Origin of the sequence: Streptomyces sp. NPDC020731 (genome assembly GCF_044334705.1) — a bacterium.
In the GTDB taxonomy this organism is placed as follows: Bacteria; Actinomycetota; Actinomycetes; order Streptomycetales; family Streptomycetaceae; genus Streptomyces.
The window spans coordinates 1-56,505 of record NZ_JBIRTN010000031.1 but is presented as its reverse complement, the minus strand read 5'-3'; the positions used below and the strand labels follow the sequence as shown (position 1 = coordinate 56,505).

40 protein-coding genes, 1 tRNA gene and 3 pseudogenes are annotated in these 56,505 nt (G+C 71.0%); 25 read left to right on the top strand and 19 right to left on the bottom strand.

The window, feature by feature from the left end; genetic code table 11:
- Positions 1 to 169: 169 nt before the first annotated feature.
- The 4 genes from ACH4VX_RS33900 to ACH4VX_RS33885 form a co-directional block, all read right to left on the bottom strand.
- On the bottom strand, positions 170 to 1,549 hold the full coding sequence (locus ACH4VX_RS33900) for an OFA family MFS transporter (protein ID WP_398372979.1): 1,380 nt from the start codon (positions 1,547 to 1,549) through the stop codon (positions 170 to 172).
- Positions 1,550 to 1,670: 121 nt separating this feature from the next.
- Positions 1,671 to 3,866, bottom strand: a complete 2,196-nt coding sequence (locus ACH4VX_RS33895; RefSeq protein WP_398372977.1) for an acetate--CoA ligase family protein — start codon at positions 3,864 to 3,866, stop codon at positions 1,671 to 1,673.
- 4 nt (positions 3,867 to 3,870) lie between these two features.
- Positions 3,871 to 5,103: a formyl-CoA transferase gene (gene frc / locus ACH4VX_RS33890; RefSeq protein ID WP_398372975.1), complete on the bottom strand. Its 1,233-nt coding sequence runs from the start codon at positions 5,101 to 5,103 to the stop codon at positions 3,871 to 3,873.
- A gap of 11 nt (positions 5,104 to 5,114) precedes the next feature.
- Positions 5,115 to 6,797 carry a thiamine pyrophosphate-binding protein gene (locus ACH4VX_RS33885; protein WP_398372974.1) on the bottom strand — a complete coding sequence of 561 codons (1,683 nt, stop codon included), beginning with the start codon at positions 6,795 to 6,797 and terminating at the stop codon, positions 5,115 to 5,117.
- A gap of 191 nt (positions 6,798 to 6,988) precedes the next feature.
- On the opposite strand from ACH4VX_RS33885, the gene sucC reads away from it, so the two are divergent.
- The 5 genes from sucC to ACH4VX_RS33860 all read left to right on the top strand — a co-directional run bounded on the left by sucC (position 6,989) and on the right by ACH4VX_RS33860 (position 12,186).
- Positions 6,989 to 8,119: an ADP-forming succinate--CoA ligase subunit beta gene (gene sucC / locus ACH4VX_RS33880; RefSeq protein WP_398372972.1), complete on the top strand. Its 1,131-nt coding sequence runs from the start codon at positions 6,989 to 6,991 to the stop codon at positions 8,117 to 8,119.
- Between the two features lie 14 nt (positions 8,120 to 8,133).
- Positions 8,134 to 9,051 carry a succinate--CoA ligase subunit alpha gene (gene sucD / locus ACH4VX_RS33875; RefSeq protein WP_398372970.1) on the top strand — a complete coding sequence of 306 codons (918 nt, stop codon included), beginning with the start codon at positions 8,134 to 8,136 and terminating at the stop codon, positions 9,049 to 9,051.
- A 58-nt stretch (positions 9,052 to 9,109) separates the two neighbouring features.
- Positions 9,110 to 10,651, top strand: coding sequence for an aldehyde dehydrogenase family protein (locus tag ACH4VX_RS33870; protein WP_398372969.1), 1,542 nt, complete (start codon positions 9,110 to 9,112; stop codon positions 10,649 to 10,651).
- Between the two features lie 147 nt (positions 10,652 to 10,798).
- Positions 10,799 to 10,883, top strand: a tRNA-Leu gene (locus ACH4VX_RS33865).
- A 358-nt stretch (positions 10,884 to 11,241) separates the two neighbouring features.
- Entirely contained in the window at positions 11,242 to 12,186 is a 945-nt protein-coding gene (locus tag ACH4VX_RS33860; protein WP_398372967.1) for a serine/threonine-protein kinase, read from the top strand.
- 35 nt (positions 12,187 to 12,221) lie between these two features.
- On the opposite strand, the pseudogene ACH4VX_RS33855 reads toward ACH4VX_RS33860, so the two are convergent.
- From ACH4VX_RS33855 to ACH4VX_RS33845, 3 genes and pseudogenes are all read right to left on the bottom strand, one after another.
- Positions 12,222 to 12,557, bottom strand: a pseudogene (locus ACH4VX_RS33855) (3'-5' exonuclease); the annotation flags it as partial.
- A 127-nt stretch (positions 12,558 to 12,684) separates the two neighbouring features.
- A complete protein-coding gene (locus ACH4VX_RS33850; RefSeq protein WP_398372966.1) occupies positions 12,685 to 14,217 on the bottom strand; it encodes a hypothetical protein in 1,533 nt (510 codons plus the stop codon).
- A 256-nt stretch (positions 14,218 to 14,473) separates the two neighbouring features.
- Positions 14,474 to 15,247 (bottom strand): hypothetical protein, encoded by a 774-nt coding sequence (locus tag ACH4VX_RS33845; RefSeq protein WP_398372964.1) that lies wholly within the window; start codon positions 15,245 to 15,247, stop codon positions 14,474 to 14,476.
- Positions 15,248 to 15,698: 451 nt separating this feature from the next.
- On the opposite strand from ACH4VX_RS33845, the pseudogene ACH4VX_RS33840 reads away from it, so the two are divergent.
- From ACH4VX_RS33840 to ACH4VX_RS33830, 3 genes and pseudogenes are all read left to right on the top strand, one after another.
- Positions 15,699 to 16,154, top strand: a pseudogene (locus ACH4VX_RS33840) (hypothetical protein); the annotation flags it as partial.
- A gap of 331 nt (positions 16,155 to 16,485) precedes the next feature.
- A complete protein-coding gene (locus ACH4VX_RS33835) occupies positions 16,486 to 17,796 on the top strand; it encodes an RHS repeat-associated core domain-containing protein (RefSeq protein ID WP_398372963.1) in 1,311 nt (436 codons plus the stop codon).
- 28 nt (positions 17,797 to 17,824) lie between these two features.
- The gene (locus ACH4VX_RS33830; RefSeq protein WP_398372961.1) at positions 17,825 to 18,556 is read left to right on the top strand and encodes a hypothetical protein; all 732 of its coding nucleotides are present in this window, start codon (positions 17,825 to 17,827) and stop codon (positions 18,554 to 18,556) included.
- A gap of 428 nt (positions 18,557 to 18,984) precedes the next feature.
- On the opposite strand, the gene ACH4VX_RS33825 is transcribed toward ACH4VX_RS33830, so the two are convergent.
- Positions 18,985 to 19,476, bottom strand: coding sequence for a nuclear transport factor 2 family protein (locus ACH4VX_RS33825; RefSeq protein ID WP_398372960.1), 492 nt, complete (start codon positions 19,474 to 19,476; stop codon positions 18,985 to 18,987).
- A 202-nt stretch (positions 19,477 to 19,678) separates the two neighbouring features.
- Between ACH4VX_RS33825 and ACH4VX_RS33820 the strand changes: the two genes are divergently transcribed.
- Positions 19,679 to 21,205 carry a hypothetical protein gene (locus tag ACH4VX_RS33820; protein WP_398372958.1) on the top strand — a complete coding sequence of 509 codons (1,527 nt, stop codon included), beginning with the start codon at positions 19,679 to 19,681 and terminating at the stop codon, positions 21,203 to 21,205.
- A 346-nt stretch (positions 21,206 to 21,551) separates the two neighbouring features.
- Here ACH4VX_RS33820 and ACH4VX_RS33815 read toward each other — a convergent pair whose 3' ends face one another.
- The 3 genes from ACH4VX_RS33815 to ACH4VX_RS33805 all read right to left on the bottom strand — a co-directional run bounded on the left by ACH4VX_RS33815 (position 21,552) and on the right by ACH4VX_RS33805 (position 27,828).
- A complete protein-coding gene (locus ACH4VX_RS33815; protein ID WP_398372957.1) occupies positions 21,552 to 23,852 on the bottom strand; it encodes a protein kinase in 2,301 nt (766 codons plus the stop codon).
- Complete coding sequence (locus tag ACH4VX_RS33810; RefSeq protein WP_398372955.1) at positions 23,849 to 26,272, bottom strand: protein kinase; 2,424 nt, start codon at positions 26,270 to 26,272, stop codon at positions 23,849 to 23,851. Before ACH4VX_RS33810 ends, ACH4VX_RS33815 begins: the two co-directional genes overlap by 4 nt.
- Before the next feature lie 149 nt (positions 26,273 to 26,421).
- Positions 26,422 to 27,828, bottom strand: a complete 1,407-nt coding sequence (locus ACH4VX_RS33805) for an MFS transporter (protein ID WP_398372953.1) — start codon at positions 27,826 to 27,828, stop codon at positions 26,422 to 26,424.
- Between the two features lie 478 nt (positions 27,829 to 28,306).
- On the opposite strand from ACH4VX_RS33805, the gene fusA reads away from it, so the two are divergent.
- Complete coding sequence (gene fusA, locus ACH4VX_RS33800; RefSeq protein ID WP_398372951.1) at positions 28,307 to 30,355, top strand: elongation factor G; 2,049 nt, start codon at positions 28,307 to 28,309, stop codon at positions 30,353 to 30,355.
- Positions 30,356 to 30,467: 112 nt separating this feature from the next.
- Here fusA and ACH4VX_RS33795 read toward each other — a convergent pair whose 3' ends face one another.
- Positions 30,468 to 32,261 carry a coagulation factor 5/8 type domain-containing protein gene (locus ACH4VX_RS33795; protein WP_398372950.1) on the bottom strand — a complete coding sequence of 598 codons (1,794 nt, stop codon included), beginning with the start codon at positions 32,259 to 32,261 and terminating at the stop codon, positions 30,468 to 30,470.
- A 260-nt stretch (positions 32,262 to 32,521) separates the two neighbouring features.
- Between ACH4VX_RS33795 and ACH4VX_RS33790 the strand changes: the two genes are divergently transcribed.
- On the top strand, positions 32,522 to 32,869 hold the full coding sequence (locus ACH4VX_RS33790; protein WP_398372949.1) for a family 1 glycosylhydrolase: 348 nt from the start codon (positions 32,522 to 32,524) through the stop codon (positions 32,867 to 32,869).
- On the opposite strand, the gene ACH4VX_RS33785 is transcribed toward ACH4VX_RS33790, so the two are convergent.
- Together ACH4VX_RS33785 and ACH4VX_RS33780 are read right to left on the bottom strand one after the other, a co-directional pair.
- Positions 32,860 to 33,039, bottom strand: a complete 180-nt coding sequence (locus ACH4VX_RS33785) for a hypothetical protein (protein WP_398372948.1) — start codon at positions 33,037 to 33,039, stop codon at positions 32,860 to 32,862. The genes ACH4VX_RS33790 and ACH4VX_RS33785 overlap by 10 nt on opposite strands.
- A 158-nt stretch (positions 33,040 to 33,197) precedes the next feature.
- Positions 33,198 to 33,821: a TetR/AcrR family transcriptional regulator gene (locus ACH4VX_RS33780; protein ID WP_398372947.1), complete on the bottom strand. Its 624-nt coding sequence runs from the start codon at positions 33,819 to 33,821 to the stop codon at positions 33,198 to 33,200.
- Between the two features lie 96 nt (positions 33,822 to 33,917).
- Here ACH4VX_RS33780 and ACH4VX_RS33775 point away from each other — a divergent pair, with 96 nt between their 5' ends.
- Both ACH4VX_RS33775 and ACH4VX_RS33770 read left to right on the top strand, forming a co-directional pair.
- Positions 33,918 to 34,565 (top strand): NADPH-dependent FMN reductase, encoded by a 648-nt coding sequence (locus ACH4VX_RS33775; RefSeq protein WP_398372945.1) that lies wholly within the window; start codon positions 33,918 to 33,920, stop codon positions 34,563 to 34,565.
- Positions 34,562 to 35,965 carry a DHA2 family efflux MFS transporter permease subunit gene (locus tag ACH4VX_RS33770; RefSeq protein ID WP_398372943.1) on the top strand — a complete coding sequence of 468 codons (1,404 nt, stop codon included), beginning with the start codon at positions 34,562 to 34,564 and terminating at the stop codon, positions 35,963 to 35,965. The genes ACH4VX_RS33775 and ACH4VX_RS33770 overlap by 4 nt, the downstream gene beginning before the upstream one ends.
- Positions 35,966 to 36,247: 282 nt before the next feature.
- On the opposite strand, the gene ACH4VX_RS33765 is transcribed toward ACH4VX_RS33770, so the two are convergent.
- On the bottom strand, positions 36,248 to 36,526 hold the full coding sequence (locus ACH4VX_RS33765; protein ID WP_398372942.1) for a GlsB/YeaQ/YmgE family stress response membrane protein: 279 nt from the start codon (positions 36,524 to 36,526) through the stop codon (positions 36,248 to 36,250).
- Between the two features lie 357 nt (positions 36,527 to 36,883).
- On the opposite strand from ACH4VX_RS33765, the gene ACH4VX_RS33760 reads away from it, so the two are divergent.
- The 6 genes from ACH4VX_RS33760 (at position 36,884) to ACH4VX_RS33735 (ending at position 42,060) form a co-directional block, all read left to right on the top strand.
- Positions 36,884 to 37,411, top strand: coding sequence for a DUF1648 domain-containing protein (locus ACH4VX_RS33760; protein ID WP_398372941.1), 528 nt, complete (start codon positions 36,884 to 36,886; stop codon positions 37,409 to 37,411).
- A 285-nt stretch (positions 37,412 to 37,696) separates the two neighbouring features.
- Entirely contained in the window at positions 37,697 to 38,668 is a 972-nt protein-coding gene (locus tag ACH4VX_RS33755) for an ABC transporter ATP-binding protein (protein WP_398372939.1), read from the top strand.
- On the top strand, positions 38,665 to 39,516 hold the full coding sequence (locus ACH4VX_RS33750) for an ABC transporter permease (protein WP_398372937.1): 852 nt from the start codon (positions 38,665 to 38,667) through the stop codon (positions 39,514 to 39,516). The genes ACH4VX_RS33755 and ACH4VX_RS33750 overlap by 4 nt, the downstream gene beginning before the upstream one ends.
- 136 nt (positions 39,517 to 39,652) lie before the next feature.
- A complete protein-coding gene (locus tag ACH4VX_RS33745; RefSeq protein ID WP_385044425.1) occupies positions 39,653 to 39,817 on the top strand; it encodes a hypothetical protein in 165 nt (54 codons plus the stop codon).
- A 100-nt stretch (positions 39,818 to 39,917) separates the two neighbouring features.
- Positions 39,918 to 40,388: a MarR family winged helix-turn-helix transcriptional regulator gene (locus ACH4VX_RS33740; RefSeq protein ID WP_398372935.1), complete on the top strand. Its 471-nt coding sequence runs from the start codon at positions 39,918 to 39,920 to the stop codon at positions 40,386 to 40,388.
- A gap of 82 nt (positions 40,389 to 40,470) precedes the next feature.
- Positions 40,471 to 42,060, top strand: coding sequence for an MFS transporter (locus ACH4VX_RS33735; protein ID WP_398372933.1), 1,590 nt, complete (start codon positions 40,471 to 40,473; stop codon positions 42,058 to 42,060).
- Positions 42,061 to 42,459: 399 nt separating this feature from the next.
- On the opposite strand, the gene ACH4VX_RS33730 is transcribed toward ACH4VX_RS33735, so the two are convergent.
- Complete coding sequence (locus ACH4VX_RS33730) at positions 42,460 to 42,594, bottom strand: hypothetical protein (protein ID WP_398372931.1); 135 nt, start codon at positions 42,592 to 42,594, stop codon at positions 42,460 to 42,462.
- Between the two features lie 178 nt (positions 42,595 to 42,772).
- Complete coding sequence (locus ACH4VX_RS33725; protein ID WP_398372929.1) at positions 42,773 to 43,120, bottom strand: DUF1330 domain-containing protein; 348 nt, start codon at positions 43,118 to 43,120, stop codon at positions 42,773 to 42,775.
- Positions 43,121 to 43,737: 617 nt separating this feature from the next.
- On the opposite strand from ACH4VX_RS33725, the gene pglW reads away from it, so the two are divergent.
- Both pglW and pglX read left to right on the top strand, forming a co-directional pair.
- Positions 43,738 to 48,414, top strand: a complete 4,677-nt coding sequence (pglW, locus tag ACH4VX_RS33720) for a BREX system serine/threonine kinase PglW (protein WP_398372928.1) — start codon at positions 43,738 to 43,740, stop codon at positions 48,412 to 48,414.
- Positions 48,411 to 52,043 (top strand): BREX-2 system adenine-specific DNA-methyltransferase PglX, encoded by a 3,633-nt coding sequence (gene pglX / locus ACH4VX_RS33715; protein WP_398372926.1) that lies wholly within the window; start codon positions 48,411 to 48,413, stop codon positions 52,041 to 52,043. Before pglW ends, pglX begins: the two co-directional genes overlap by 4 nt.
- On the opposite strand, the gene ACH4VX_RS33710 is transcribed toward pglX, so the two are convergent.
- Entirely contained in the window at positions 51,970 to 52,530 is a 561-nt protein-coding gene (locus ACH4VX_RS33710; RefSeq protein ID WP_398372925.1) for an ATP-binding protein, read from the bottom strand. The two genes, pglX and ACH4VX_RS33710, sit on opposite strands and share 74 nt — an antisense overlap.
- A gap of 191 nt (positions 52,531 to 52,721) precedes the next feature.
- Here ACH4VX_RS33710 and ACH4VX_RS33705 point away from each other — a divergent pair, with 191 nt between their 5' ends.
- The 3 genes from ACH4VX_RS33705 (at position 52,722) to ACH4VX_RS33695 (ending at position 54,891) form a co-directional block, all read left to right on the top strand.
- Positions 52,722 to 53,555: a helix-turn-helix domain-containing protein gene (locus ACH4VX_RS33705; protein ID WP_398372923.1), complete on the top strand. Its 834-nt coding sequence runs from the start codon at positions 52,722 to 52,724 to the stop codon at positions 53,553 to 53,555.
- Positions 53,552 to 53,755 carry a DUF397 domain-containing protein gene (locus ACH4VX_RS33700; RefSeq protein WP_398372921.1) on the top strand — a complete coding sequence of 68 codons (204 nt, stop codon included), beginning with the start codon at positions 53,552 to 53,554 and terminating at the stop codon, positions 53,753 to 53,755. The genes ACH4VX_RS33705 and ACH4VX_RS33700 overlap by 4 nt, the downstream gene beginning before the upstream one ends.
- 260 nt (positions 53,756 to 54,015) lie before the next feature.
- Entirely contained in the window at positions 54,016 to 54,891 is an 876-nt protein-coding gene (locus ACH4VX_RS33695) for a hypothetical protein (protein WP_398372920.1), read from the top strand.
- 127 nt (positions 54,892 to 55,018) lie between these two features.
- Here the strand turns inward: ACH4VX_RS33695 and ACH4VX_RS33690 are convergent.
- Positions 55,019 to 55,339: pseudogene (locus tag ACH4VX_RS33690) on the bottom strand (Scr1 family TA system antitoxin-like transcriptional regulator); the annotation flags it as partial.
- Between the two features lie 422 nt (positions 55,340 to 55,761).
- Between ACH4VX_RS33690 and ACH4VX_RS33685 the strand changes: the two are divergent.
- Positions 55,762 to 56,433: a hypothetical protein gene (locus ACH4VX_RS33685; protein ID WP_398372918.1), complete on the top strand. Its 672-nt coding sequence runs from the start codon at positions 55,762 to 55,764 to the stop codon at positions 56,431 to 56,433.
- Positions 56,434 to 56,505: the final 72 nt, after the last annotated feature.

The window sequence follows — 56,505 nt, the reverse complement described above, 5'->3', positions numbered from 1 at the left end:
CCCCGGCGCCCCCCCCCCCGCGGGCTGGGGGGGGGTGTGGCAACTACCCGCCCCAAACACTGGCGGGCCGGCCGGGGGGGGGGGGGCCCCCCCCCCCCCGGCCGGGGGGGCCCCCCCCGGGGGGGGGGGGGGGGGCCCGCCCGGTCCGTGCGTGGGGAGCGTCGTCAGGTCATCCCTCCCCGAGCGGCCGGGGGTTGGGCGTGATGCGCTTGTCCTTCGAGCGTCCCGGTGGTTGCAGGAACAGCGCCACGAATCCGGCGAAGATCGAGATGCAGCCCGCCAGGGTGAAGGCGCCGACGTGGCCCCAGGCGCCGACGACCACGGAACCCATGCCCGCGCCCAGACCGGAGACGAGCTTGGAGCTGTAGACCATCCCGTAGTTGGTGGCGTTGTTGTTCTCGCCGAAGTAGTCCGCCGTCAGCGCCGCGAACATCGGGAAGATGGCCCCGCCGCCGAAACCGGAGACGGCGGAGAAGACCAGGAACAGCGGCAGGTTCTTGATCTCGGCCGACCAGATGATGCCGAACTGGGCGAGGCCCAGGATGGCACACACGTAGAGCAGGCACTGCTTGCGGCCGTAGAGGTCGGAGAGCCAGCCGATGACGCCTCGCCCGGTGCCGTTGACGATCGCCTTCAGCGACATCGCGGTGGCCACGATTCCGGCCGCGAAGCCCGCCTCCTCACCGATGTCGACCTGGAAGGCGATGCCGAAGATGTTCACACCGGAGGTGCAGGCGAGACAGAACCACATCAGCGCCACCCGGCCGGTCCTCCAGGCCTCCATGGGGGAGTACTGCTTGTCGGCCGGGGGGTTCCTCTCCAGCGAACGCCGGGCCCGCGGGTCCTCCGGCGGGTTCAGCGGGTCGACGGCGGCCGGCCACCAGTTCTTCGGCGGGTCCTGGAAGTAGAAGCCGGCGAGAGCCACCGTCGCGGCGAGGAAGATCCCCGCCGAGACCAGTACCCAGCGGAAGTTGGAGCTGTCCATGAAGCCGTGGAAGATGAAGACGAACGGCACCGAGCCGTAGGCGAAACCGCCGTTGACGAAGCCGGTCTTCCCGCCCCTGCGCTCCGGGTACCACTTGCCGACCATGTTGACGCAGGTGGCGTACACCATGCCCGCACCCATGCCGCTGAACACGCCGAACCCGATGAAGGCCAGCGAGACGTGTGGCGCGTACGCCAGGGACAGATAGCCGAGCAGCGTGCCGGCCGAGCCCAGCATCATCGCCCAGCGCGCCGGCAGTCTGCCGTTCTCACGCAACCGCCCCGCCGGAAAGGCGACCGCGGCCTGACAGAATATCCAGGCGGTCATCATCCAGTAGATGTTGCCGCTGGACCAGTGGTGGGCCTCGTGAAGCGTGTCCTCGGCGGACGCGAACGCGTACTCGGCGGAGGAGATGCCCATCATGCCGATCCAGGGCAGGATCACCATCCACTTGCGCTTGCGCCCCATGATGTCGATGTCGGACTCGCCCACGCGGTAGACGCGTCCGTTCCTGTCGGTCACCTCCCGGTGGACGGCGACCCGTGTGACATCGGTGGTTGTCATGTTGTGTGCACCCCTTGCGTCGAAAGTTCTGGCCAGCGCCCCCTGTCCAATGCCTTTCGTGCGCGCGCGGGTCCCGGGGCCGGCCGACGCGCACCCGCCGGCCGGCCCCTCGCCGCTCACCTCATGAGCCGCCCCCCGACATCCCGCCCGTCTCCCGCCACCGCCCTGACGGAGGGGCCTTCGGCCCCAGTTCTGCTGCGGCCCGCGCCCACCGGTACTTGGCGCCCAGCACGGCCACCGGCTTCTCGGTGGTGTACGGGTACGCCACGACCCCGCGTTCGAAGAGGTACTGGCAGGCCTCCTCCACCTCCACGTCGCCCGCGAGGGACGCCACCACCGGCTTCTCGATCCCGCGCTCCCGGAACTCGGCCACCACCCGCGCGGTGAGTTCGGCGAACACCATGGGAGGGGTGACGATCGTGTGCCAGTAACCGAGCACCAGCGCGTGGATGCGCGGGTCCTGAAGACCCAGCCGGATCGTCGCCTCGTACGTCGACGGCGGTTCCCCGCCGGTGATGTCCACGGGGTTGCCCGCGGCCCCGAACGGCGGGATGAACTCCCGGAACGCCGCGTCCAGATCGGCCGGGATCTCCATCAGCGACAGCCCGTTGTCCGTCACCGCGTCCGACAGCAGCACCCCGCTGCCGCCGGCCCCGGTGATGATCACCACGTTGTCGCCCTGCGGAGTGGGCAGCACAGGCAACGCGCGCGCGTACTCCAGCATGTCGTTCAGACCCGGCGCCCGGATGACGCCCGCCTGCCGCAGGATGTCGTCGTACACCGCGTCGTCGCCCGCCAGGGCACCGGTGTGCGAGCCCGCGGCCCTCGCGCCCGCCGCCGTACGCCCCGCCTTCAGCACCACGACCGGCTTCTTCGGCACCGTCCGCCGCGCGGCCTCGACGAACGCGCGCCCGTCCTTGAGGTCCTCCAGGTGCATCGCGATGCACTCGGTGTGCGGGTCCTCGCCGAACCAGGTCAGCAGGTCGTCCTCGTCCAGGTCCGACTTGTTGCCCAGCCCGACGATCGCCGACACGCCCGTCCTCGTGGTCCGCGCGAAGCCCAGGATGGCCATCCCGATGCCGCCCGACTGGCTGGTCAGCGCGACCCCGCCCTTGACGTCGTACGGCGTGCAGAACGTGGCGCACAGGTCCTGCCAGGTCGAGTAGTAGCCGTAGATGTTGGGCCCGAGAAGCCGGACGCCGTGCCGCTCGGCGATCGCCACGATCTCCTCCTGGAGTTCGTGCTCACCGGTCTCCGCGAACCCGGAGGGGATCAGCACGGCGTTCGGGATCCGCTTGCGCCCCACCTCCTCCAGCGCCGAGGCCACGAACTTGGCGGGGATCGCGAAGACCGCCACGTCCACCTCACCGGGAACGTCGGTGACGCTCTTGTACGCCTTGCGGCCCAGAATGTCATCGGCCCTGGGGTTCACCGGATGGATCTCCCCGGCGAAACCGCCGTCGACGAGGTTGCGCATCACCGAGTTGCCGATCTTGCCCGGCTCGTTGGAGGCACCGATCACCGCCACCGAACGCGGCTGCATCAGCCGCCGCATGGAGGCGAGGATCTCCTCGCGCGAGTAGCGGCGCCGCTCCTTCGGTGCCCCGGTGGAGAGGATCACACGGATGTCGGCCGCGACCGCTCCGCCCGCCGTGGCGATCACCGGGTTGAGGTCCACCTCGGCGATCTCCGGGAAGTCGGTGACGAGTTCGGAGACCCGGCGGATCTGCTCGGCGACCGCCCACCGGTCCACGCCCTCCTGGCCCCGCACACCGCGCAGGATCTCCGCGGAGCGGATGGAGTCCAGCATCGACAGCGCTTCGTCGGAGTCCACGGGCGCCAGCCGGAACGTGACGTCCTTCAGCACCTCGACGAGCACCCCGCCGAGCCCGAAGGCCACGACCTTCCCGAACGTCGGATCGGTGACCGCGCCGACGATGACCTCCTGCCCCTTCGGCAGCAGTTCCTGCACCTGCACGCCCGCGATCCGCGCCTGAGGGTCGTACGCCCGCGCGTTCTCGACGATCCTGCAGAACGCCGCCCGTACGTCCGCCGCCCCCTCCACACCGACGATCACACCGCCGGCGTCGGTCTTGTGCAGGATGTCCGGCGACACGATCTTCATCACCACCGGCCCGCCGAACCGCGCCGCGCACGCCACGGCCTCGTCGACGTCGGCCGCCAGTTCCTCGCCGGGTACGGCGATCCCGTACGCGTCGGCGATCACCTTGCCCTCGGGCGCGGTGAGCGCGGTGCGGCCCTCGGCGCGCACCGAGTCCAGCAGCGCGCGCACCCGGAGCGTCCGGTCCTCGGCCATCACGTCAGATCACTCCGTTCGACTTGAGCAGGCGCAGTTCCTCGTCCCCGAGGCCGAGTTCGCCGACGTAGACCTCTTCGTTGTGCTCGCCGAGCAGCGGGGAGCTGCTCACGTCCACGGGGGAGTCGGAGAGCTTCAGCGGGCTGCCGACGGTGACGAACTCGCCGCGCTCGGGGTGCGGGACGGTGACGACCATCTCGTTGGCGACCAGCGAGCGGTCCTCGATGATCTCCCTGGTGGACAGGATCGGCCCGCACGGGATGTTGTGCGCGTTCAGCCGCTCCAGCACCTCCCACTTGGGCAGGGCCGAGGACCACTCCTCGATCAGCTGGAACATCTTGTTCAGCTTCGGCAGCCGGGCCTGAGGCGTCGCCCACTCGGGGTCCTCGGCCAGCTCCGGCCGGCCGATGAGCTCGCTCAGCGGCTTCCAGCCGACGGGTTGCACGATGACGTACACGTAGTCGTTCGGGCCGCCCGGCGCGCACTTGACCGCCCAGCCGGGCTGACCGCCGCCGGACGCGTTCCCGGACCGGGGAACCTCGTCGCCGAAGTCCTCGTTGGGATATTCGGCGAGTGGACCATGGGTCAGGCGCTGCTGGTCGCGCAGCTTCACCCGGCAGAGGTTGAGCACCGCGTGCTGCATGGCCACGTTCACCCGCTGCCCGCGCCCGGTGTGCTCCCGCTGGAACAGCGCGGCGAGGATGGCCGCCACGACGTGGATGCCCGTGCCCGAGTCCCCGATCTGGGCCCCCGTCGCCAGCGGCGGCCCGTCCTCGAAGCCGGTGGTCGACATCGACCCGCCCATGGCCTGAGCGACGACCTCGTACGCCTTGAAGTTGGTGTACGGGCCTTCCCCGAACCCCTTGATGGAGGCATAGACGATCCGTGGATTGATCTCCCTGATGCGGTCCCAGGTGAACCCCATCCGGTCGATGGCGCCCGGCCCGAAGTTCTCGACCATGACGTCCGAGCGCCGGATCAGCTCGGTGAGGATCTCCTTGCCGCGCTCGGTCTTGGTGTTGAGCGTGATGCTCCGCTTGTTGCAGTTGAGCATCGTGAAGTAGAGGGAGTCGACGTTCGGCAGATCGCGCAACTGCTTGCGCGTGATGTCGCCGGTCGGCGCCTCCAGCTTGACGACGTCCGCGCCGAGCCAGGCCAGCAGCTGGGTCGCGGAGGGCCCGGACTGGACATGCGTCATGTCCAGGACGCGGATGCCCTCAAGTGCCTTGGGGGTCATGGGCGTGCACCTCACTTGTACATGGTCTGGTTCATGGTTCCGGGGGCGTACGCGTCGGGGTCCACCCAGACGTTGATCAGCGACGGCTTGCCGGACTCACGGGCCCGGCGCAGCGCGGGGCCGATGTCGGCGGGGTCACGGACCTCCTCGCCGTGACCTCCCAGCATCCGTGCGAACTCGTCGTACCGGACGTCGCCGAGGGTGTTGCCGACCCGCTCGCGTTCCTTGCCGTACTTGGCGGCCTGGCCGTAACGGATCTGGTTCATCGAGGAGTTGTTGCCGACGACACCGACGAAGGGGAGGTCGTAGCGGACCAGGGTCTCGAAGTCCCAGCCGGTGAGCGAGAAGGCGCCGTCGCCGAAGAGGGCCACGACCTCCTTGTCGGGCCGCGCCTGCTTGGCGGCGAGGACGAAGGGGACACCGACGCCGAGGGTGCCCAGCGGTCCCGGGTCCATCCAGTGCCCGGGTGACTTGGGCTGCACGACCTGTCCGGAGAAGGTGACGATGTCGCCGCCGTCGCCGATGTAGATCGAGTCCTCGGTGAGGAAGTCGTTGATCTCGCTGACCAGCCGGTACGGATGGATGGGCGAGGCGTCCGAGCGGAGCTGCGGCAGCCGCTTCTCCAGGGCGGTCTGCTCGGCCGCCCGCAGCTCGTCCAGCCACTCCTTGCGCCTGGACGCACCCCCGTTCACCCGCCCGGAGGCCGCCTCGGTCACCGACTTCAGCACCAGCCCCGCGTCACCGACGATGCCGAGGTCGATGTCGCGGTTCTTGCCGACCGTGCGGTAGTCGAGGTCGATCTGCACGACCGTCGCGTCGGGGGAGAGCCGCTTGCCGTAGCCCATGCGGAAGTCGAAGGGCGTACCGACGATCACGATGACGTCGGCGCCCGAGAAGGCGTACCGCCGGGACAGCTGGAAGTGGTGCGGGTCGCCGGGCGGGAGCGTGCCGCGCCCCGCGCCGTTCATGTACGCGGGGATGTTGAGGGTGCGCACCAGCTCGATGGCGGCCTCGGTGCCCCGGGTCGTCCACACCTGGCTGCCGAGCAGGATCGCCGGCTTCTCGGCGTGCACCAGCAGATCGGCCAGCTTCTCGATCGCCCCGGGATCGCCGGGCGAGCGGGTCGAGGCCCGGTACGCGCCCTGCCGCGGCACGCGCGCCTTGGACACCGGCACCTTGGCGTCCAGCACATCGCGCGGGATCTCCAGGAAGGAGGGGCCGGGGGCGCCGTGGTAGCACTCGCGGAAGGCCATCGACACCATGTCCGCCGCACGCGCCGTGTCCGGCACGGTCGCCGCGAACTTGGTGATGGGGTTCATCATGTCGACGTGCGGCAGGTCCTGCAGCGACCCCATCTTGTGCTGGGTGTGCGCCCCCTGACCACCGATCAGCAGCATCGGGGACTCCGCGCGGAAGGCGTTGGCGACTCCGGTGACGGCGTCGGTCGTCCCCGGGCCGGCGGTGACGACCGCGCAGCCGGGCTTGCCGGTGATGCGCGCGTAGCCGTCGGCGGCATGGGCGGCCACCTGCTCGTGCCGTACGTCGACGACCTCGATGCCCTCGTCGACGCAGCCGTCGTAGATGTCGATGATGTGGCCGCCGCACAGCGTGTAGATGCGGTCGACGCCCTCGGCCTTGAGAGCCTTGGCGACGAGATGACCGCCGGAGATGACGTCCTGGGTGTCGTCGGGCATGGCGAAGTCCTTGTCCCTTCCTAGGGGGCGGGGAACGCTCTCGCGGTACATTGCATACAGTCGACGAATACTGTATGAAGCTTGTTATCCCGCATCCGATGGGTGGTGTCCAGGGGGTGTGCGGCACTTTTCGGTCGCCGGTCTCCGGCCCCTCTCCGGACCCTCCGGCGACTTCGCAGACAGGAGCCGAGATGGACCTGTACGAACACCAGGCAAGGGAACTCTTCGCAGGACACGGCATCGTGGTGCCGCCGGCCGAGGTCACCGACTCGCCCGAACGGGCCCGCGAGATCGCGCGCCGACTCGGCGGCCGAGTGGTCGTCAAGGCGCAGGTCAAGACCGGTGGACGGGGCAAGGCGGGCGGCGTCAAGCTCGCCGCCGACCCGGCCGCCGCCGAACTCACGGCACGTCAGATCCTCGGCATGGACATCAAGGGCCACACGGTCGGCACGGTGATGCTGGCCCGGCCCGTCGACATCGCCGAGGAGTTCTACGTCTCCTACGTCCTCGACCGCGCCGCCGGCCGCTTCCTCGCCATCGCCTCCGCCGAGGGCGGCATGGACATCGAGGAGGTCGCCGCGACCCGCCCCGAGGCCGTGGCACGCGTCCCCGTCGACCCGGCAGGGGGAGTCACCCCGGCGACGGCGTCCCGCATCGCCGAGGCGGCCGGACTGCCGCCGCAGACGGTCGACGTCCTCGTCCGGCTGTGGGAGGTCCTCGTCCGCGAGGACGCCCTGCTCGTCGAGGTCAACCCGCTCGTCCGCACCCGGGACGGCCGCATCATGGCGCTCGACGGCAAGGTCACCCTCGACGACAACGCCCGCTTCCGCCAGGCACGCTGGGGTGACGAGGACGACAGCCACCACGACCCGCTGGAGGCCGCGGCGGCGGCGAAGGGCCTCCACTACGTCAAGCTCGACGGCGAGGTCGGCATCATCGGCAACGGCGCCGGACTCGTCATGTCCACCCTCGACGTGGTGGCCGGCTGCGGAGCCCGCCCCGCCAACTTCCTCGACATCGGCGGTGGGGCCTCGGCGCAGATCATGGCGGACGGCCTGTCGGCCGTCCTCTCCGACCCGTCCGTGAAATCCGTCCTCGTCAACGTCTTCGGCGGGATCACCGCCTGCGACGCGGTCGCCGCCGGCATCGTCCGCGCCCTGGACACCGTACGGCTGACCAAGCCGCTCGTCGTACGCCTCGACGGCAACAACGCGGCCCGGGGACGGGCCGTCCTCGACGAGCACGCGCACCCGCTCGTCGAACAGGTCACCACCATGGACGGCGCCGCGAGCCGGGCCGCCCACCTCGCCACCACACCCTGAGGAGACCCGACGACATGGCGATCCACCTCACCAAGGAGAGCAAGGTCCTCGTCCAGGGCATGACCGGCGGCGAGGGCATGAAGCACACCCGGCGGATGCTCGCCGCCGGCACGAACGTCGTCGGCGGCGTCAACCCCCGCAAGGCGGGCCGCAGCGTCGACTTCGACGTCCCCCAGAGCCTGAACGGCCTGGGAGGTACCCCCAGTGCGGTCCCCGTCTTCGGCTCGGTCGCCGAGGGCATGGACGCGACGGGAGCCGACGTCACCGTCGTCTTCGTACCGCCCGCCTTCGCCAAGGCCGCCGTCACCGAAGCGGCCGACGCCGGCATCGGCCTCGCGGTCGTCGTCACCGAGGGCATCCCCGTCCACGACTCCGTCGCCTTCCTCGCCCACGCCCGGCGCAAGGGCACCCGCGTCATCGGCCCCAACTGCCCCGGCCTGATCACCCCCGGCCAGTCCAACGCCGGCATCATCCCGGCCGACATCACCAAGCCGGGCCGCATCGGACTGGTCTCCAAGTCCGGCACGCTCACCTACCAGCTCATGTACGAGCTGCGGGACACCGGCTTCTCCACCTGCGTCGGCATCGGCGGCGACCCCGTCGTCGGCACCACCCACATCGACTGCCTCGCCGCCTTCCAGGACGACCCCGACACCGACCTGATCGTCCTCATCGGCGAGATCGGCGGCGACGCGGAGGAACGCGCGGCGGCGTACATCCGCGACCACGTCACCAAGCCCGTCGTCGGTTACATCGCCGGCTTCACCGCACCCGAGGGCCGCACCATGGGCCACGCCGGCGCCATCGTCTCCGGATCGTCCGGTACGGCGCGGGCGAAGCAGGAGGCGCTGGAGGCGGCCGGAGTCAGGGTGGGCGCCACGCCCACGGAGACGGCCCGGCAGGTGCTCGCCGTCCTGAACGCCGACGGCTGAGGCCCCTCGACGTCCCCCATCTTTCTCTCGACCGTGCACCGGGAGCGGAGCGAACCGCATGCCACCCACCCTCACCCTCAAATCCGGCACCTCCTGGGCCGACGCCTGGCAGCGCTGCCTGACCATCGCCCCCGAGGCCTTCCGGGACGACCGCGTCCTCAACCTCTGGAACGCCGCCTGGCAGGCTGACGGCCGGGCGCTGCCCGCCGTCAGCCCCGTCGACGGCACTCCCGTCGCGGGCCCGCCGCGCCTGGACCGGGTCACCGCCCGGCAGGCCGTGCGCGCCGCGCTCGACCAGCACCGCGCCTGGCGGCACGTCCCGCTGCCGGAACGCCGGGCCCGCGTCGCCGCCACCCTCGACGCCCTCACCCGGCACCGCGAACTCCTCGCGCTGCTGCTCGTCTGGGAGATCGGCAAGCCCTGGCGGCTCGCCCAGGCGGACGTCGACCGCGCCGTCGACGGCGTGCGCTGGTACGTCGACGGCATCGACGACATGCTCGCCGGCCGGGCCCCGCTCGACGGACCCGTCTCCAACATCGCCAGCTGGAACTACCCGATGAGCGTGCTCGTTCACGCATTGCTGGTACAGGCACTGGCAGGCAACGCGGTCATCGCCAAGACCCCGACCGACGGCGGTGTCGCCTGCCTCACCCTGGCCTCGGCGCTCGCCGCCCGCGAGGGGATACCCGTCACCCTCGTCAGCGGCAGCGGGGGCGAGCTGTCCGAGGCGCTGGTGCGGGCGCCCGAGATCGGCTGCGTCTCCTTCGTCGGCGGCCGCGACACCGGCGCCGCCGTCGCCACGGCCGTCGCCGACCTCGGCAAGCGGCACATCCTCGAACAGGAAGGACTCAACACCTGGGGCATCTGGAACCACTCGGACTGGGACACCCTCGGCGCGGTGATCCCCAAACTCTTCGACTACGGCAAGCAGCGCTGCACGGCCTACCCGCGCTTCGTCGTCCAGCGGCGGCTGTTCGACGACTTCCTGGCCGCCTACCTCCCCGCGGTCCGCACGCTCAGGGTCGGCCACCCGCTCGCCGTCGAACACCCCACCGGCCCCCACCCGCGGCTGGACTTCGGACCGGTGATCAACGCGGCCAAGGCGAAGGAGCTCCACGACCAGGTCGCCGAGGCCATCGACCGCGGCGCCGTCCCGCTGCACCGGGGCACGCAGTCCGAGGCCCGCTTCCTGCCCGGCCAGGACACCTCGGCGTACGTCCAGCCGGTCACGCTGCTGAACCCGCCCCGGTCCTCCCCGCTGCACCACGCGGAGCCGTTCGGCCCGGTCGACACCATCGTCCTGGTCGACACGGAGGCGGAACTGCTGGCCGCCATGAACGCGTCCAACGGCGCGCTGGTGGCCACGCTGTCCACGGACGAGAGGTCCACCTACGACCGGCTGGCCCCGCACATCCGCGCCTTCAAGGTCGGCCACGGCGTTCCGCGCTCCCGCGGCGACCGCGACGAGCTCTTCGGCGGCTTCGGCGCGTCCTGGCGCGGCGCGTTCGTCGGCGGCGACCTCCTGGTCCGCGCGGTGACCCGGGGCCCGACGGGGGAGCGGCTGCCCGGCAACTTCCCGGAGTACCAGCTCATGCCCTGACGCAGGTGACCGCCCGGACACACACCGTGCACCCCGCCCGCCACCGCCCGGAGGGACGGAAAACGCAGGTGAAAGGCACTGCGAAACCTTGGTATGGTTGTCCATGTCGCCGCGGGGGGAGCACCCCGCCGAGGCGGCGGACACCTTGTCCGGGTGGCGGAATGGCAGACGCGCTAGCTTGAGGTGCTAGTGCCCTTTATCGGGCGTGGGGGTTCAAGTCCCCCCTCGGACACATCGCTCAATCGATGGCCCCGACCGGAACGGTCGGGGCCATCGATTGTTTTCGCGTCACCGAGGGGTGTGTCCCTGCTTCGGTTCCTCGGCCCGCAGGGTGCCATGGCGCGAGGCCTTGTCCGTGGCCCGTCCGACGACCGAGGCCGCCCCCGTGTCCACAGCGCCTCCCGGGACCGGTCCCCCTGGCGAGCGTGATCGCGGCGCGCTTGGTTCCGTGCGGGATCCCGTGGTCCCCGGGGTTTTCCGGTCCGTGCACGGGACTGGTTGACTTCTTCCGCGCGGGCTGTCGGCGCCGGGCCTCCGGCCGGGCGGTCCGCGCGCCGACACACCGCTGGGACTCACTGAGGGAAGTGCACGTGGAGCAGTTCGCTGCGGGCAAGGTACTGCGCGGCAGGTACCGGCTGGACCGGATTCTGGGCAGAGGGGCGATGGGGCACGTCTGGCAGGGGACGGACGTGTATCTGGAGCGTCCCGTCGCGGTCAAGACCGTCGCCGCGGATCTGCTCGCCCTGCCGGAGCGGCGCCGCACCGCCCTGGCGCGCTTCGAGCGGGAGGCCAAGGCCGCCGCCCGTCTGGACCACGCCAACCTCACCACCGTGTACGACGCGGCCGTGACCGAGGACGTCTGCTGCCTGGTGATGCAGCTCGTCGACGGGACGACCCTCGACAACGTCGTCGACGGCGCCGACGACGGGCGCCTGCCGGTGCCCGCCGCGGTCTCCGTGGCCGCGCAACTGTGCTCGGGCCTCTCCGCCGCGCACGCCGCCGGCCTCGTCCACCGCGACCTCAAGCCCCAGAACGTCATGGTCCGCACCAGCGGTCTGGTGAAGATCCTCGACTTCGGTCTGGTGAAGGTCCTCTCGGACACCGACCCGCAGCTCACCACGACCGGTGAGACGCTCGGCAACGTCGCCTACGCCTCTCCCGAACTCCTGGCCGGAGAGAGGCCGTTGGACGGCCGCAGCGACCTGTACGCGGTGGGGTGCCTGCTGCACCACATGCTCATCGGCCACCCTCCCTTCCGCGGCCGGGGCCCCGCCGAGCTGGCGACTCAGCACCTCACCGCGTCCCCGCCCCGCCTGGCCGACGGCGGTGTCGACGCCCCGGCCGCCCTCCAGGACCTGGTGCATGCACTGCTCGCCAAGCGCCCCGAGGACCGTCCCGGCGGTGCGGCGGACGTGTACGCGGCCCTCGCCCCGTACCTGCCGGCCCCGGATCCGGCGTTCGCGACCCGCAGGATGCCGCCGGAGGATCCCCGGCGGCCGTTCCTCGTGCCGCAGGCGCCGGTCATGCCGCGTTAACCGAGGCGGACCCGCGGCACGGTCCCCGGGACGGGTCACGCCGCGGACGGCGGCCGGACCTCTGTCAGTTCCTTGAGGAACGGGCTCGGCTCCCCGTGCCAGAAGACGTCCAGGCTGGCCCGGGCACGCGTGGCCGCCACGAAGAGCAGGGACCGGGCGCGCTGCATCTCCGTCCGGTGGCGCGCCGGGTCCTTGGCGCGCCGCCGCCGGACGTCCGCGCGCGGCACGAGCCCGTCGGTCACCCCGGCGATGATCATGCGCTGGTACTCCAGTCCCTTGAACCGGAACATCGTGCCGATGTGGACGCCGCTGTCGCCGCGGGGCCCGTCCGGACCGATCTCCAGCGCCATGATGCCGTGCTCCCGCAGCGTGTCGATGAACAGGACCTCGAGGTCGCTCTCGGCCTGCCGGTGCATCGGGATGTGAGCCGACCCGGGTTACGTGGGGTCGGATGATCTCGTTTCAGGTGGACAGGGGTCGCCCGGTGGGGACCGGACCTCACTCCAGGAGGGGACAGGTGAGCGGGAGGACGCGTTCGGTGAGGCGGGCGGTGAGGTGGGTTTCGGTGGGGGTGGTGTCGGTGAGCCAGTCGAGTGCCGTCAACTGGTTGATCAGGGGCAGTAGTCCGCCGGCGTCCACCGGGACCTGGTCGGTGAGGTCGTTCAGGGCGATGCCCTCGCCGCCGGGGCCGAGGTGTCCCGAGGTGTCGGTCCGGGTGGCCAGCGTCAGGGCGAGCAGCCGGGTGCCGGCGGGTGCCTTCGCCTTGCGGAGCTTCTTGTCCGAGACGACCCTCTGGGCCCAGCCGGAGAGCTTGGGCCGCGTCTTCCTGCCGAAGGTGAGGGGAGCCGCCGCGCCGGGCGTCAGGGAGGGCACGGTGATCGGAGTGGGGTTCTCCGGCCGGGAGGCGAGCAGGTCGCCGACCGTGCCGGGGAGGTCCAGCCAGCCGCAGCCGGTGAGCTTCCCGACCAGGTCCTCCGGGTCGGTCAGGCCCAGTCCGGTGAGGTCCTGGCCAACGAGGTTGCCGGTGCCGGTGTGCGCGGTGCGCAGGGTCAGCATCAGCACCAGCAGCCGTGCTTCCGGGCCGGGCAGCGGCGTGTGGCCGGCCACGTGCGCGAGGACGGAGCGCGCGTACTCCCACTGCGTCGGTACGGTCAGCAGGCGCGCCACGCCCGGTTCGTCGCCGTCCGTGACGCCACCGGTGCGGTGTTGGTGCTGGCGCCGGATGACGGCGGCGGCCTGCTCGGCGCGCCGGGCTTCCAGCCGCAGGGTGACGTCGCAGCTGACGTCGGACCAGGTGAGGAAGGCGCGTGCCTTGCGTTCCTGGAGGTCGGCCAGCAGCGCCAGGTCGGGTTCGGCGCGCTTTTGGTAGGCGCGGAAGAGGTCACCGAGTTCGATGAGTTCGTCCCGCAGGGATACGGGCCGCAGGTCGCGCGGGATGACACGCTGGGCGATCCTCGCCTCCGGCGGGCGGCGGTGCCGCGCGGGTAGGGAGCGGGGCGCCGGAACCCCCGTCCGGGCGGCGACCTGCTGGTCGGAGAATCGCGGCGCGCCCGCGCCCGCGCCTGCCGCTGCGGGGGCCGGGCGGGCGGCGGTCCCGGGCGGGGACGGCCGGGAGGTGGCCGCGGTCTGTGCTCCGGGGGTGGCTGCGGCGCACCTCGAACAGCACTCCAGGATCTGCCACCAGCGTCCTGCCCGGTCGGTGACCACGGCCAGGACGACCGGCCCGCCGCACCGCCAGGGTTCGGTACGCGCGTGCCTGCCGGTGTCGGGCAGATGGGTGCGGCAGCCGTCGGCCCGGCACGCGCAGTAGGTCCCGGCCCTGGGGGCGGGGTCGGCGCGCAGGTGGGCCTTGAGGTGGGCGACCGCGGCCGCACGGCCTGTCGCCGCGGAGGGCAGACGTTGCTCGGCACAGGCGGGGCGGCTGCACGAGACGCGCACCTCCGCGCTGCCTCGGCCGACGGGGTCCAGACGCACCGTCCACTGGCGCCCCGGCACTCGTTCGCCCAGCTCGCTCACCGTGGCCTGTGTCATCCCGTTCTTCCTCCATCTCCCGTGTCCCGCATGTCACCGACGCTTCCCGCTGTTCCGGGGGGTGTTCGGGCGGCGAGTCCACGGTATGCGGCACAGGGGCGGAGGGGGATGAAATCGCACGGGGTGAGGGCTTTCGGGTGACAACGCCGCCCGTTTCGGTGAACCCGGGCTCGACGGCCGTCACGACGACGGAGACGGGTCCGGATCGGCCTTCTCGCGAGCGTACCTGGGCGGTTGTGGGGAACTGGGTTGTCGGTCAGCCGCCCTGATAGATCGTGGTGCACAGCAGCGTGGCGCCGTCGTCCACCAGGGCGGCCCAGTAGCGGGTCTGGTCGCCTGCCACCCGGCGGCAGCTGTTCGCGTCGGCGCCCGCCGGGGCGCGGTAGACGCCTGTGATGTGCATGATCTGGTTGTACGGGGCGGGCACCGGCTCGCGTCGGCAGGCCACGGCCGTCATCAGGCCGAGGGAGATCGAGTCGCCGGACTGCTGGCCGAGCACGCAGTAGTTGGCGTGGTAGATGCGGGTGAGGCAGAGCTTCGTGGTGCTGCCGGTGGTGGCGGACCGGTAGCTCCAGTACGACTTCCCATAGCCGGTGGGGCAGCCCGTGTCGGTGGCGGTCACCTGGACCCGGGTCTGTTCGCCGGCGCAGGACACGGGGTCCGGCGGAACATCGACGCTCCAGTCGATGCTGGTGGTGCCCCCGCGGCCCGTGTCGTGGACCGCCAGGCAGTCGCCGGCCGAGATGGCTGCGAACGCTTCTTCGGTGGCATCCGGAGTGGGTGTCGACGGCTCGGGGTCGGACTCGTCGGTGCTCCACTCACTGGTGTCGGAGTCATCGGGGATGGGGGCGGCCGGTGAAGACGTGTACGGGGCCGGGCTGGAACCGGATGGGGGCGAGTCGGCCAACAGGTCCTTCAGTTCCGCTGCGTTGCTCACGCCCAGCCAGGCCAGGATCGACAGCACGGACGCGATTCCGCCGATCAGTGCCAACCACTTGGCAGCGGAATGATCATCGGGTGTGCCTGCCACAATGCCCTCCCCCCGAGGCTCAGGCGATGTTAACTTTTTCGGCGCCGCTGAGAGTCGAACTCCCTTTATCCCGCCTCTGTCGGCCGTCCCCGCACAGATCCGGCATCCTCGGCGGCCAGGGCCCGCACCATGGTCATGCCGCCGCCCTTGAGGCCGCGTACGACGTCCAGGGCTGTACGCGAGGAGGGCGGGGAACGCGTCGAACCGGGAGCATCGCCGGGCGGTCCGGAGCCGGGGGAGTACGTGGGGTCCGCTCCGGTGCACGGCACAGCCGTGACGGTGGACGGGCCGTTCAAGGATGATCGTCGACTTGTGATCCTGTCCGATGATGTCCGTTTTCTTTCATGCGCATGCCACGGTACCTTCGCTCATGCTTGGTTGCCGGTGAGGCGGATGTGACGGGGACGGCGCGGTCACCGACTTCGAGTTCACGCACTTCCACCAGCCGGTCTCCCGCACGACACCGGACGGCGGGCGCCACACGTTCGCGTACGACACTGAACTGAACCTGACCCGCGTCCACGGCGCGGACGGCCGTACCTGGGACTACGTCTACGACGAGGCCAACCGGCTGATCCGGGAGACGGACTTCAACGGCCGCACCCTCACCTACGCCCACGACGCGGCCGGGCAGCGGGTGTCGTGGACGAACGGCGCCGGACAGACCACGGAGATCACCGTGGACCTGCTGGGCCGGCCACAGCGGTACCGGACGGCCGACGACGTCACCACCTATGTGTACGACAGCTCCGGCTCCCTGCTGCGCGCGGCCAACCGCGACACGACGGTCGAACGCACCTACGACGCCCTCGGCCGCACCCTGACCGAGACCGTCAACGGCCGGACCACCACGTACGCCTACGACGCCCTCGGCCGACGCGTCAGCCGGCGCACCCCCTCGGGCATCGTCTCCACCTGGACGTACGAGGCGACGGGCCGCCCGCGGACCCTCAGCGGCTCCGGCGGTGAGCTGCGCTTCGACTACGACGAGGCCCACCGGGAGATCCGCAGGACCATGGGCACGGCGGCGGTGCTCCACCAGAGCTGGGACGGCGCGGGCAGGCTGGCCGAGCAGTCGCTGAGCCGGCCGGGCGGCGACAGCGGCGACCTGCTGCAGCACCGCACCTACGCGTACGACGTCGACGGCGCGCTTCGGGAGATCGACGAGCTCCTCGGCGAGAGCCGCCGGTTCGACCTGGATCCGGTCGGCCGGCTGACCGCGGTCAGGTCCGCCGACCGTGAGGAGACCTACGGGGTACGACCGGGCGGGCAACCTCGTCACCGCCTCCCCGCACGCCGGCACGCCGGACCCGCGGTCCCGGGAGTTCGACGGAACCAGGCTGCACCGGGCCGGACGCACCTCCTACGCCTACGACGGCCAGGGACGCCTGGTCCGCAAGACCGTCCGTCTCCTCAGCGGCGGACGGCGCACCTCCCACTACGGGTGGAGCCCGGAGGACCGCCTGGTGAGAGCGGTGACCCCGGACGGATCCGAGTGGCACTACACCTACGACCCGGACGGCCGGCGCGTCGGCAAACGTCGTCTGGGACCATGCGGCGACGTGCTGGAGGAGACGACGTTCGTCTGGGACGGAACACGCCTGGCCGAGCAGGTCGGAACCGACGGCACGGTCACCACGTGGGACTACGCTCCCGGCTCGTACCGGCCCCTCGCCCAGACGGTGACCGACGGCCCGGCCCGGCAGGCGGCGGACGGTACCGGGACCGGCGACGGGCGGGCGGACGTCGACGCCCGCTTCTACGCCATCGTCACCGACCTCGTCGGGGCACCGACGGAACTCGTCTCGGCGGACGGCAGGATCGTCTGGTACCGCAGATTCACCGCCTGGGGCATGCCGACGGAAGCGCCGCACGCCACGTCGGAAGCCGACTGCCCCCTGCGGTTCCCCGGACAGTACGCGGACACCGAAACCGGCTGGCACTACAACTACTTCCGCTACTACGACCCCGAGACCGCGCGCTACACCAGCGCCGACCCACTGGGACTGGGCCCCGACCCGAACGACTACGCCTACGTGGGCAATCCGCTCCTCCTGCTCGACCCGCTGGGCCTCGCCCGGGTCCGCGGCGAGCGCGGCCGGTGGGAGAGGGACCCGGCCACGCCCGCGCAGACCCACAACCGGGACACCGAGTATCCCGGCAGCTACCGCCAGTCGACCCATGACGCCATGGCCGCGACGTGGACCGACGAAGGCATCGCGCAGGGCGGTACACCGATGCGGTCCACCGGACGACTCGACCCCCAGGGCCGTCAGATCATGGAGCGCATCCCGAGATCCGATCTGACCTGGCGCAGCTCCGCAGGTGAGATCATTCCGTTCGACCAGCTGACGTACGAGCACCTGACACCGGTGGTCGATCACTGGAACGAGACGGGTTACCGTTCCGACCGGGCCGTGCGCAACGACTTCTACAACCACCCGGACAACATGGAACCCATGACGCGAAGCGAGAACTCACGCGGTGGCGCGCTCATGGACGCCACCTACCGCCAGGATGTCCACCCCACCCTCTACTCATGCAGTTAGGGCCCCACCCCGGCACAGGAGCCACCCCATGAACCCTGCATCCGTCCTGCCCGCCATGCCCGGCGCGACGCCCGTCCCCGGCCTGGAATCGGCGTGGCGCTGGTCGCCGAACCCGATGTTCACCTTCACCGCCGCGCTCTCCACCGACGGAGAGCACAACCTGCAGGTCAACGTGCGGGGCCCCTACGACGAGGGACTCGTCACGGCGCTGCTCGCCCACGCGAGGGCGCATGACGGCGAGTTCGTCGGACGGGGGCGGCCCCTGGTGGGGATCGGAGGCTTCCAGCACCCCGGGTCCGCGTTCGACACCGTGGGCGTGGCGACGGCCGAGGTGCACGGCTACCACGCCACGGAGAATCCCGGACTCTCCGCTGTCACCTACGCCGTCTTCCCCGCCTACGCCGGTGAGATCTCCGGCCGGGAGAGCGAGGAGGAGGCCTGGGGGCGGTTCCGCAAGATGCTCCAGCCGAACAGGCTGGACCGCGCCCCCGTGCCGTTCGTCAAGATGCGCTACGACAACACCCGCACCGGCAGCGGGAGCAAGGGCGACACCCGCGGTTTCGCCCCCCTGGCCACCCTCGTACGGGAACTGGGGCTGCTCGAGGACGCCTCCGGCAGTTTCGTCGAGTGGGAGAACCGGCACGGCGAGCTCTGGCGTGCGGACAGCACCGGCGACGGCATCCTGCTGACGCACGACGGCACGCGGGAACCCGTGGACACCGAGCGCCTGCAGGACGTGGGCCGCAGCAGCGTGCGGTGAGCTCTTCCGGATGATCCGCACGGTGGGAACGGGTGTTGCGGTCCCGTGAAAGGGCGGGCGGGGTTTTGGTACCGGGGCGTGTGGCGCGGGCAGACGTCGCCTGCCGGGGCATCACGCCTTCCGTGCCGGCCCGGCGGCGATGAGGTGTTCCCAGACGCTGAGTTCGAGTTCCGCGCCGCCGGTGCTCCACGGGTTGGCGGCCGTGTCGGGACGCCACCGGGGCGCGGGCGCGTGTACAGGCGGGGGCTGTACGTGGGCGGCGGGACGCCCGTACGCGGTACGGGGGCAGCCCCGAACTTGCGGGCCGGGACGGCGAACCCGCCGGCGTGGTTCCCCGAGTCCGCGGCGACGCCGGTTCCGCGGTTGAAGGCGTTCATCGTCGATGAGGCCTCGCGTCGGCCGCCCCGGCCGTGAACGCGGTGCCGGCCTCAGTCTGTCGGTGTCGGTGTCGGTGTCGGTGTCGGTGTCGGTGTCGGTGTCGGTGTCGGCGCGGCGCAGGCGTCGGCGATGGCCCGTGTGTCCCAGTAGAACGGACGGACCTCGGTGATCCGCCCGTCCTTGACCGTGATCGTCTGCAGGATGGGGAAGCCGAGTTCACGGCCCGTCGCGCGGGCGCGGGCACGGACCTGTGTGAGCACGACCGCGGTCTCACCGGTGGCGAGGAACTCCTGCTCCACCATGTCGAACGACTCCCATACCTCTCCCATCATGAGGAAGAACCGCGCCATGCCGTCGTGCCCGCGCCAGGTGCCTCCGTAGGGCAGAGCGTCCGCCTGATGCAGTTCGATGTCCGGCGCGAAGAAGGGGGCGAGCAGGTCGAACGAGGCCTCGCCGGGGCCTCCCGCCGCCAGGTACTCCGCCTCAGCCGCATACATGCCGGTGAGAACCGTCGTTGACTCTGTGGTGGATGGCATCGTCATGGCACCAGCCTGCGCACCGCGACAGGATGGTGCTGGCGGCAACCGGACATCGTTGTGCGACGGCGGTCGGCACTTCCGCACCACCCGCCACGCGCCGGTTCAGTGAAGGACAGCCGGTACCGCTGGGGGAAAGGCGGTGACTTCGTGGCCTCCCGCAGAGGCCGCGAGTCCACGGTCAGTGGACGGTGTTACTTTCCGTGACATGACCGATCACGTGCTACGGCTGCTGCGGCAGGACCGCCGCCTGGCCGAACTGGCGGCCTTCCCCTTCGGCTTCGACCTCGACCGCGCCGCCCACGGCCATGTCGAGGAGGTCCGCCTCGCCTCGGGCGGGCCGCTGGAGGCGGTGGCCGGGGACGATACCGGCGGCACGTACTTCGTGTGCGCGGACGGCTCGGTGCTCTACGCCGACTCGGAGGGCGCTGCGGGGATCATCGGCTCCAGTGTCGACGAGGCCCTGGAGCTCGTGATCGGCCTGTCCGGCTGGCGCGGCTGCACACGTCTGTCGCCGGACGACGGCGAGGAGAAGATCCTGGCGTGCGTCGCGAAGACCGAGGACGAGATCCGTGAGTACTGCGGAATCGACGAGGAGCGGGCCGGGCTCCGTGCGGCGCTGGGCTTCCCGGAACGCTCCCCGGTCGAGCTGGTGGGCGGACTGCGTGCCGCGCTGCTGCGCACCGAGCCGGACTTCGTCCTGCTCAACGCGGACGAGGGATGCGCGTACGACCGGTTGGGCCCGGCCGGTCCACCGCTGTGGGAGCCCGTGCTCGCGGCGGGCCGCGCCGATCTCGCCCGCCTGCGGGAGGGCGACCGCACGGCATGGCGTGAAGTCGCCGAGGACCCGGTCCGGCGCCGGATCACCCTGCGGGCCGCGCAGTTCGACCGCGCCGAGGGCGACCTGGAGCTGCTACGGCATCTGCTGCGGCACGAGACACGGTCATCGATGACGGACGAACTGCGGCTCGCGGCCGTGCTGGTCGGGCTCCACGGAGACACCGGAGATCTGCCGCTGCTGCTCGAAGTCCGGGAGACGGACTTCGACACGGCGTGCGGCCTGGGCGGCATACCGGAACCGGGCGCGAGCGCTGACGAGTTGCGACAGTGGGCGCGGGAGCTCGACGAGTCGATGTTCGGGACCGACCCGGCGGACGAGCCGGTCTCCACCTGGACCGACCTGGCGCGGGACCAGGGGATGACGGACCTCGCGCGGGTGACGCTGATCCGCGAACTCGACGGCATCGTCATGGACCAGAGCAGACTCCGCCGCCCCGAGGCCCCCCACACCCTGGCCACGGCTCTGCTGAGCGGGCTCGCCCAGGACTTCGAGGAACTCGGCGACCTCCCCCAGGCGCTCCGCGCCCAGCGCCTGTACGCCGCCCTCCAGGAGAGCGCATGGGACCGGGCCTCGGCCCGGCACACCCTCGCCCGCCTGGAGCGGGAGGCGGGCCGGCTGCCGCAGGCGGTGGACAGCCTGGCCGCCGTACGCGACGCCCTGGCCACCCCGGGCGACGACTCACTGCGCCACTGGCAGCAGGTCAACCTCGGCCGCTTCATCGCCGAGGAGCACTACCGGCTCACCCTCGCCCTGGCCGGCGCGGGCCGCTCCGAGGAGGCCCGCGTCCTCCTCACCGCCGCCGACGCCGTACTCGGTGAACTCTCGGACAACGCCGCCAAGGGCGTCCGCGAGCTCGCCGAGCGGACCGCTGCGAGAGTGCGGGAGGCCGGCTGAGGACGGACACGGCGGGCGGCCGGCCGGGAAGCAGTGGCTGCCGAAGCAGTCTCCTCACCCGCCGCTACGAGTGACGCACCACCGTCAATCCGGCGTTCTTCGAGCTCGCCGACGGGGAGAACGCCCGAACCACCGACCATGACCGCGTCCTTGGCCGCGCGGCCTCTCACTACGTGACGACAGGACTATGCGGGGCGGGCCAGGGAGGGGTGGGAGAAGCGCCGGAGGACGCCGCCCCGTTCCGCTGCCCCGCCGTGTCACCCGCTGCGCCTCCGCCCGGAGCGCGTGCACGTGCCGGAACGCCTCCCCGTACCGTCGCCGCTCCGCCGCCGGCGGGCCGCGCCGCTCACGAACCGCTGCCCGGCGCGGTGTCGAAGGCCGCGAGGCCGTAGTCGTCGGACGAGTTGACCTGGACGACGAGGCCACCGGAGGCGAGCAGCCGGTCGGGGTGGTTCCGCTGGTAGGCGGCGGGAAGCCTGCTGGTCCCGGTCACGGAGCCGTCGGCCAGGGAGCGGCGCCGTACGGTGAACAACCAGTCGCCGAGGCCCTCCGTGTCCTCGCCCTCCACGGCGTACAGCGAGTCGCCCTGGATCCGCAGCGGGGCGAGTTCGAGGACCTCCTCCCGCAGGGCGGTGCGCCAGCGGACCTTTCCCGTGCCGAGGTCGATCGCCACCAGTCCCCGGGCGGTACCGCCCGGGCCCGACTGCGCCTCCATCACCAGCACGTTCCGCCCGACGAGGGCCCCGGAGCGCCGCAGGGTGCCGAAGGACTGCTCGACCGGCAGGTCGAGCGGCTTCCCGCCGGCGGATCCGAGGATGCTCAGGTACACGTTGCCGGACGGGTCGGCGTAGCGGGCCACGAGGGGTTCGGCCGCCACGATCTCCACGGGTGTGGCGCCGCTCCGTCCGACCTCGTGGGTGGCGCGGACCTCGCCGGTGACGATGTCGAGTTCGACGACGCGTCTGGTGTCGAGCTCCTCCTGGTCGCACGTGTCGGACACGGCGATCGTGCGCACGCCGGGGGCCACGTCGTCCACTTCGCAGTTCCCCCGGGTCCAGGGGTACGTCCAGACCGTCCTGCCGGTGGCCCGGTCGAGCCCGAGGAGGCCCTTCTCGCCGGACACCACCATCGTGTCGCCGGAGACCGAGGCGACGGGCAGCCGGGCCTCGCCGACCCGCCGGTGCCACAGCAGTCTGCCGGTGCCGGAGTCCAGGGCCGCGGCGACGTCACAGGCGGCGGGCGAGGTGTAGGCCCTGCCGAACCGGACGAGTCCCACGCCGCCGCTGGTCGCCGTCCCGGCGTCCGAGGCCCCGCAGGGAACGAGGCCCTTGGCCGGCGGTGGGACGGTCCACTCGGAGGTTCCGGTGCGTGGGGCGAAGCCCCGGATGCCGGAGGCGTCGATGCGTACCAGCGCCGTGGGGGTCAGCCAGGCGCCCATGACTTCCGAGTCGACTTCGGACACCCCCGGCTGCGCGGTCCACGCGACCCGGCGGTCGCCCTTCGCGGTGACGTCCGGGAGGGGGTCGGCACCGTCGGCGGCGGGACCGATGCCGGGCCGCTTGGTGGTCGCCCCGCCCGCGCTCCGGTTCTCCCCGGCCAGGTCCGGCAGGTAGATCACGCCCGCGACGGCCAGAGCGACGACGGCCGCCGCGGCCGTCACGGTGGTGAGCGCCCGGCGACGGCGCCGCGGACGCGCCCGCGGCCCGGCGGTCGTCCCCGGATCCGGGCGGGAACCCGGCACGGCCGGGGACGCGGGCGGGGCGATGCGGTACGACGTGGGCTCCCCGGCCGTGCGGGCGGGAGCCGGACCGGTGCCGACGCGTAGGCGCGACTGCGCGGCACGGGCGGCGGCGATCACCTCGCGCGGAGCGGGCCTCAGCGCCGGGTCCTTGGCCAGGCAGCGCCGTACGAGCGCGGTCAGTTCCTCGGGCAGGCCGTCGAGTTCCGGTTCCTCGTACACGGTCCGGTACGCCAGCACGGCCGGCGGGCCCTCGCCGAAGGGGTCACGTCCGGTCGCCGCGAACAGCAGCACGCCGCCGAGGGCGAAGACGTCACCCGCCGGCCCGACCGGCTCCTCCGCGACGACCTGCTCGGGCGGCGCGTAGCCGAAGGTGCCCAGCGCATGGCCCGTGCCCGTCAGCTCCTCCGAGTCCACCGCCCTGGCGATGCCGAAGTCGATCACCCGGGGACCGTCGTCGGCCAGCAGCACGTTGGACGGTTTGAGGTCGCGGTGCACGATGCCCGCCGCGTGGATGACGATGAGCGCCTCGCCGAGTGCGGCGGCGAGCGAGCACAGCCGCTCCACGGGCAGCGGTCCGTCGCGGCGCACGGCGGCGCTCAGCGAGGGGCCGGGGACGTACTGCGTGGCGAGCCACGGCGTCTCCGCGTCGGCGCCGGAGTCCACCAGCGGCACGGTGAAGAAGCTCAGCACCTTCCCCGCCGCCTCCACCTCGCGGCTGAAGCGCCTGCGGAACTCCGGGTCGGCCGTGAACTCCTCGTGGACCAGTTTGAGCGCGACCCGGTGGCCCTCGGCGTCCTCGGCGAGGAACACCCGGCCCATGCCGCCCTGTCCGAGCAGGCCGAGGATCCGGTAACCGCCTATCCGCTCCGGGTCCTCCGGCGCCGGCGGGGCCGTCCCCTCGTTCACGACGGGCTCCCCGCGGCTCGGAACATCATGATTCCCTTGGACAGCAGGTTGTGTTCACCGGTCATCAGCGCGAGCCGGTCTCCGTACAGGCGGACGCCGTCGAACTCGGCACGGTCCGGCAGCCGGGGGAGTTCCCCGGCCGCCGTCGGCGTGCCGTCGTCCAGCGCGTACCGGACCAGGGCGGTGGTCCCCGGCTCCGTCACGTGGACCACCAGGACTCCCCGGTCGTCGACGCCCACGATCACCGGGGAGGAACCGCCGGGTGCCGGACGGTGCCAGCGGATCTTCCCGGTGCGGGAGTCGAGGGCAGCGACCCCGTCCGTGCCGGTCTGCCGGAGGCCGTCGTGCTGGGTGAGGGTGACGGCGGTGTCGCGCCATCCGAAGAAGGCGGGGGTGAGCTGGAAACGGTTGCGCGCCCAGGCGCCGAGGGTGCCCTGGGGCTGGGTCTCGCGGAGCCGCGGACCCGGCTTCCCCTCGTTGCTGAAGACCATCATGGGGCCCTCGGTGTCGCCGATCGGTCCCGGCAGGCTGACGACCGGGGGTTCGGCCGTCTCGACGCGCGCCACGGGGACGTCGTCCGGGACGGTGGAGGTCCAGCGGACCCGGCCGTCGGCGATGCTCACCGAACGCACCGTCGTGGGACGGACGTCGAGCCGGGAATCCTCCGTCACGGGACAGGTCAGCGCCTCGACGACACTGGACTGCCCGACCGCCAGTCCGTTGATCGCGCACCTGTCGCGGCTGCCCTCGTGCGACCAGGCGGGGGCACCGTCGCGCAGGCGCCACGCGGTCACCAGGCCGCCGCTCATGACCACCACGCGGTCTCCGCCGATGCCCAGGACGTCCGAGTCGATGCCGGAGGTCGCGTACGGGTCGCCCGGCCGGCGGTGCTCCCACAGGGAGGTGCCGGAGGCCAGGTCCACCGCGACGACGCGGTCGCAGCCGACGGTCCCGTTTCGCTCGCCGTCCTCGTCCGCCGCGCCGAAGAGCACGGCGCCGACGCCGCCCGGTGCGGTGCGGGAGGCGGCGCAGGGGACCATTCCGGGATCCGGCGGCTTCAGCGTCCACAGGACCCGGCCCGTGTCGGGGGACAGTCCCTGGACGGAGCGGTGTCCGACACGGGCGAGCACGCGGTCGGTGAGCCACGCCTCGACGGCGTAGTCGTTGCCCTTCTCCGTCGCCTTCTCGTACTCCGCCCTGTTCGTGTCGTAGCGGATGATGGTGTCCTGCCAGGTCCGTGACCAGACGCCCCGGGGAACGGCCGGGCCGAGGGCGCTGACCGGTTCGGCGAGCGCCGGGACCGAGGGCGACGGCAGGGCCGACGCCCGGTCCTCGGCACCGCCGCCGTCGGACGGGCTGTCCTCGCCGCGCAGCGCCAGGAGGCCCGCGGCCAGGGTGCCCGCGAGAAAGACGGCCAGGGCGCCGGCGACGAGCGGGAGCCGGCGGCCGCTGACGGGCCGACGGGCCCGAGGGGGCGCGGGCGCGGAAGCGGGGGAGGGGCGGGGCGGCAGGCTCGGGCCCGGCTCCCGCGAAGACGGTCCCGGGCCCAGCGGCACCGTCGGGGCCGGACCGGGCTCCGGTAACGGGGCGGAGCCGGTGAGCACGTCCCTGATCCGGTGCGGAGCGGGGCGCCGCGCCGGATCCTTGGCGAGGCAGGAGACCAGCAGCGGCAGCAGCGCGGCGGGTACCCCGTCGAGGTCCGCCTCCCCGGTCAGCGTCCGGTGGCCGATCCGGTGCGCGGGCCCGTCGCCGAACGGAGGTCTGCCGGTCGCCGCGTACGCGAGCACCGCGCCCAGCGCGAACACGTCGCCGGCCGGACCCGCGCCGTCACCCGTCAGCTGTTCGGGCGCCATGAAGCCGGCCGAGCCGACCACGAGACCGGTCGCCGTCAGCCGCGTCCCGTCCACGGCACGCGCGATGCCCAGGTCGATCACCTGGGCCCCCCGGTCCGGATGCAGCAGCACGTTGGACGGCTTCAGGTCGCGGTGCACCAGGCCCGCGGCGTGGATGTCCGTCAGCGCGCAGGCCAGCGCACGGCCGAGCTCCCGCAGCCGGTCCTCCGGCAGCGGACCGGAGGACCGGATCTCGTCGGCGAGTGCCGGACCGGGTACGAAGACGGTCGCCAGCCAGGGGCGGGCGGCCTCGGCGTCGGCGTCGACCAGTGGCACGACGAACGGACTGTCGACCTTGCGCGCGGCCGCCACCTCGCGCCGGAACCGCGCCCGGAAGTCGGGGTCGTGGGCGAGCCGGGCGCGTACGATCTTCAACGCCACCGGGGGGCCGCCGCCCGAGTCGGCCCTCCGGGCGAGGTGGACCTCCCCCATCCCCCCTTCGCCGAGCGGCCGTTCGAGAACGTACGGCCCGACGCGGCGCGGCGCGGCGTCGTCCCCGGTACGTCGCCCTATCTGTCCCTCACGCACGGCTCAGGCCCCCCGTCGCTCGTCGACGGGTGATCGTAGCCGCTTCCGTGCCGTCCGGGGGAAGGCCTGCCGGCCGGGGCGGACACGCCGAGGCCCTCCGTGCCCGTGCAGCGGGCGCGGAGGGCCTCGGCGGGACTGCCCCGGCCGGCTCAGGGGGCCGCGGCGGCGGCGGGGGCCTCGTCCCGGCCGGAGACGCCGCCGGTCTCGCCCTCGTCGAGCCCGACGTCCTTCGTCTCCTTGCCGAGCAGCAGCGCGACCAGGGTCAGCAGCGCCATCGAGGAGAGGTAGACGCCGACCAGCCACGGGGAGCCGTCGCCGGCCTCCCACAGGGCGACCGCTATGAACGGGGCGACGGCCGCGCCGAGGATCGAGCTGACGTTGTAGGAGATCCCGGAGCCCGTGTAGCGCACGCTCGTCGGGAAGAGCTCCGGCAGCAGCGCTCCCATCGGGCCGAACGTCATGCCCATCAGCGTGAAGCCGAGCACCAGCCACAGCACCACGCCCAGCGTGCCCAGGCCGATCAGCGGTACCCACACCAGCCCGAAGACCAGGATCCCGGCGGTGACCGCGATCAGCGTGGAGCGCCGGCCGTACTTGTCGGCGAGCGGGCCGGAGACCAGGGTGAACACGGCGAAGAACAGCACCCCGAAGATCATCATGAGGACGAAGGTGGTGTAGCTGTATCCCAGGCCGGGTACGGCGGCGTCCTCGGCCGTACGGCCGTAGCTCAGCGAGAACGTGGTCATCAGGTAGAAGAGCACGTACGTCGCCAGCATGAAGAAGGTGCCGAGGACCAGCTGCTTCCAGTGGCCGCGGAGAACGGTGGCCAGCGGCAGCTTCCGCACCAGCCCGGCCTCACGGGTCCTGGAGAAGACCGGCGCCTCCACCAGGCGCATGCGCACCCACAGGCCGATCGCGACCATCACCGCGGAGAACAGGAACGGGATGCGCCAGCCCCAGTTCAGGAACGCCTCCGAGGGCTGGGACGGGTCGGCACCCGCCGTGGACGGCAGCAGCGCGCCGATGATCAGGAAGAGCCCGTTGCCGATGATGAAGCCGAGCGGGGCGCCCAGCTGCGGGAACGTGCCGTAGAGGGCGCGCTTGCCCTTCGGGGCGTTCTCGGTGGCGACCAGGGCCGCGCCGCTCCACTCGCCGCCGAGCGCGAAGCCCTGCGCGAGCCGCATCAGCACCAGCAGCGCGGTGGCGACCCAGCCGGCCTGCGCGTAGGTGGGCAGTACGCCGATGAGGAAGGTGGCGATGCCCATGGTGAGGAGCGAGGCCACCAGCGTGCCCTTGCGGCCGAGCCGGTCGCCGAGGTGTCCGAAGACCACGGCGCCGATCGGGCGGGCGACCATCGCGGCGCCGAACACCGCGAAGGACGACAGCAGCGCCGTCGTCGGGTCGCTGCTCGGGAAGAAGAGCTTGGGGAAGACCAGGACGGCGGCGGTCGCGTAGATGTAGAAGTCGTAGAACTCGATCGTCGTGCCGATGAGGCTCGCGATGAGGACCCGGGACCGGGAGTTGACGGGGGCCGGGCTGGTGGTTGGTGCGGGCATTTCACGGTCTTTCCGGGGAGGAACGGTCACCGGCGGCGTACACCGACGGCCCACACGGCGCCACGCGTCCACCTCACGGGAGGCCGCGCAAACAATGTGGGCCATGCAACGATCTCAGACATCTCACTGGTCAGAAACGTCGTACCAAGATGTGAGACGTGAATATTGTGTGGCCCGGCCCTCCCCTCCCTCCCTACACTCACCGGACAGACGCCGCCCGCCGCCGGGCCGCGCATCCATGACCAGTGAGGGGAGACCGGCCGTGCGCGACCACGCCACCGCTGCCGCTCCCCGTTCCCGGTCCCGTCGGTCCGTGGTGATCCTGGTGTCTCCCGCCGTCCGGTACCCGCCGCGCGGCCGGTACCGGATGCCCGTGACGCACATCTGATCGTCGACGCCCCACGCATCGGGGCGTCCGACGTCGTGCGCCGGGGAGATCGCGCCGCCCTTTCCCGGAACATCCGAAAGGCCACGGGCCATGCGCACCGACCCCCTCGCCACCGTCCGCAACCTGGGCATCCTCGCCCATGTCGACGCCGGCAAGACCACCGTCACCGAGCGGATCCTGTTCGCCACCGGCACCACGCACAAGCGCGGTGAGGTGCACGACGGGACCACCGTCACCGACTTCGACCCGCAGGAACGCGACCGGGGCATCACCATCTTCGCCGCCGCCGTCAGCTGCGCCTGGGACGGTCACCGGATCAACCTCATCGACACCCCGGGCCACGTCGACTTCGCCGACGAGGTGGAGCGCTCGCTGCGCGTCCTCGACGGCGCGGTCGCCGTGTTCGACGCGGTCGCCGGTGTGGAACCGCAGAGCGAGTCGGTGTGGCGGCAGGCGGACCGGCACGGGGTGCCGCGCATCGCGTTCGTCAACAAGATGGACCGGGCCGGCGCCGAGCTGGACACCGCCGTCGCCTCCATCCGGGAGCGGCTGCACCCCGTCCCCCTGGCGGTGCAACTGCCGATCGGTGCGGAGGACGCCTTCACCGGCGTCGTCGACCTGCTCGGCATGCGGGCCCTGACCTGGACCGACGAGGGCGAGGCCCGCGATGCGGCACCCGTGCCGGACGAACTGCGCGAAGAGGCGTACGGACGGCGCCGGCTGCTGGAGGAGGCCGTCGCCGAGCTGCATCCGGGCGCGCTGGAGGAGTTCTGCGACACGGGCGCGCTCAGTGCCGGCACGCTCACCGAAGCCCTGCGGGACCTGACCCGCAGCGGTGACGCCGTCGTCGTCCTGTGCGGCTCCGCCTACCGCAACCGCGGCGTCGAACCACTGCTGGACGCCGTACTCGCCTACCTGCCGTCGCCCCTCGACGTGCCGCCCGTGCGCGGCACGCACGACGACGGCACCGAGCAGGAGCGGGCCGCCGACCCGGCGGCACCGCTGGCCGCCCTCGCGTTCAAGGTGAACGCGACCGCCACCGGGCGGCTGACCTACCTGCGGGTGTACTCGGGAACGATCGAGAAGGGAGACACGGTGTGGGACGCCACCGCGCGCCGCTCCGAACGCGTCGGACGCATCCTGCGGGTGCGGGCCGACCGGCACGCGCAGCTGGACCGGGCGGTGGCCGGGGACATCGTCGCCGTGGTCGGACTGAAGTCCGCCCGCGCCGGCTCCACCCTGTGCGCACCGGACACCCCACTGGTCCTGGAGCCTCCAGGGGTCGCCGAGCCGGTCGTCTCCGTGGCGGTCGAGGCACTGAAGGGCACGGACACCGGGCGTCTGGCGTCGGCGCTCGCGCGGCTCGCCGAGGAGGATCCCTCACTGGTCGTGCGCACCGACCCGGAGACCGGTCAGACGGTGCTCTCCGGCATGGGCGAGCTGCACCTGGAGGTCGCGGTGGAGAAGATCCGGCGTGAGCAGGGGCTCGGCGTCAACGTCGGCCGTCCCCGGGTGAGCTACCGGGAGACCGTCGGCCGCGGAGTGTCCGGGTTCGTGTTCCGGCACGTCAAACAGGACGGCGGGGCGGGCCAGTTCGCCCACGTCGTGCTGGACGTCGAGCCGCTGGACACCCCTGCCGTCGGCTTCGAGTTCCGCTCGACGGTCGTCGGCGGGCGCGTGCCGCAGGAGTACGTCCGTGCGGTCGAGGCAGGCTGCCGGGACGCCCTGGCCGAGGGGCCGCTGGGCGGTCACCCGGTGACCGGGCTCCGTGTCACGCTCACCGACGGGTCGACCCACGTGAAGGACTCCTCGGACACCGCGTTCCGCACCGCCGGCCGGTTCGGACTGCGGGACGCCCTGCGGGCCTGCGCGATGGTCCTGCTGGAGCCGGTCGTCGAGGTCACGGTCACCGTGCCCGAGGACGCGGTGGGCGGCGTGCTCGGCGATCTGGCCGCGCGGCGCGGCCGGGTGACCGGCTCGGTCACCCGGGCCGGCGCCACGGTCGTCACCGCCACCGTGCCGCTGGCCGAACTGTTCGGCTACGCGACCCGGTTGCGCAGCCGCACCCAGGGCCGCGGCACCTTCACCACCCGGCCCACCGGCCACGCCCCCGCACCGGCCCCCGCGCCCGCGCGGTGAACGCGTGAACGGCGGCCCCTCCCGCGACTGGAGCAGGGAGGGGCCGCCACCGCCGCCGTACGAGCGCACCCGACCGTCGGCGTTCGGTCATGGCGTGCCCCCGGCGCCGGGATCAGGGGTACGACACCACCGTGGACGGCACGGTGGTGGTGCCCGATGTCGGGGCGCCGGTGTCGTTGATGACGCACTCGTACTGCCCGTTGCCGCTCAGCGAGACCACCAGCAGGTGGTGGAAGCGCACGCCCGGGCGGTTCGGGGCGGCGAAGCCGTGGTGCTGGACGATGCCCGGGTTCACGTTGTAGTAGCAGTAACTGCCCATGCCCCAGCCCTCGTGGGTGGTGACCCGGTCGCCGACCTTGTAGGCCGCGTAGCCCTTGAGCGAGCCGTTCCGGATCGCGGCCTGGTCGGGGGCGTCGTACGCCTTCTCGTTCTGGAAGAAGATCGTGCGACCGCGTTCGCCGTTCCACTGCACGTCGTACTTGTTGAAGTGCTCGACGAACAGGCCGGTGGCGAGGACGTCGTGGCCGTTGACGACGACGCCGTAGTCGCAGCGGTTGGTCTCCCAGCCGACGCCCTCGCCGTGGTCGGCGCGCCAGACCCAGGTGTGGTCGACGATGGTGTGCCGGGCGTTGATCACCATGCTGGTGGTCGCCCTGCCGGGCCCCGCACCGCCGATCCGGATGAAGACGTCCTGGACGGTGATGGGGTTCGCGGAGTGGTCCCGGCGCGCGCCGTTCGGGCCGACCTCCAGCAGGACACGCGAGTTGACCGGCCCGGCGTCGATCAGGAAGCCCGCGAGGCGTACGCCGTCGACGTCGGCGACCTTCAGGGCGGTGGCGCCGTTGTCGGGGATCAGGGTGGCGTAGCCGAGGCCCAGGACGACCGTGCCGGCGCGGTTCACCCGCACCGGCTGGTCGACGTGGTAAATGCCGGGTGTGAGCAGCAGGTTGAGGCCCTGGTCGAGCGCCTGGTTGAGGATGGCCGCCGAGTCGCCCGGCTTCGCGACGTAGAAACGGTTCAGCGGCAGCGAGGTGCCGCGCGGGGTGCCGTTGCCCCAGGTGACACCACGCGCGTTCTTCCGCAGCGCCGGCAGGAAGACGCGGTACTGGTCCCCGTCGAGGTACAGGAAGGGCTTCTCGCGGGAGAGCGGCGTCGTGTCGAGCGTGGTGTACGGCGGGTCCGGGAAGCCCTGCGCCGGGGCGCCCTCGACGCCCGAGAACACCATGTTCCACACGGCGTTGGTCCAGCCGCCGACCGAGCTGTCCCGGGTGTACCACTGCTGCTGCGAGTACGGGCCGACCGTGCCGTCGACACGGCTGTCGGCGATGTAGCCGCCGCTCGCCCAGCCGTAGCCGGACGGCGCGAGGTTGAGCCCGCCGCGTACGTGCATCCGGCGGAACGGCGCGGCCTGCGCGACCGCCCACCGGTTGGTGCCGTCGGCCGGGACGAGCGCCAGGTTCTCCGCCGAACGCCAGAAGTTCTGCGTGGCGTTGCCGTCGAACCAGCCGGCGTCGACCGTCACGTCACCGTTGATGGTGGTGTCGTCGGGGGAGAGGCCGAGCCCGGAGATGGAGGTGTAGAAGCCGATCTGGGCGTTGAGCCCGTTGTACGTGCCCGGCTTGAACAGCAGTTGGTAACGGCCGGTGCCGAACTGGGCAGACTCCTGCCGGGCGAACACCTCGTCGAGCCTGGCCTGGATGCCCGGCGTGGACGGGTCGAAGACGATCACGTTGGGGCCGAGATCGCCGCCGCCCTTCAGCCTGCGCGGTTTCCGGCGTTTCGCCGCGGGCGCGGCGGAGGCCGCCGAGGGCAGTGCGGCCAGGACCGGAGCGGCGGCTGCGGCGCCGAGCACGGTACGGCGGCCGATGGCCGGTGGCCGGGAGGACGACGGGGAGTCGGACGTCATGGGACGGCTCTCCTGGTTCAGGAAGTGAACGGCGTGGGGTGCTGGGAGCGCTCTCTCGACGCTGAATGGTTCATCCCCGGAACGGATGAGTCAAGGGGTGCGGCGAGAGTCGGGTGAGTCCGTCGAAACCCTTGACGCCCTCCCTCCGAAAGGCTTAACTCACGAGCTGAATTAAGCCGGGAGGCGCTTCCTTCGCAGGGAGGCGGCGCCTTCGTGCAAGGGCATCGCCCCCTGCACCCCGGAAAGGGACACCAGGAGCCATGCGCAGTATCCGAGCCGTGGCCACCGGCGCCGTCATCCTGTCCCTCGCACCCGCCGCCTCGGCCCGCGGAGGCGGATCGGGCACGGGCGGCGGGTCCGACGACTCGCCGGAGGAACTCACCTGCTGGGCCTTCGGCCAGGGCGCGAGCATCGAGGTCGACAAGAAGGTCATCCAGCCCGAGCTCGACAAGTTCGAGTGGGCCTACGGCTACGGCAAGCGCTTCGGCCTCGTCCACGTCGACCACGCCGCCCAGGTCCGCACCGTCAAGGGCTCCGGCCACCGGTACGCGGACACCATCCGCGGCCACGCGAACCGCACCCGGCAAGCGGCCCGTCGTCATCGGTGAGCGCGGGCGGACAGTCCGCGCTCACCACGGGCGGCCGTACTGACCAGTGGCACCCGTACGCGGCCGAGCGAGGCACTCCAGGCCGGACCGGACGGGGCGAGGCCGGCGATGCCGGAGCGGTCTTCGTGCCCGGCGCCGTCGGCCACGTAGCGGAGGCCGTCGTCGTCCACGACGTGGTTGCGTCGGCGATCTCGTCCCGGCCGTCCCCGCCGAGGCCGACGGTGCGGATCCGGTGGAAGCCGCTCGCGCCGCCGGCCGCGACAGCGGCCATGCCCCACCGGCCCTCACGGGTCCGGTGCGGTCCCGGCGCCGCCGTACGAGCGCGCTCTCAGCGCCGTTCGTATCCCCGCAGGAACGCGCGCACCCCGGACGCGATCAGCTCGTCCCGCTCCTCGTCCGGAAGGGTCAGGCCCCCCTGGTAGGTGCGGTCGCTGATCTCGCCGGCGGTCAGCTGCAGGAAATGGCTCGCGGCGCGCTCCGGGTCCGGGGCGTCGAGCAGCCCTTCCTCGGCCAGTTCGCGGAAGCGGTCCGCCACCCCCTTGAGGGCGCGGTCGGGACCGGCGGCGCGCCAGGCGTCCAGGAACTCCCGCGGGATGTGGCCGACCTCGGCCCGCAGCTGCCGCACGACGGCGAAGTGGTCGTGGTACCGGTGCATCGGCGCCATCCAGGCGTGCGCGAAGCCGACGAGGTCGGCCTCCAGGTCCGTGACCTTGTGGAGCCGCCGGTCGACGGCGTCGAGGTGGGACCGTACGACCTCCTCCGAACCCTCCACCACGACGACGCGGAAGAGCTGCGCCTTCCCCTCCGGGAAGTGGTTGTAGATCGTGCGGGTGGAGACCCCGGCCTCCTTGGCGATGGAGTCCATGCCGGCACGGGTGTAGCCGTCGCGCCCGAAGGCGCGGCGCGCTCCCCGCACGATCGCCTGCCGCTTCTCCGCCAGCCCTTGTCTCACGCGTCCTGCCCCTTCCTGTCACCGGTCACGGTATCCGGACCAAGAAAAGTACAACGCCCGTTGCATTAATTGCCATGAGCGTTGTACTTTCTCGGCATGACCAACTCATCAGCTTCCTCTTCGCGTTCGCACGCCTCCCGCACGACCGATGTCCCCTCGAGCGGTCTCCCGGCGGGCGACCCCCTGCGCGTCGCCGTCCTGATCGGCTCGACCCGCGAGGGCCGCTTCGCCCCCGTCGTCGCCGACTGGTTCCTGCGGTTCGCCGCCCAGTACGACGACCTCGAACTGGATCCCGTCGACCTGGCCGAGCACCCCCTGCCCGACGTCGTCTCCCCCGCGGCCCACCCGGAGGCCGCCGAGGTCACGGAGCGCCTGGCGGCGGCCGACGCCTTCGTCGTGATCACCCCCGAGTACAACCACAGCTTCCCCGCGCCCCTGAAGAACGCCATCGACCTGCACTACACCCAGTGGCAGGCCAAGCCGGTCGGCTTCGTGTCCTACGGAGGCCTGGCCGGCGGTCTGCGCGCGGTCGAGCACCTGCGGCTGGTCTTCGCCGAACTGCACGCCGTCACGGTGCGGGACACGGTGAGCTTCCACAACGCGTGGGAGAACTTCGCCGAGGACGGCTCACTGCTGCGGCCCGGGATACCCGAAGGGGCGGGCAAGGCGATGCTGGACCAGCTGAACTGGTGGGGGCGGACGCTGCGGGCCGGGCGCGACCGTGCCCCGTACGGGGAGCGATGAGCACCGCCCTCCCGGTGAGGACCGGGGGAAGCGGCGGAAGCGGGGGACCGTCCCTGCCCGCCGTCCCCCGGCACGTCCTGGCCCTCGCGGGCGTCGTGGTGCTCGGTTCGTTCATGACGGTGCTCGACATGACCATCGTCAACGTCGCCCTGGACCACCTGGCATACGCCTTCGACGCGCCCCTGTCCGTCGTCCAGTGGACGGTGACCGGCTACTCGCTGGCGCTGGCGACCGTCATCCCGGTCACCGCGTGGGCGGTGGGCCGGTACGGCGCCAAGCGGGTCTTCCTCACCGCCGTCGCGCTCTTCACGCTCGGCTCGGGGCTCACCGGACTGGCCTGGAACGCGGGTTCACTGATCGCGTTCCGTGTGCTGCAGGGGCTCGGCGGCGGCATGATCGTGCCCGTCGCGATGACGGTCGTCCTGCGCGCCGCCCCACCGGAACGCAAGGGCACGATGATGGGCGTCCTCGGCATCCCGGTCCTCGTCGGTCCGATGGCGGGTCCGGTCCTCGGCGGCGTCCTCACCGACGCGCTGTCCTGGCGTTGGATCTTCTTCGTCAACGTTCCGGTCGGCGCCCTCGCCCTGCTGCTCGGCGCCCGGGTCATGCGCGACGACGACGAGCGGACCGGCCGCCCGCTGGACCTGGCCGGACTGCTGACCCTCTCCCCGGGCCTGGCCGCACTGCTGTACGGGCTGACACTGGGCGGCGAACGCGGCGGCTTCGGCACTCCGGGGGCGGCCGTCCCGGTCGTCGTCGGTGCGGCGCTGGTGGCCGTCTTCGCCGTACGGGCGCTGCGGACGGACCACCCCCTGCTCGACCTGCGACTGCTGCGGAGGGCGTCGGTCGGCCGTGCGGTGGCGACCATGGTGCCGTTCTCGGCCGCGTACTTCGGCTCGATGATCCTCGTGCCGCTGTACTGGCAGCAGGAGCGCGGCCTGTCCGCCACCCAGACCGGACTGCTGATGGTCCCTCAGTTCCTGTGCAGCGGCACGGTGATGCAGATATCCAGCCGGATCTCGGACCGGGTGGCGCCGCGCGCGATCGTCGTCCCCGGCGTCCTGGTCGCCGTCGCGGGCTTCCTCGCCTTCGCCGTCCAGGCCGGCTCCGACGCTCCGTACTGGAGCCTGGTCGCCTCCCTCGCCGTCATGGGCACGGGGGTCGGCATGACGAACATGCCCGTCATGGCCTCCGCCACGCGCGGCCTCGTGGGCGCCGAGGTGGCCGCCGGCAGCACGGCGCTGAACATCGTCTCCCAGATGGCGGCCTCCGCCGGCACGGCGCTGGTGGCTTCGCTGCTGACGGCGACGGACGCGTTCCGCACGACACTGCTGTGCGGGGCGGGCCTGATGGCACTGGCGCTGCCGATGGCGGCGCGGCTGCCGAAGCACCGGCCGTGAACGCGGCGCCGGGCGGGTGCGGGACGGACGGGGCGACCGGGGCGACCGGGTTGGCCGGGGAGGAGGGAAGCAGTGGTCGGTCCTGACCCGCGGGGGCGGATGCCGTACCGGCCGGCCCGCCGGGGTGAAAGCGGATGCCGTTCCGGGCGGTCCCGTCCCTGCTGCCGGGCGCGGGACCGCCGCACACGCTCGGACGCCGGCCGACCGGACCCCGGAGCAGAAAAGGGGACGGCCCCTCGTCGCGTGGGACGAGGGGCCGTTCCGTGCGGTGCGAGTGCCGGATCAGGCGTGACGGTGGGAGTGGCGGTTGCCGGTGACCAGGCGGTAGAGGACGAGAAGGATGACGGAGCCGACGATGGCGGCGATCCAGGTGGACAGCTCGAAGAAGCCGTCGATGGAGTCGACGCCGAAGATCACCTTGCCGAGCCAGCCGCCGAGAAGACCGCCCGCGATGCCGATGAGCATCGTGATGATGACGCCGCCGGGGTCCTTGCCCGGCATCAGGGCCTTGGCGATGAAGCCCGCGAGCAGGCCGATCAGAATCCAAGCGATGATGCCCATGAAAAGGTCTCCTACCTCGTCGTATAAAGTTTCTGTTAGTGCACCGTCTTTACCGTCGGCCCACTTTCAAACGCCGCGGCCCCGACCATCTGCCGGGCGGGGTTCCGGCTTGGCCCGCCGTGTCCCTCACGGTCCGGCGAGAGGGTCTCCGGACCCGGCATGACTTCTGCCCCCTGCCGATCGGATGACTCCGGGTGACGGCACCGGGCCCGAGGGGGCCGCCACGGACGCCGATGAAAGGTCGGGCCACCGCCGGGCCGGGCGCGACGCGGGGCCGTTCGCGGGCGGCGGGCCCGCACGACGTGGATGCGTGCGAACGGTTCCGGTGCTCCCGCGCCACACCGGGTGATCGGTGTCATGGTGTTCTCCCCCGCTGTCCGGCTCTGGCTGCTCCCCAACGCCCTCCTCCTCGCCGCCATGGGCGTCTGGGGCGCGGTCCGCTACCCCCGCCTGCCGGAGCGGATACCGGAGCACATCGGCGCCGGCGGAGTGGACGCCTGGACGGACCGGTCGATCGGCAGCGCGTTCGTCCTGGTCTTCGTGTACGCGGGCATGACGGTGCTGATGACCGGCAGTGCCGAGCTGGCCCTGCGCATGACGCCACGCGACGAACTGCCGGACGCGGACAGGCCGTCGCTCGCCGCCGGGTTGTCCGCGTCCGTGCTCAACAGGCCCGGCAGCCGCGCATCGGCGCGCCGGATCGCTCGAGCCCTGTTGCTGCTCAACACGTGTATCGGCGTCTCCCTGCTCGTGGGCTGCGGCATACTGTGGCGCTCCACGCCCGACCCGGACGTGCCCGGACGGCTGTTCGCCGCGATGCTGCTGCCGCTCCTCGCCGGCACCGTGCTGACGGTCGCCGCGGCCCTGGCGGACCGGAAGCGCTGAGGTCCCCGGCCCCGTCCTTCTCCCGCCGCGTGGGGTACCGGTGGACCGTCCGCCGGGGCGGGAACCCGAACCAGTGCTGTGACCAGGAGGGTTCGCGGGGCCGGTGGAGCAGCATGAGGCATTCGAACCGTTGGGTAATGTGTTCGTCAAGGGAAGGCCGGAAGGGCCGTTGCCGGGCGGTGACGGCCGGTCGCAGCCGTGGACACGTCCCATGACCGGGGACGCCGGCAGGGCCTTCGGTCCCCGATCCCGGGGACGACTCACGAGACGGACGGGGGAATACGGATGACGACCGCTCACGCCGTGTCCGGGGCGGGGAGCAGTTCGCCGCCGGAGGGCGACACGGTCATCGACGTACGGGACCTGCGGATGCGCTACCGCGACCAAGAGGTGCTGAAGGGCGTGGACTTCACGGCCCGGCGGGGCGAAGTCCTCGTGCTGCTCGGCCCGAACGGCGCGGGCAAGACGACCACGATCGAGGTCCTGGAAGGCTTCCGGATGCGATCGGCCGGTGAGGTGAGTGTCCTCGGCGCCGATCCGGCTCGCGGGGACGAGCGGTGGCGTGCGCGCCTGGGCATCGTGCTGCAGTCCTGGCGCGACCACGGCAAGTGGCGGGTGCGGGAACTGCTGGCCCACCTCGGCTCGTACTACGCGCCGTACTCCACCCCCCTCGTCCGGCGGCCGTGGGACACCGACGAGCTCATCGCCGCGGTGGGACTGACCGTGCAGGCGGACAAGCGGGTCGCCGCCCTGTCGGGTGGCCAGCGCAGGCGTCTCGACGTGGCCGTCGGCATCGTGGGCAAGCCCGAGACGCTGTTCCTGGACGAGCCGACCGCCGGTCTGGACCCGGAGGCCAGGAACGAGTTCCACGGCCTGGTGCGCGGGCTCGCGGACGAGAGGACCACCGTCCTGCTGACCACGCACGACCTCGCCGAGGCGGAGAAGCTCGCCGACCGGATCCTCATCCTGGCCGGTGGCCGGATCGTGGCCGACGGCTCGGCCGAGGAGCTGTCCCGGCGGGCGTCGGTGGAGGCCACCGTGCGCTGGACCCGGGACGGGCGGCCCTTCGAGCAGGCGACGACCGAACCCACCCGGTTCGTCCGCAGGCTGTTCGAGGAGCACGGTGAGGCGATCGGCGGTCTCGAGGTGCGCCGGGCGAGCCTGGAGGACACCTACCTGACGATGGTGCGGGAGCTGGAGACGGGAAGCGGCCCCGGCGAGCGGGCGGCATTCGCTTTCGAGGAGGGACCGCGATGAGTCCGGTGTGGCACGCGGCGAGGCTGGGGGTGCGGCGCGGCCGGACGGAACTCCGGCAGACCTTCACCTCGGGCCAGGACGTGTTCGGGTACGTGCTCTGGACGGTCCTGCTCATGGTGCCGCTGTTCCTGGCCAGGGACGAGCAGTTGAAGGGCGCGGGCATCTCGGCCGGCGCGTTCATGCTGCCGAGCATGGTGGGCATGACGCTCGCGTTCACCGGGATGATGACCACGGCGCAGCTGCTCGCGACCGAGCGCGAGGACGGCACGCTGCTGCGGGCCAAGGCCGTGCCCCACGGCATGGTCGGCCACCTGGTCGGCAAGATCGTCATGGTGTCGGGCACGGCCCTCGTCTCCATGGCGCTTCCCTTCGCCGTCGGCGTGTTCCTGGTCGACGGGGTCGCCCGGCAGGGCGGCGGAGCGCTGCTGACGCTGGTGTGGGTGGTGCCGCTGGGCCTTCTGGCGACCCTGCCCATGGGCGCCGTCATCGGCTCGCTCGTCGACAGCCCGCGCACCGTCGGCCTGCTGATGCTTCCGGTGATGGGGCTGATCGTGATCTCCGGGATCTACTTTCCGCTGACGGAGCTGCCCGAGTGGCTGCAGATCGTGGGGCAGGTCTTCCCCGTGTACTGGCTCGGCCTCGGCCTGCGGGCCGCACTGCTGCCGGCCGGGGCGGTCGCCGCCGAGATCGGCGAATCCTGGCGGTACCTGGAGACAGCGGGCGTGCTGGGTGCCTGGGCGGTCGCCGGGCTGCTCCTCGCACCGTCCGTCCTGCGCAGGATGGCCCGCCGTGAGTCCGGGGCCACGATGGCGGAACGGCACCGGAAGGCGATGCAGCGGGTCGGTTGACGCCGCGCCGGACCGCGCACGCGGGCGCCGGTGGCGTGGTGCGTCCGGAGCCGTCGCCACGGAGGCCCGCGTCACCCGCCCCCGGAACCGGAGGCGGTAGGGCATGTTCCGCCGCAGGGGGCGGAACAACGCAGACATGTCAAAGGGAACGCGCTCGACGCTCGTCGTCGTTCTTCTGGTCTGGAGCCTGTTCGCCTTCCCGTGGTTCGACAAGGGCTGCGACATCGCGGAGGCGTACACGGCAGTCATCAAGTACGGGGTGCCGGAGGGGCTGGAGCCCTTGCCGGCCTGTTACGGCTGAGGGCTCGTCGAGTGGGCCGGTCCAGGTCGGGGCACTGTCCCGCTCCGGCGGACCGGAAAGATATTTGGTCATAGGTATGAAGACATACTAAGATCGGAGGATGCCCGGTTCCCACGCGTCCGACCAGGACCTCAGCCACGTAGCCCGTGCGCTGACGGCGCTCCTGCCGACGCTGAACCGGGCGGTGGACCGACGCCTCGCCCAGGACGTCGCGATCCCCAAGCCCCCCGAGGGGCAGCTGGCGCTGCTGCGGCTCGTCGCGGAGCGGGACGGCATCGCCGTACGCGAAGCCGCCGACGTGATGCTGATGAAGCCGAACAACGTCAGTGCCCTGGTCTCACAGATGACCCGGCAGGGACTGCTGGAACGCCGGCAGGACACCCGCGACAAGCGAGTGGCGCACCTGCATCTGACAGTGCGGGCACGGCAGGACCTGACCCGGGTGGACGACCTCAGGCACGGTTACGTCGTCGAGGCGCTGCACACCCTCACCGACGGGGATCTCGACGCCATCGGATCGGCTCTCACCGCTCTGAGCAACCTCGCAGAGCGTCTCCGCCCCGCCCACTGACGGCAACACCGCGGAACCCGCCCGGCCGATCCGGCCCGGCGGGCGCCGTCACCTGTTCTCCTGACACCCGGGAATCACCTTCATGTCCTCCACCGCCGTGGATCACTCACCCCTGTCCGCCGATGCCCCCGAGGGCGTCCGGCGCGGCCGCCGGAGCAATCCGTGGCTGACCCTGATCGCTGTCGCCTTCGGCCTGTTCATGGTCGGGCTCGACGGCAGCGTCGTGTCCATCGCCAACCCCGAGATCGGACGAGACCTCGACGCGTCCACCGCCGATCTGCAGTGGGTCACCAACTCCTATCTCCTCGCCCTGGCCGCCGCGTTGATCCTCGGCGGCAAGCTGGGCGACCGCTTCGGCCGGCGCACGTACTACCTGATCGGTGTCGCCGGCTTCACGGTGGCCTCCGTGGCGATCGGCCTGGCCGGCTCGATCGAGGGCGTCATCGCCTTCCGCGCCCTGCAGGGCTTCTTCGGAGCCCTGCTCATGCCCAACACCCTGGGAATGCTGCGGGCGGTCTTCCCGCCGAAGAAGTTCGGCATGGCCGTGGGCATCTGGGCGATGGTGTCGTCCGTGTCGACCGCGCTCGGCCCCATCGTCGGCGGCCTGCTCGTCGAACACGTCGACTGGGAGTCGGTCTTCTACATCAACGCCCCCATCGGCGTCATCGCGCTCGTGTTCAGCGCGCTCGTCCTGCCGCAGAGCAAGAACCCCACCGGTCACCACCGCTTCGACATCCCCGGCGTCGTCCTGCTGGCGCTCGGACTGCTCGCGGTCGTCTTCGGTGTGGTCAAGGGCGAGACCTGGGGCTGGACCTCCGCCGGCACCCTGGGCACCATCGCCGCGGGCATCGTGATCCTGCTGGCCTTCGGCCGGTACGAGACGCGCGTCGAGCACCCGCTGCTCCCCATGCGCATGTTCCGCAGCCCCGCGCTGACGATCGGCACGATCATCACCGCCGTCAACTTCTTCGTCCTGCTCGGCGTGATCTTCTTCGTGATGCTGTACCTGCAGAACGTCCGCGGCTTCACCCCCGTCGAGGCCGGTGTGCGCACCCTGCCGCTCAGCCTCGCCTCCGTCGTCGCCTCGCCGGTCGGCGCCGCCCTCACCGAGCGCTTCGGCGCGCGGCTGTCGATGCCGCTGGGCATGGCCCTCCAGGCCGCCGCGTCCTTCTGGATGCTCACCTGGGACGCGCACTCCTCCTACGGCGCGCTGTGGCCGCCGTTCGTCGCCCTCGGCCTGGGCGTCGGCATGGTGATGGCGGCCTCCTCCGACGCCATCGTCGGCAACGCCCCCGTCAAGGACGCCGGTGTCGCCGGCGGTCTGCAGGCCACCGCGCTGCAGATCGGCGGCGCCCTCGGCACCTCCGTCCTCGTCTCACTGATCAGCAGCCGCGTCGGTTCGACGCTCGACGGGGAACTGGCCTCCAGTGGAGTGCCCGCCCCCGTGGCGCAGGGCCTGGCGGAGGCCAAGGACGCCGTGGCGATGGGCGTCTCCCCGGTCTCCGGTGACATGCCCGACCGGCTGAGGGCCGCGGTCGTCGAGGGCAGTGGCCAGGCCTTCATGAACGGGGTCCACAGCGCCGTGCTCGTCACCGGCGTGCTGTGCGTGGTGGGCGCCGTACTCGCCGCCGCCGGCGTACGGCGCACCGCGCAGGCCCCCGCCCGTCACTGAGGGACGGCGAACGGGTGACGTGCCCGGCCGGATCGCGGGGCTCCCGTGGAAACGACGCCCCGCACGGCCGGCCGGGCCCTTCCCCCGAACCGTCATCCACCGAGCGGACGGCCCGGTCGTGGAGTCTTTCACCGGTGCCCCCTCGGGTTCTGCCGGACGGGACCCCGAGCGTGGTCTTCGGGGCCACGGCGTGGTGCTGCTGTGTCCTCCGTCAGGTGACGACGGAGACGTCACACTTCTCGGTGCCGAGGATGCGTACGCCCTTCACGAGCGAACCGTCCTGGACGCCGACGGACTCGTCGGCGTCCAGGACGACAGAGGCGGGCACACACGGCTCGTCGTAGGTGATGAGCCTGCCTGCGCGGGCCGGGACGAGCGGTCCCGGCCCGCGCACGAGCTTCAGGCCACCGTGCCGGCAACTCCTGTGCGACCGTCCGCAACGCCGACGATCGTCACGATGATCTGCTCACGGATGTCCTCGCCTGTCCTCGCCGGGATGAGCGGCGGCTCTTCATCGACACGCTGCTCGCACACGAAGCCGCGGTCAACGGCGAGGAACGGACTGATCCGAGTCCTGCCGGAACGCCGTGGCGGCCGTCGAGGCACCGTCCCCACGGGCAACGGACGTCCAGTACGGCGGTCGACACCGTGCTCGTCGTCAGCGTGGACGGTGACCTGCGCCGGCCGCCCGGTCCGCCCCGGGGCCGGAGGGCTACTCGGTGGGCAGGGCCTCCCGCATCGCCTTCGCGGTGGCAGCCGGGTCGTAGCCCTCGGGGACGCCTTCGACCAGGATGATGTCGCCCGCGATGTGCCGCGAGCGCAGCGGCGCGATCTCCTGGTAGGCGGGGGAGTCCCACCAGGCCCGTGCCTCGGCGATCCCGGGGAAGCCGATCACCACGACGTGCCCGGGCCAGCCGCCCTCCTTCACCTCGTGCTGCGTGGCGTGCACGAGGAAGCGTCCGCCGTACGGCTCGAAGGTGGCGGGGATGCGCTCGACGTACTCGGCGATCTCCGGGTGCGGAGCGGCCTCTTGCAGGTGGGCTATGGCGTAGGCGGGCATGGTGTCCTTCCGGTCGGTCGGGCTCCGTATACCAGTGATCATGACAGGTGGACGCGTCGGGGTCCTGCGGCAGGGCCGACGGGATCGTGTTCCTCGGGAACATCCGGCCGGCCAACGGTTATTGACCACCTGTGTGGCGGGAGACGATGCCGGACACGTCGGCCGGCCACTGCCGGATTCCCGTCCCAGCCGTGGGCGTCCCCGTCCGGCCCGGTACGGAGGGGAAGGGCGGATCGCGGAACTCGCATACGTCGGGACGTCAACGAGTTTCCGCGGTGCAGGTCGACTGCCAGGAGCCCGGGAGTGACGACTGCGTGGAGGTCACGCAAGCCCTCCGATTCGTACGCGTGCACGACAAGCGGAGGGCGGGGCGGTCCTCGACTCGCGTGGTCAGGTCGGCCTGGGGTGTTTCGACCCATATGCGGAGAGGTGGACTCTCGTCGTCACCGTACGTCTGTCCGAAGCGCGGCATCCCATTGTGATCATGCGGGCCCTATGTCCTGTAGTCCCGTCCTTCACCGCCTCTTTTCATGCCACAGGCAACCACTAGGATGCGCAGCGAGGGTCTGACCATGGGTAACGGCGGCCCTTGAGGGACACGAGGAGTGGGGACAGGCATGCGGGAAGGCCGGTGGGTCGCGGTCACCGAGTCCGAGTTCGAGCACGAACGCCGCGGCCTGGAGGCGATCCGCCGGAAGCTGCCGGACGGCGACCCCTGGCGGGCCTGGTCGAACTTCACCTTCACCGCGAACACCGGCCACGTCCGCGAGGTCGACCTGCTGGTCGTCGCCCCCGGCGGCCTCTGCATGATCGAGCTGAAGGACTGGCACGGCTCGGTCACCTCCGAGAACGGCACCTGGGTCCAGACCACCCCCGGAGGCCACCGCCGCACCCACGGCAATCCGTTGCACCTGGTCAACCGCAAGGCCAAGGAACTGGCCGGCCTGCTCGCCCAGCCCGGTGGCAAGCGTGTCTGGGTCGCCGAGGCCGTCTGCTTCACCGACGACGGACTGCGCGTCCGGCTGCCCGCCCACGACCAGAACGGCGTGTACACCGTCGACGAGCTGGTCCACATGCTCAAGCAGGCCCCGGCCGACGAGCGCCGCCGCATCACCGCGATCGGCTCGCGCGAGGTCGAGGCGGCCCTGAAGAACATCGGCATCCGCAAGAGCGACGCCCAGTACAAGGTCGGCCCCTACGAGCTGGAGCGGAAGTCCTTCGACTCCGGGGAGACCTGGGCGGACCACCTCGCCCGCCACAGCGACCTGCCTGAGGCCGCCCGCGTGCGGATCTACCTCAGCGAGCGCGGCTCCGACGCCTCCCTGCGCCAGTCCGTCGAGAGCGCCGCCCGCCGCGAGGCCGCGGTGCTGGGCCGCTTCAAGCACCCGGGCGTCGTCCAGCTCAAGCAGTACTTCCCCTCCGGTCACGCCGCCGGCCCCGCGCTGATCTTCGACTACCACCCGGACACCCTGAAGCTGGACGAGTACCTGGTCCGGTACGGCGAGAAGCTGGACATCCTCGGCCGGATGGCACTGGTGCGCCAGCTCGCCGAGACGATACGCTCCGCGCACGCCAGCCGCATCCACCACCGGGCGCTCGCCGCCCGCTCCGTCCACGTCGTCCCCCGGCCGCGCGGCCGGAAGGGGCAGGCCGTCGGGGAGGAGGCCGCATGGCTCACCCCGCAGCTCCAGATCTCCGACTGGCAGATCGCCACCCAGCGCAGCGGCGACTCCTCCCAGGGCCAGGGCATGACGCGGTTCGCACCGACCGCTCTGTCCGCCATGCACCTGGGCGACGACGCCGACGCCTACCTCGCGCCGGAACTCACCGCCCTCAGCCCCGACCCGGTCTACCTCGACGTGTACGGGCTCGGCGTCCTCACCTACCTGCTGGTCACCGGCAAGGCCCCGGCCGCCAGCCAGGCCGAGCTGCTGGCCCGCCTGGAGGCGGGGGAGGGCCTGCGCCCCAGCTCCCTGGTGGACGGCCTGTCCGAGGACGTGGACGAGCTGGTGCAGGCCGCCACCGCCTACCGCCCCGGACAGCGCCTCTCCAGCGTCGACGAGTTCCTGGAACTGCTGGATGTCGTCGAGGACTCCCTCACCGCCCCCGCCGCGGCCCTCGACGGACACGCCGAGGAGGAGACCGGGGAGAGCGCCGACAAGGACCCGCTGGAGGTCGTCGCCGGTGACGTGCTCGCCGGCCGGTGGGAGGTCCGCCGCCGCCTCGGCACCGGCTCCACCAGCCGCGCCTTCCTCGTCCGCGACCTGGAGGCGGAGGCCCGCAGGACGCGCCCGCTGGCCGTGCTGAAGGTCGGCCTCTCCGACAGCCGCGGCGAGATCCTCGTCCGCGAGGCCGAGGCGATGCGCCGCCTGCGCCCTCACTCCGGCATCATCCGCCTCGTCGAGCCCGAGCCGCTGCACATCGGCGGCCGCACCGTCCTGGCGCTGGAGTACGTCGGCGACGAGCGCGACGACACCGGCCAGGGCACCGAGGGCGCGTCCCGCCCGCGCCGCCGCGAGGAGACCGTCGCCCGCCAGCTCCGCGACCACGGCCGCCTCCCGGTCGACCAGTTGGAGGCGTACGGCGACTACCTCTTCGGCGCCGTCGACTTCCTGGAGGGCGAGGGCATCTGGCACCGCGACATCAAGCCCGACAACATCGCCGTCCGCATCCGCCCCAACCGCACCCGCGAACTGGTCCTCATCGACTTCTCGCTGGCCGGCTACCCGGCCAAGAGCACCGACGCGGGCACCGACGGCTACCTCGACCCCTTCGTCGACGTCATCACACGCGGCTCCTACGACTCCCACGCCGAGCGGTACGCCGTCGCCGTCACCCTGCACCAGATGGCCTCCGGTGAACTGCCGAAGTGGGGCGACGGCAGCGTCCTGCCCCGGATGACCGACCCGAAGGAGTGGCCGTACCCGACCATCGCGGCCGAGGCCTTCGACCCGGCCGTGCGGGACGGACTCGTCGCTTTCTTCCAGAAGGCCCTGCACCGCGACGCGGGCAAGCGGTTCCCCGAGCTGAAGCCGATGCGGGACGCCTGGCGCAAGGTCTTCCTCGACGCCTCGCAGACCGTCCCCTCCAGCCACCGCACCCGCCCCGCAGCCCCCGCCGACGGAACCGCACCCGCCGAGGGCGCCGCCGCCGCGGGGATCGCGGACGCCGAGCCGGAGACCGCCGAGCAGCAGCGCGACCGCCTCGCCGCCGAGGTCACCCGCGACACCCCGCTGACTGTCTCCGGCCTCACGCTCGCCGCCCAGTCCTTCCTCTACGGCCTGGGCCTCACCACGGTCGGCGAACTCCTCGACTACAGCCGCCGTAAGCTCGTCAACGCCCCCGGCCTCGGCGCCAAGACCCGCAACGAGGTCCAGCAGCGGCAGCGGGAGTGGGGTGAGCGGCTGCGCGAGATTCCCGTGTCGCCGCTCACGCCGAAGGGCCGGGCGGAGGCGAAGGAGGAGCTGGAGCAGCTCACCGCAGCCGAGTCGGCCCTCGTCGGGCAGCTCGCGACGGGCGAGTCGGCGGGCGCGCTGTCCGCCCGCACGCTGCGCTCGGTCAGCCTCGACACCCTCGCCACCGTCTTCGTCCCGGCCGTCAACAACAACGGCTCCAACCGCAACAAGGCGGAGATGGTGCGGCTGCTGCTGCGCCTGCCCGACGAGCACGGCGTGCTGCCCGGCATCGGCGTCTGGCCGAAGCAGAAGGACGTCGCCGACGCGCTCGGCCTCAGCCACGGCCGCATCCCGCAGATGCTCAAGGACGAGCGCAAGCGCTGGAAGGCCGAGCCCGCCGTCCAGGCACTGCGGGACGAGATCATCGACCTGCTGGCGAGCATGGGGCGCGTCGCCTCCGCCGTGGAGATCGCCGACGCCCTCGCCGTCCGGCGCGGCACACACCTCGCCGGACGCGAGCAGCGGCGCGCGATGGCCCTGGCGGCGGTACGTGCCGTCGTCGAGGTCGAGCAACTGGTGCCGCAGGAAGCCGAGTTCCAGCACCAGCCGAACCGCAAGGCGACCGACGAGTCCCTGGGCGCCGGCCTGCTCGCCCTCGACGTGCGTGAGAACGACGCCCCGGACACCCCGACCGCGCCCGGCCTGCTCGACTACGCGACCCGCCTCGGCAAGACCGCCGACCGGCTCGCCCGCCTTGACACCCTGCCGACGGCCGCGACCGTCCTGGCCGAACTGGGCGCGTTGACGGTCCCGCCCGGCGCCGTCGACTGGGACGAGCGGCGCATGGTCGAGCTGGCCGCCGCCGCGTCCGTGAACGCCGCCGCCACCCCGCGCCTGGAGATCTACCCGCGCGACCTGTCCCTCGTCCGGGCACTGCGGCTCACCCAGGCCGGACTCGTGCGCTGGATCCCGGGCGTTCCGGAGGGGCGACAGCCCGGCCTGACCGGCGAGGACGTGCATGAGCGGGTCCGGGTCCGCTTCCCCGAGCTGGTCGTCCCGGACGGGCGCGGCGGCACGACCCACGAACTGCCGACCGGCGGCCCGCTCACCAAGGCGCTGCGCGACGCGGGCTTCGAGCTGTCGCTGAGCATGCGCGAGGACACGGGCACCCTGCGCTACCTGCCGACGCGGGTGGAGGACGCCTCCAGCTACCTCACGACGGGCGCATGGCGGCAGTCGACGCGCACGGGCACGGTGACGCGGTACGCCGACGACCCGCAGCTCGCGGGCGCGGTACGCGCGGAGGAACGGCTGCTCGCCTCGGCCCGCCGAGACGGGTACCGGGTGCTGACCGTACGGCAGCAGCTCGTGCGCGACGCGGTACGGGAACTGGGCGCCGAACGGTTGAACGCGCAGGCGGTGTCGGTGACCGAGCTGTTCCTGGAGGCCCTGCACGCGCAGGTCACGCCGGGCACCAAGCCGACCTGGGAGACCCTGCTCAAGGCGGACGCCGCCGAGCCGGGCTCGAAGGGCGCGGTGCGGTTCGCGGAGTACGCGCGGACGGCGTGGGGCTCGGTCGAGCCCCGGATCGCCGAGCTGCTGGGCAACGGTGGCGGCGGTGCCGGTCCGGTCCTGCTGACGGAGGCCGGGGTGTTCGCCCGGTACGACGCGATGGGCGTCCTGGACCGGCTGGCGTCGGCGGCCCGGCGGGGTGGGCGGGGGCTGTGGCTCCTGGTCCCGCAGAACGACCCCTCGCGCGAGCCGAGACTCGGGCAGGTGGCCGTGCCGTACCAGGCCGGCCTGGGGGAGTGGATCCAGCTTCCGGACACGTGGGTGGGCAACGCCCACCGCGGGTCCGGCGAGGTTGTGGCAAGTGGTGTCGAGGGAGACGCGAAGTGATTGACCGCAAGGCTCTGTTGAACGACCTGAAGCAGCAGGTCAAGGCGGTCGAGGCCGACCTCGGCAAGCAGGTGAAGGCGCTCGGTGAGGTCGGCGCGCGGCTCCGGGCCGAGTACGACCAGGCACGCAAGCTCGGGCGTACGGCGGCGACGTGGACCTCGTGGCTGGACGAGAGGGTCACGCAGGTCGCGGTGGCGTGGGTGCTGGGGACTGTGTTCGTGCGGTTCTGCGAGGACAACCGGTTGATCCCGGAGCCGTACCTGACGGGGCCGGACGGTGACCGGCGCGAGCTGGCGGAGTCCCGGTACGACGCGTACGTGGAGTCGGACGACAACCCGACCTACCGAGGCTGGCTGGAGAAGGCGTTCGACGAGCTGGGCCAGGGCCAGGCGGGGCGGCTGCTCTTCGACAAGCGGCACAACCCGCTGTACCAGGTCCCGCTGTCGCACGACGGTGCGCGGGAGTTGGTCGAATTCTGGCGGGGGCGCGACGAGGCGGGCGTCCTCATCCATGACTTCACCGACCCGCTGAACGAGGACGGCACGGAGGGCTGGGACACGCGGTTCCTGGGCGACTTGTACCAGGACCTGAGCGAGGCCGCCCGGAAGACGTACGCGCTACTCCAGACGCCGGAGTTCGTGGAGGAGTTCATCCTCGACCGGACGATGAACCCGGCGATGCGGGAGTTCGGTTGCGGGGGCCTGAAGATGATCGACCCCACATGCGGATCGGGACACTTTGTCCTGGGCGCGTTCCGGCGGCTCGTGCGGCTGTGGGCCGACGACCAGCCGGGCAAGAACGTGCACGAGCGGGTGCGGGAAGCGCTGAACTCGGTGCATGGCGTGGACATCAACCCGTTCGCGGTGGCCATCGCTCGGTTCCGGCTGCTGGTTGCGGCCATGGCAGCGAGTGGTGTGCGGAAGCTGGATGAGGCATCGAAGTATGAGTGGCCGATTCATCTGGCGGTCGGAGACTCACTGATCAAGGCCCGCCACTCCCAGCAGGAAAACCTGTTCGACACTGAGGGCGAAGACGCAGAAGACGAGCTGGCCGAGTTTAAATACGCCACAGAGGACGTGCACGAACACCCGGAGATTTTGCGACCAGGACGGTACCACGTGGTGGTGGGTAACCCCCCCTACATCACGGTAAAGGACAAGAAACTCAACGAGTTGTACCGACAGCTATATTCGGCCTGCGCGCGCAAGTACGCGCTCTCGGTTCCGTTTGCTCAGCGGTTCTTCGAACTGGCCAAGCGCGGAGACGCCGAGGGGCGGGGCTACGGCATGGTCGGGCAGATCACCGCCAACTCCTTCATGAAGCGGGAGTTCGGGACGAAACTCATCGAGGGGTACTTCGGGCACGCGGTGGAGCTCACTGAGGTCATCGACTCCTCGGGCGCCTATATCCCCGGGCATGGGACGCCGACAGTCATTCTGATCGGTAGGCGGAGGGGTGGGGACAGCCGCTCGCCAGTCATTCGAACCGTCCGCAGTGTCCAAGGTGAACCTGCTGCTCCGGAGCGCGCCGAGGAGGGCTCGGTCTGGAGGGCGATCGTCGAGCAAATCGACAAGCCTGGCTCGGTGAGCCAGTGGGTGTCGGTTGATGACTTGGACCGCGAAAAGTACTTCAGTAAGCAGCCGTGGGTTCTTGCCGATGGCGGCCAAGAGATGCTGGAGCAGATCAACGCGGTCCGGCAGGCGATCCTGAAGCAGAATCTGCATCGAATCGGGTTCTACGGTGTCATGGGATCGGACGATGCCATGAGCGTCGTTCCGCGCGCATTCACCAGAATCAAAGCTGAGCCGGAATACGTCCGACGCCTTGTCGTGGGAGACGAGGTGCGCGACTTCCAATTCGGAGAAGGGAACGAGGCTTTTCATCCTTATGATAGTCGACGCAATCTGGCTCGCCCGGAACTGTTTCCCAGTCTAGCCAGTTGGCTGTGGCCCTACCGGACCGAGCTGGGAGGACGTGCTACTTTCTCGGGCGGAACATACTTCAAGGATGGTCGGCCTTGGTGGGAGTGGCATCAGATTCCTAAGGACCAGGGAGCGCATCCGTGGGCCATTTCCTTCGCGTTTGTGGCTACGCACAACCATTTCGTGCTGGATCGGGATGGGAAGGTGTTCAACCGTTCCGCTCCGGTGATCAAGTTGCGGGAGGGGGCGAGTGAGGAGGAGCACCTGAGGTTGCTCGGGCTGCTCAACAGTTCTACGGCCGGGTTCTGGCTCAAGCAGGTGAGCCACAACAAGGGCAGCACGGTCGACTCCAAAGGTGCTCGGCAGTCCACTGTTCCATTCGAGGACTTCTACGAGTTCACAGGCACCAAGCTGGAAGAATTCCCTCTTCCAGCTAATTATCCCACCAAGCTGGCCGCGGCCCTCGATACCCTAGCCCAGCAGCTCTCTACCACCTCTCCCTCGGTTGCTGCCAGAAAGGAGGTCCCTACCGCTCTCCCGCTCCGAGAGGGTAAGTCGCGCTGGGAGTCCACCCGTGCCCGCCTGATCGCGCTTCAAGAAGAGTTGGACTGGCAGGTTTACTCCCTCTACAACCTTCATTCCGAAGATCTCTGCGTATCCGAGAACCCAAACGATCCCGACATCCCTGAACTGGCCCTCGGCGAGCGGGCCTTCGAGATCGTCCTCGCGCGCCGCGTGGCCGCAGGCGAGGCCAGCGACGAGTGGTTCAGGCGGCACGGCTCCACGCCCATTACGGAGATCCCCGCCCGCTGGCCTGCGCCCTACCGAGAGGTCGTCCAGAAGCGCATCGAAGCCATTGAGTCGAACCGTGCTATTGGTATGGTCGAGCGCCCCGAGTACAAGCGTCGCTGGACCACTGAGGGTTGGGAATCGCTCCAGGAGAAAGCCCTGCGCTCCTGGCTGCTGGACCGGATGGAGAACCGCGACCTGTGGTTCGATGAGAACGGCCAGCCCGCCATCGTCACCCTCTCCCGCCTCACTGACGCGCTCTCGGGTGACGAGGACTTCGTCTCCATCGCCAAGCTCTATGCGCCCCGCAAGGAGCTTGCGCAGGTCGTCGCCGAGATGATCAGCGGCGAGCACGTGCCGTTCCTGACTGCCCTGCGCTACAAGCCCTCCGGGCTGAAGAAGCGTGCGGACTGGGAGGAGGTGTGGGACCTCCAGCGCAAGGAGGACGCCGCGCCCGACGAGCAGGCCAAGCGGAAGATCCGGGACTCCATCCCCGTGCCGCCGAAGTACACCTCGGTCGACTTCCTCCGCCCGTCCTATTGGAAGGCACGAGGCAAGCTCGACGTGCCCAAGGAGCGGTTCATCTCCTACGGGCAGACCAATGCCGCCACCCCCGAGCTGTACGGCTGGGCCGGCTGGGACCACAAGGAGCAGGCGCAGGCGTTGGCGACGTACTTCACCAACACCGCGCTGTCCACCGAGGAGATCACTCCGTTCCTCGCCGGTCTGCTGGAACTCCAGCCCTGGCTGTCCCAGTGGCACAACGAGTTCGACATGCTCTACAGCGGCTCCCCGGCGGACTTCTTCGCCGGTTACCGCCAGCAGAAGCAGGGCGAGCACGGACTCACTGACGACGACCTCCGCGGCTGGCGTCCTCCGGCCGCGACCCGAGGTCGTCGCGCAGCAGCGAAGAAGTAGCCAGGAGTAGATCGACGTCGGTCGGTTCAGGGGCCACCCGGTGCGTGAGCGGGTGGCCCTCTGTCCGTACGTGCAGCGTCGCCCACACGGTCTTGCCCGGGGCGGCCCGGCGAGGGCTGACGCCCCAGTCGTCCGCCAGGGCGGCGACCAGGAGCATGCCCCGGCCGGATTCGGACAGCGAGTCGGTCTCCGGGGGACTGGCCGGGGGCAGCTTCTCGGCGCGGGTGTCGGTCACCTCGATGCGGAAGGTGTTCTCGGCCAGGGTGAGTTGGACGTGGAAGTCCCTGCCGGGGACGTGGCCGTGACGTACGGCGTTGGCGGTGAGTTCCGCCGTGATGAGGGTGAGCGTCTCGTTGACCGGGGTCGTGTAGGGGTGGCCCCAGTCGTCCAGGCGGTGCGAGACGAGTCGGCGGGCGAGGCGGGCACCGCGCGGGGTTGAGGTGAAGCGCATGATGAACTCGCGTTCGAGTGCGGGATGCTGCGGCATATGCCCATTCGGGGGAGTTTCCGACTTCATAGGGTCAACATTCGCGGACTCTGCGTAGCGTTGACCAGGAGCGATGCGCTGACGAGTGCGGGCTGTACACGCGGTCGGTGCGCTTGTACCTGGTGTTGGGCGTGACCGGTTCCCGGGCCCCGAGTTGGCTGACTGGGCGGTTGTACGAGAGGAGCTGCGGCGTGGACGACGAGGTTCAGCAGCCGGAGGAGTACGAGGTTGGGACGGGCATGCTGTGCGTGTTCGGGCGGCAGTTGAAGCTGTTCCGGGAGCGGGCGGGCCTGGACCGCGCGGGGCTCGGGTCCCTGACCGGGTACTCGGCCTCGACAATCGCGTCGTTCGAGCAGGCGAGACGTATCCCGCCAGCGAAGTTCATCGACCAGGTTGATGAAGCGCTGGACGCACGTGGCGTGTTGAGCACCAGCAAGGACGCGGTGGCTCGGGCCCAGTATCCGGCGTTCTTCCAGGGCGCGGCCAAGCTGGAGGCCGAAGCGGTTGAGCTTCATGTGTACGACACCCAGCTCGTCAACGGCCTGTTGCAGACTGAGGAGTACGCGCGGGCGGTGTTTGCCATGTGGCAGCCGCCGCTGGACGAGGCGCTGATCGAACAGCGAGTGGCAGCGCGGCTGGCGCGGCAGGAAATCTTCTCCCGGCGCCCGGCGTCACACCTGAGCTTCGTGATCGAAGAGGCTGCCCTGCTCCGGACACTTGGCGGAGAGGTCATCTGGCGCGGCCAGTTGGAGCACCTCATGCTGATGGCGGAGAAGCGCAACGTGGTGATCCAGGTGATGCCGTTGTCCCGCCAGGAACATGCGGGACTCGCTGGACCGTTCACCTTGATGGAGACCAAGGAAGGGCGCAGGATCGCGTACACGGAGGTGCAGGGCGACAGTCGCGTGCACACAGAACGTCCCAAGGTGCGTGGGCTTGAACGTGCCTACGGGATTCTTCGCGCGCAGGCCCAAACTCCGACAGATTCGCTGGCGTTGATCGAGAAACTGCTGGGAGAGAGATGAGCGGGGAAACTACAGGGCTGGACGCCGAGGCTCTGGCATGGTTTAAGAGCAGTTACAGCGCTGGCGACGGAGGCCAGTGCATTGAGGTCGCGGCTGGGATAGGCGCTGTCCACGTCCGCGACTCGAAGGACACCACCCGCGCCGCACTCGCCGTAGAACCCACGGCGTGGGCCGCCTTCGTGGAGTTCGCGGCACGCTGACAGAGGTGGCACCGACCGCAGGGCCCTCCGGCGGGCGTGTGCTCGCCGGAGGGCCCTGCGCACCCCACCTCCATAGAGCGCACCTTCAGCAGCCCCGGCGCCATGCTCGCCGGGTGCCCGCGCCGGCGATCGCCTCCTCGGGCGTCGATCGACATCGTGAAGCGAGCCGACCCTCACGCCACCGTCACTCACATAACGAGGTCTCAACGGAGCTGATGCATGCCGGTCCTCGCAGCTCGGAGGTACTGTAAGTTCCTGCCATGAAGCAGGGTAAAGAGGTCGAGAACCCCGAGTCGCGTTTCTTCGCGGTGCTGCTGGCAGCAGCGAAGCTGCCGGGTGTGCGTATCCACAGGGAGGCGTACCTCCGCAGTGCGCTGGCTCGGCACTGCTCCGAGGACGAGATCCGGCGAGCGATAGAAGAGACTCCCGCTGCGGCGGGCATCACCGTCGAGCTTCTCGACAAGGTCGCCAAAGACTCCATCCGCTACGAGACCGCCAAAGTCAGCGCCCTCTCGGCCGCCGCAGGGATACCCGGCATCCTCGCCCTTCCCGCCACGGTGCCCGCCGACGTGGCCCAGTACGTCGGCCACATGCTCCGCATCGCGCAGAAGCTCGCCTATCTCTACAGCTGGCCCGACCTGTTCTCCGACGAGGGCGATGACGTCGATGACGCGACCATGGGGGTGCTCACGCTGTTCTTCGGCGTGATGTTCGGCACCCAGTCGGCGAACGTTGCCGTGGGGAAGGTCGCCGGGATGATGTCGAAGCAGGTCGCGAAGAAGCTGCCGCAGAAGGCGCTCACCAAGGGTGTCATCTACCCGCTCGTGAAAAAGTCCGCGGCTTACCTCGGCGTTCAGATGACCAAGCAGTCCTTCGCGAAAGGCGTCTCCAAAGCCATCCCCGTCGTCGGGGCCGTCGTGTCCGGCGGGCTCACTCTCGCGACCTACCTCCCGATGGCCAAGAGACTCAAGAAGCACCTCGCCGGCCTGCCACTGGCGGACCCGTCGCACCGAGTGACGGAGGGGGACGTCGTGGACGGTGAAGTAGTGGAGGAGCACGAGTCTTTCGACCCAGCAGACGCTGAACAGCACGGCGCGATCACCACTGCCGTCAAGCCGGAGGAAACCAGGCCCTGACGCTTCGAGGGCCCTCCTGGTGGCCCAAGACAGCAGCCTTCCGTCTTCGACCGAGGTGCGGGCCCAGGTCCGCCGGCGCCACGCCTGCTCGTAATGCGTTCTGTCCCGACACACGCCCACAACGCCATCACCGCGGGTTCAGGGACCGGCGGGCCGAGTTGATGACGTTGTGGGCGTCGGCCCCGTACACCGCCGACTTGCTGAGGGACTTCCAGACCTTCTTGTACAAGGCGGTGTTGTCGGCGTCGTCCAGCCACAGCTCGGCGTGTCAGTCCTCGGCGACGACCAGTCGGTCGTCGAGGGCCCAGAAGCCGTTGGCGGGCACGATCTTGACGGACGCCGTGAAGGGGACAACGCCCAGCTCGACCGTGTCCATGCCGATCATGCCGTTGAGGCGGTCGAGTTGGCTCGCCGGCACCGAGGGCGGGCAGATCAGCGACCGCAACGCCAAGACGGCCACACCAACATTGCCGCCGCCCTACGCCACACCGCCCGCGACTGCCGAAAACCCTTGACCGTCCTCGGTCTCACCGGATGAATCCGGACGGATCTCGATCGTGCGAGAGGCCCTGGGTGGTACCGGCGAGTTATTTCAGCCTTGCCGGGCTTCGACGGCAGGACCGGCTGTGCGGACTGCTGGTGAAGGCGCCACCTGGGGCAGGAAACCGAGTGCCACGCAGGCGCAATGACGGCTCGTCACGCGGGAAAGCATGCCTGTGCGAATCCGGATTACTGGCCAGAAATCACCCTCTCACGATCCGATCACAGATGTAAGAATGTCTGTTCGATTACCGTCCCGTGCAATGGGGCCGAATCACGGGGGGTGGGAGAGTGGCTGGATGCCGTCCAGGACTCGTAGGTAGAACCAGCGTGGCGTTCGCGTTGGCCGCATCGCTCGCTGTCGCCGGGGGTAACGCACAGGCCGGCGCAAGCGCAATACCGATATGTCCGACCACGGACGAGTTATCGGTATACGAATTGCCGACTGGTCTGAACGTGCACACCTGCGATGTGGAGGGGCTCGTCGTCACCTATGACGGCACCGGAATAGAGATGCCGGAGGCCGACACCGCGGTAAGTATCGACATGCTGGCCGAAGACGGTACGGAGCACGGATTCACGCTGATCGTCACCTCGGACGGCAAGGTCTCCTATGACCTGTCCGAGGCCAACACGGAGTCGCCCACCGCAGGCGAGGACCGTGCCGATGTCGTGAGCCCGCGGCTGACGGCGGGTGATCTGACAGAGGAATCGGACTCGCCGGTGTCCGAGCCGCCCGCACCCGACGGCCTCGAAGTGGCCGAGGTGGACGCCGCGAGCTCCCCCGGCGAGTGCCAGGACGGCGCCTACTCGACACTGGATCGGAAAGAGTACGGCATCTACAACTGGTACCTGGGGGACGGGGCCTATCCCGCAGGCATGACACGCTCTCAAGCGCTGGAGTACTTCGAAGGCTCGATCGGACGGATCACGGCCAGCACCAACAACTGTGGCCTGACCGACCAGGTACCCGCCAAGAGTGAACCGTTCCGGGTTCGGTAGGGACTCGATCATTTGAGAGGATCGAGTCATGGCACGTCCTTCCCAGTACCCGCTTGAGCTGCGCCGTCGTGC

Excerpts from the sequence above, each read along its gene's own strand:
- ACH4VX_RS33900 (WP_398372979.1), bottom strand. The coding sequence starts at position 1,549 with ATGACAACCACCGATGTCACACGGGTCGCCGTCCACCGGGAGGTGACC.
- ACH4VX_RS33895 (WP_398372977.1), bottom strand. The coding sequence starts at position 3,866 with ATGGCCGAGGACCGGACGCTCCGGGTGCGCGCGCTGCTGGACTCGGTG.
- frc (WP_398372975.1), bottom strand. The coding sequence starts at position 5,103 with ATGACCCCCAAGGCACTTGAGGGCATCCGCGTCCTGGACATGACGCAT.
- ACH4VX_RS33885 (WP_398372974.1), bottom strand. The coding sequence starts at position 6,797 with ATGCCCGACGACACCCAGGACGTCATCTCCGGCGGTCATCTCGTCGCC.
- sucC (WP_398372972.1), top strand. The coding sequence starts at position 6,989 with ATGGACCTGTACGAACACCAGGCAAGGGAACTCTTCGCAGGACACGGC.
- sucD (WP_398372970.1), top strand. The coding sequence starts at position 8,134 with ATGGCGATCCACCTCACCAAGGAGAGCAAGGTCCTCGTCCAGGGCATG.
- ACH4VX_RS33870 (WP_398372969.1), top strand. The coding sequence starts at position 9,110 with ATGCCACCCACCCTCACCCTCAAATCCGGCACCTCCTGGGCCGACGCC.
- ACH4VX_RS33850 (WP_398372966.1), bottom strand. The coding sequence starts at position 14,217 with ATGACACAGGCCACGGTGAGCGAGCTGGGCGAACGAGTGCCGGGGCGC.
- ACH4VX_RS33830 (WP_398372961.1), top strand. The coding sequence starts at position 17,825 with ATGAACCCTGCATCCGTCCTGCCCGCCATGCCCGGCGCGACGCCCGTC.
- ACH4VX_RS33825 (WP_398372960.1), bottom strand. The coding sequence starts at position 19,476 with ATGACGATGCCATCCACCACAGAGTCAACGACGGTTCTCACCGGCATG.
- ACH4VX_RS33820 (WP_398372958.1), top strand. The coding sequence starts at position 19,679 with ATGACCGATCACGTGCTACGGCTGCTGCGGCAGGACCGCCGCCTGGCC.
- ACH4VX_RS33805 (WP_398372953.1), bottom strand. The coding sequence starts at position 27,828 with ATGCCCGCACCAACCACCAGCCCGGCCCCCGTCAACTCCCGGTCCCGG.
- fusA (WP_398372951.1), top strand. The coding sequence starts at position 28,307 with ATGCGCACCGACCCCCTCGCCACCGTCCGCAACCTGGGCATCCTCGCC.
- ACH4VX_RS33795 (WP_398372950.1), bottom strand. The coding sequence starts at position 32,261 with ATGACGTCCGACTCCCCGTCGTCCTCCCGGCCACCGGCCATCGGCCGC.
- ACH4VX_RS33790 (WP_398372949.1), top strand. The coding sequence starts at position 32,522 with ATGCGCAGTATCCGAGCCGTGGCCACCGGCGCCGTCATCCTGTCCCTC.
- ACH4VX_RS33775 (WP_398372945.1), top strand. The coding sequence starts at position 33,918 with ATGACCAACTCATCAGCTTCCTCTTCGCGTTCGCACGCCTCCCGCACG.
- ACH4VX_RS33770 (WP_398372943.1), top strand. The coding sequence starts at position 34,562 with ATGAGCACCGCCCTCCCGGTGAGGACCGGGGGAAGCGGCGGAAGCGGG.
- ACH4VX_RS33765 (WP_398372942.1), bottom strand. The coding sequence starts at position 36,526 with ATGGGCATCATCGCTTGGATTCTGATCGGCCTGCTCGCGGGCTTCATC.
- ACH4VX_RS33760 (WP_398372941.1), top strand. The coding sequence starts at position 36,884 with ATGGTGTTCTCCCCCGCTGTCCGGCTCTGGCTGCTCCCCAACGCCCTC.
- ACH4VX_RS33755 (WP_398372939.1), top strand. The coding sequence starts at position 37,697 with ATGACGACCGCTCACGCCGTGTCCGGGGCGGGGAGCAGTTCGCCGCCG.
- ACH4VX_RS33750 (WP_398372937.1), top strand. The coding sequence starts at position 38,665 with ATGAGTCCGGTGTGGCACGCGGCGAGGCTGGGGGTGCGGCGCGGCCGG.
- ACH4VX_RS33745 (WP_385044425.1), top strand. The coding sequence starts at position 39,653 with ATGTCAAAGGGAACGCGCTCGACGCTCGTCGTCGTTCTTCTGGTCTGG.
- ACH4VX_RS33740 (WP_398372935.1), top strand. The coding sequence starts at position 39,918 with ATGCCCGGTTCCCACGCGTCCGACCAGGACCTCAGCCACGTAGCCCGT.
- ACH4VX_RS33735 (WP_398372933.1), top strand. The coding sequence starts at position 40,471 with ATGTCCTCCACCGCCGTGGATCACTCACCCCTGTCCGCCGATGCCCCC.
- ACH4VX_RS33725 (WP_398372929.1), bottom strand. The coding sequence starts at position 43,120 with ATGCCCGCCTACGCCATAGCCCACCTGCAAGAGGCCGCTCCGCACCCG.
- pglW (WP_398372928.1), top strand. The coding sequence starts at position 43,738 with ATGCGGGAAGGCCGGTGGGTCGCGGTCACCGAGTCCGAGTTCGAGCAC.
- ACH4VX_RS33710 (WP_398372925.1), bottom strand. The coding sequence starts at position 52,530 with ATGCCGCAGCATCCCGCACTCGAACGCGAGTTCATCATGCGCTTCACC.
- ACH4VX_RS33700 (WP_398372921.1), top strand. The coding sequence starts at position 53,552 with ATGAGCGGGGAAACTACAGGGCTGGACGCCGAGGCTCTGGCATGGTTT.
- ACH4VX_RS33695 (WP_398372920.1), top strand. The coding sequence starts at position 54,016 with ATGAAGCAGGGTAAAGAGGTCGAGAACCCCGAGTCGCGTTTCTTCGCG.